Here is a 57,671-nt window from a genome sequence, read left to right as displayed (position 1 = left end):
GCCTTTGCCTCTAGGGTAATATAGCGTTTCCTTGACTAATGAGGTACATCCAATCCTTGCCCAGTAATAATTTCAGCTCTAAAAATGTACCTCACTTGACGGAGAAACGCTATAAGTCCCGCACAGTTAAGCGACCAACTTCTTTTCCCTCGATCGCAACAGCAACTTCATCCGACAGGCTGTAATCATGGCGCTGCTGATAGGTTGGTACATCTGCTAAGTCGGTAGGTTCTGTGTAAACTTCTAGTTTTTGTTCGGGAAGGTTAACGATCCAATAAACGGGAATGCCTGCACGGGCGTAAAGGCGTTTTTTGGACGTTCTATCTCGTTCTAAGGTAGAGTCGGCAATTTCAACGATTAAGGCTAAATCTTGGGAACCCGGATGGCGATCGAGATAATCACGAGTATTGCCTCGAACTACGACGACATCAGGCTCTGGCTCACTATCGTCTAGAGTAATGGGTTCTTGGGCATCTACATACCATCCCTTTGGCACAATCTCTTCCAAGGCACTTCGAGTCAGTTTTGTGGCGGCACGGTGTGGTGGATTTTTCGGCCTTTTATGAATAATCCACCCTTCAAGCAGTTCCACTGGATCGTCGTCGGTTAGAATACCCAGGCGAATTATCTGGTGGTACTGAGCAACACTGAAGCGCCAAACTGGCTCGGTCGGCACAGCCATTTGCGTGAAGTTTGGTGCGTTGGGTTGAGTGGAGACAGACACAGAAATGTACTTGCCCTCTACTTTTGCCCTTTATCGTAGCACTGCGACCCCCTCGACTTGTTCCTTCAGTTGGTCTGTGGCGATCGCATAATCTCTATCAACATCCAATAACCCAAGGTAATTTTAGGATAAGAGACTGTAAGCTCTATCAATAGGTTGCCTATGCCTGCCATAGACATCTATCACGATGCTATGAAGAGTGCACTCGTCAAAGATGGTTGGACAATCTCCCATGATCCGTTTCATCTGCGATGGGGCAAAAAGGATATGTATGTTGATCTTGGCGCACGGCAACTCTTGGCAGCAGAACGGGAGGAACGAAAAATTGCCGTATAGATTAAGAGCTTTGTTGGTACTTCCGAAATGGAAGACCTTAAAAATGTAGTTGGTCAGTTCGTTCTTTACCGAGCTGTAATGCGTAAAACCGATCCAGAGCGAATTTTATATCTGGCAGTTCGCGACATAACGTTTAACTCTCTTTTTGAGGAACCAGTCGGTCAACTCTTGATTGGTGATGAAAATCTGAATTTAATCGTATTTAACGCTCAAAACGAGGTAATTGTGCAATGGATACCTTAGAGACTTATCGAAGGATTATCAAGAGTGTTCTTGAACCTTACACTAAAATTCCATACGCTCATGGAGAACTTACTTGTAAAGCAGTTTTTGATGAAGTAGCCGATAGCTATTTATTGATTACTCTGGGTTGGGATGCGGCAAGGCGTGTTCATGGATGCCTTATTCATCTTGATATTATCGATAGCAAGATTTGGGTGCAGCTTAGGGAGTAAGGAAAGAGCGATCGCCTTTCCACGAATTGGACGAGAGCGATCGCACACCTATTGGATTAGAATTACTGCCTCTTCTGCTTTAGTATTTAGAGCTTTCTTTAACTCTTGCCCAACCTTCTCAATCAGGTTATCAAAAGCTTCTCGATTCTCTGTCAATTGTTTCCTCAGAACTTCCTCTATCTCCGGTTTTATCCTCTCGCTGATATCGTCGATCTTGCTGTCGTTCAAAAAACTAGAACGAGTCCAACTGGGGATATCCACCTTTTCCTTGATTGCCTGTTGAACTTTGCTTCGAGTTAGCTCCACTCCTGCGGCAAGAACTGAGACCCCATAGATTAGCACGATAGGCCAGGTCAAGTGTCCGGTTAGGATCAGAGCGATGATGCTTCCGATAGTGCCGCCACCAATCACCACATTGACGATAAACGCAACAGTATCGGCAAGGATAGCGTCTCCAATCGACAGATCAGCGTTTACCATACCAGGGTCGATACCTTCCTCGAACCTTAAGCTGCTTCTGGGTATCTGGAACTTTCGGCAAATTGGGTCGGTTTCTTGAGCCAAGTCGGGTTGGATTTTGCTGTTAAACCAAGTGACGGATTTATCTTTGATGATCTCCTGAGCGCGATCGCTTTTGAGCCACTGCTCTGCGCCACCCTTCATCGAGCTTTCCAAGTCACCTAAAGTCCGTATTTTGTTCTTTTGCCAGTCTCTCAGACCTGGTTTGACTGCGTTTTCAATCAAACTCTCTGACAGTGGTTTGGTCAACAGTTCGATTAACTCTGGGATATGTTTCTCGATGATCTCGTTCAGCTTCTTCGAGTCGAAGAGTTGATTGAGTTCTTCTTTAAATGCCGCCGCCCGCAAATCCCATCGTCCTACCCGCGCTAGACCAAGTGCAATACACCGTTCAGGTTCTGGGTCAGGGCGAACCTGAGTTTCCGGTTCTGGGAAGATTTCCTCGCAAATCTCACGAGTGAACTTCATGCGCGAGGCACCACCAGTCATCAGCACAACTTTCGGGACAATCCCTTGTTTGACTAGCTCTTCCTTTGCCTCATTTACTGCCTCACGAAAGGATTCAATCCAACTCTTCTGTCCCAGTTCAACTAAGGACTGAGTCAAGATCTCTTCCATGACCAATCTGTTAACTTGGGGGATAAAGAAAATCTGTTCGTTGATCGACTCGAAGCCGCGTGCAAATGTTTGTGGATGGCTATATAGCTGTTCGTTAGAAAAATAGTCTTCCTTGGCTTTGCGGCAAGCTATTTCACAACGCGCTTGGTGATGCGGATAGTCTTCAAAGACTCGTTCGAGTAACGCTTTCTCCTCGTGCTTGGCGAGAGTCTGAGCAAAAATTGCCTTGTCAATCAGGGATGCTCCTAGAGTGTTTCGCCCAAAATCCATGGGTATCTCATGCAAGGTCTTGACCAGGGTAAAATCTGTAGTTGAAGAGCCAATATCGACGATCAGCACTGATAATCTGAGTTTGTCATAGTCGAGCTTACCTGCTTCCTTGGCTTGCATGAAAGCCGCCCGCGACTCTGGTACAACGCTCAGTATGGTAATGCCAGCTTCCTTAAGTAGCTTTTGGTATTCCTCGCGATCGCTAATTGACCATCCTGAAGGACACCCAACGTAGAATTGACTGGTTTCCCCACCTTCAATCTGTTTGCTTTCTTTTAAAAGGCGGTAGTAGGTTTCCAGAAAACTGCGGATTGTCTTCCTGTAGTTTGGATCGTTGTTTGGTTTTTCTTTAAAAGAGATTTTGAGCTGGGTAACGCCAGCTTGGATTAACGCCTGTTCTCCGACCAGATAGCCGAGTTCTGGATGCCAGCCAATCGCTGTGATTTGAACCTTCTTATTATTAATCTCAAGCATCTCTGGAGGCTCGATGCTCTCTACTCTCGCCTTCGCTACTGCGGTTTCACCGTGTCCCAGATCAAACCCGATTGTTTCTAAAACTGACCTACTCATTCTTTCCCCTAACCCTTTACTTGCAAGGGAAATACTGGGTACATCCTAATTTTGCAAGAATCTTCATGGTGTAGGCATCTTGCCTACGCCATATCCCCAGATAGTCGAGGCACCTATCTGTATGGATTGATGAAAATGGGATATCAAAACACTCTTTCAATAAAAACGTTGATGTTCTTCCATAGCAGCCGTGATGACAAGTCACCTACTCTCTTGCCTCAGAGTACGCAGGTTCAATCACTCGCCCTCGCCGAAGTAAGCGATCGCCTTTTACTAAGGCAGGAGTTATCGTCACGTAGTCTTTCGCAGAGCGATCAATATTTGGCTCGAAGTCAAAATACTCCTGTCCACTGTGTTCATCATCGGGTCGGTAAATCTGGGCGCGAATGCCTTGCTCCATTAATATCTGTGGCAACAGTTTAGTCAGTTCAAGTGCCATCTGAGATTTCCCCAGAAATGACGCACCCATCAGCCTCTGAACAAGATTCAAGAGTTCTGGCAGTTCTTCTATTCCACTTGCATCAAGCGGTTTGTTCACTTGTTCAGTCGAAGTGACGGCAAGATCAATAGTGTTGAGTGCATCACCAAGATTATCTAGAAGGACTTTGCTATCGATTTGCACGATGGGCTGAGGCACTTGTACCGGTTGAGTTGAGGTTGCACGGTTTTCCTGGTTGCCCTTGTCGAGTTGGAGTACAACTTCCAGTCCTACAAGCACTATCGTTAACAAGATAGCCATCCAAGCTCCAGGGGTATCTTGAGTCAAGGAGAACAATGAACCTAAGATGCTTAGGCTAATTAGTCCCTGGAGGATTTTCAGGATTAAGCTGTTGGAGGGAAGTCGTCTGGCTTGGTTACTAATTTGCTGAGGATCTGGTTGTGAAATCCTCGTCTCATTGGCAGCCGTGAGGGTGCCTATGGACTGCCGCAGTGTGTCCAGGAAAAAGGAAGCCAGACGTACCTGAGCGATACTCAGTTCGCCGATATAATTCCGCTCAAGATCATCGAGTCGGTTCTGAACCAGCTTAACGACCTGTTCTGGGTTGTTTGCTTTATCAATTTCTGTCTCAAGTTTGCTTCGTTCTTTACTAAAAAGTGTCAATAGTGTTTTCATCGTGTACCAATACTTCAGCGTTGCCCAAAAGCAGAATGATTGGGTGTATTCTTCCAGTTTCGCGTAAATTCTGAAGTGAGTTCACGATGTTCCAGTTTTTTGTTACTGCCTCGGTTGGTTGCCACAAGTTAGGCAAGCTTCCATCAGCAGGATTAAGGGTTGACCACAATACACACAACCCCCATGGAGAGACTGGTTCACTTGGTCTTTGGGTAACTCACGACACTTCAGACATCCCCAAAACTCATCCTTACTTTTGACAGCAAATTGGTGACACTTTGAACACCGTTCAACTTTCCAAGAAACGTTACACATTGATTTAGGACAGATTAGGACACGCGCCGCCTGCTCAAAATCCAGTCTTGCTGGGCAACCGCATTGGTGAGTGCCGTTGCGATCGCCTTGTGTATCTGAGCGGATTATGACTAAGCCAGCACCGCTAGCTTGGCACAATTTTTTGCCATCTGTCTTTAGGTAGATTTCTTTTGAGGCAGAGTAAGTATGAGATTGCTTGGTTAAAAGAGAAATTCCTTTTCCCCTTCTTCTTTACCCTCTCCCCAATATCAATTCAATGACCCATAAAAACCTCTATTGCTTAGACGTTAAGCACTGGCGAAGCCTTAAGAGACTTAGTGTTTGACCAAGATTTAATGGCAACAGAGATATGCCTTCTAAGCGGGACTGCACCCAACCGTCACCCCAGTACCATTCGTGATAACCATCAATTCCTTGACTCAATAGCAGACGTAAGCAGTTGGACTGGGCAACCTCTACACGGTGTTGAATTGCCACGGGACCTGTCCATGTCGTAAAGGTTAGTCCTGGATGAAGTTGTTCTGGTAGTCCTTCTGAGAAGCGCTGGAGCCACAGCCATCGACGTAGCTGCTGAGAATGCAGCAGATTTTCGCGGATAACCGTTTGTGGTGCTTCTACTTCAATGCGGAGATAGCTTTGTTGAAAAGTTCCTAGCATGTATATCCAAAGAGGGTCATTTTCCGTCAAGTGAAATCTTTTGGGATGCGAAAATAATGGGTCTGGTAATCTATTTCCTGCATTCCTTCATGGTATCCCAAGCCTTCTTAACCGTTGATGACCAACCGATTACGTTGGCGAGAGCCTTGCCGTATCTTCAAACAGCTGGAAAGCTTAAGCCTTTTATCGCAGATGTTGTCCGCCAGTACGTTATAGAACAAGAATTACAAACCCGCCAAGATCTAGACATTAATCCTGCACTCATTGAGACAGAGGAAGTTGCGTCTCTACCTACTAGATCTCTTGCAAAAGTCGATGGATGCCTACAGACTGAAGTCTGAAGCTATACAAACTAAACCCACCTACGCGGGTTTTAAGAGTCCGCGCAGGCGGACTACCCTTCGGGAAGGGCTGACGCTCCTAACGTCGCTACCGCTCCGCTAACGCCCAACGTTTTTGTAGCCGAGATTTCCAATTGCCAAGTATTTTTGCAAGAGGTCTACTATGGAGCACTACTATTTCTGGGCAGATCACCAATCTCTTGATGAAAGTAAGTTGCCTGAATACCTATCTATCTTGGGAGCAGGGGAGCAGGGGAGGGCTTATGAGGTCTGTATCGCTTCTAGGCTGGCTCTCACGGCGATTGCGGCTGGAGATCTGACGATAAACGAAGATACCCCAGATAGCTGGAAAGCTCACTTGGAAAGTTTAGGCTTCACGAATGTCCTATACAGCTCGACGTAAGCCAAACTCACACGAATGTCGCTAGATTTTTAACCGTCCAAATGCACCTGGAATGCACTATTAGCCTATCCAAATCGTCATTAGTTTAGTGTGGCTGAACAGTTGCTTTGTCTGTTTGGTCAGAATAGAGAAAGCGATCGCGTTTGTTTAACACAATGACTTCAACAACAATCAATCCCTATTTAGCAGGCAACTTTGCTCCAGTCAGGGAAGAAATTACCGCAGACAACCTCCAAGTCTTGGGTGAACTCCCGATTGACCTCTGTGGTATGTTTGTTCGCAATGGACCGAATCCTCAGCTCCCTCCTAGCGGAAATTACCATTGGTTTAGTGGGGATGGGATGCTGCATGGAGTCATTCTACACAACGGCAAAGCAGAATATCGCAACCGCTATGTCCGAACCCAGAAATTTTTAGCCGAACAGAACGCGGCGAAAGCGATGGGGACTGGGCTTTTGGAACCACGCCAGAGAGATAATTTCAATGACCTTAGCAGGAATACTGCTAACACGGCATTAATTTGGCAGGCAGGGCAATTCTTGGCGCTGTGGGAAGGGGGCGAACCTCACGCGATTAAGCTGCCTGAATTAGATACGGTTGGTTCTTACTCGTTCAACGGCAAGCTGGTTTCTTCAGTAACTGCCCATCCTAAGGTAGACCCCGGTACAGGGGAGATGCTCTTTTTTGGCTACTCGGTACACCCTCCCTACTTGCAATACAGCGTTGTTTCAGCGTCGGGAGAGCTATTGCGGACGGTTCCGATTGATCTGCCGGAAGCGGTGATGATGCACGATTTTGCCATCACTGAAAATTACACCATCTTTATGGACTTACCCCTAACTTTTAGCATCGCAAGAATGCAGCAGGGAAAGCCACTATTAATGTTTGAGCAAGAGAAACCGAGTCGCTTCTGTATTCTTCCTCATCATGGTGACAACAATAGTATTCGCTGGTTTGAGTGTCCGGCTTGCTACGTCGTCCATACGCTTAATGCTTATGAAGAGGGAGATGAAGTGGTGCTGATTGGCTGTCATATGACGGCTACCACGATGGGGTTATCTCAGACTCCTGATCACCCAGATGCAGATATTCCTCGCCTGTACCGTTGGCGATTTAATCTCAGCACTGGCATAGTGAAGGAAGAGATGCTGGATGATGTGTCTTCAGAATTCCCCCGTATCAATGAACAGCTTTTGGGGCGAAAAACGCGATATGGCTACACGGCAAAATTAGCACCCGGTCACCCGACTCCGGCATTTGAAGGTTTGATTAAATATGACTTTAGTAGTGGTGCCTCCCAGACTCTGAAATTCGGTTCTCAACGCTATGGGGGCGAAGCGGTATTTGTTCCCCGTCCCGGTGCTGTTGCTGAGGATGACGGCTGGCTGCTGACGTTCGTTCATGATGAGGGTTCCGATACGTCTGAACTGGTGGTGGTTAATGCTCAAGATTTCACGGCTGAACCTGTGGCACGGGTGCTGATTCCGCAGCGAGTTCCTTACGGTTTCCACGGGACTTGGGTTTCTGAGAAACAGTTATCGGTTGCACCGTAGTTGAGAAAATGCGATCGCGCTGTAATTCAACACAAGCAACTTCCTTATCAAATCAAGGCAGCTAAGGTCAGCAAAGGCAATCGCCCCTCATCCCCAAACTCAATTAACAGGCGATCGCTGTTTCTATTGCTTTTTACTGGCTGGACTGACTTGAGCGATCGCCTTTCCTCTTCAACAAGCTGTTGAAAAAGATTCAACTTAAACCCTCCAAACCCAATCTTGCTCCGAACCTACTGTGAAAGATTTAATGACACTGCTTTCTTTAACTGCTGAGAGAACAAGTTGCCCCCACCAAGAGACGTGACCTACACCGTGAGGATTCCACTCGCCGCTGATATTGAAGACGATCTCGGCTACCGTGTCAGCGGGTCGGGAATGGGTTTGACCCGACCATGTAGAACCGAAGGTTGATGTGTACATACCTGACGACTTATCCCTAAGAATATCAACTTGGGCATTTCTGATGTCGTAGCCGTTGCGCTGGTATGACAAACGATAGTAGAAGTCTTGATTGTCCCAACCAATACGAGGGTGAAACGCTTGGATATTCAGTTCAGTTACCACGTCTTCCCACGTTGCTTCTATGGGTGTACGCTCGTGCATATAGGAAGGAGTGTTGCCATTGTGGTAAAGATTGCCACTGTTAGCATAACTCCTTCCTGCCTCGAAAACAGCGACACCGAGAGAAGCCGCGCTGACTGGATCGCTCTTTTGTATCTGCGGTGTTCCAGGTTCACTTTTGATAACGACTCCATCTCTTGCCTGATGGTGTCCTAACGCACGATTGTGTCTTTCAGGAAGCTTGCGCTGAACCGCACCTGTCTGCTGCACCACATGAGTCAACTCATGAGCAGTTAAGTCGGATATGGTTGGAGACTTCCCAGCCCCAAAGTAAATATCATTACCGTGAGTAAATGCCTGAGCACCCAAGTCTTTATTCATCTGAACCGCTTGGCTGTCCGTATGTACCCGTACCTGACTGAAATCGGCACCAAAGCGGGGTTCCATGAAAGAGCGCACTTCATTCGATAAAGGACTACCTCCGCCTTTGCTAGTGCTTAGCCGATTCTCCAGGTTGCTACCAGCCTCATTGCCACCAGCTTCTGTTACTCGTTGCAGCGATCGCTTCATTTGCACCGGCTCTTCCTCTTCTTCAGGTTTTGGAGCCATCTCTCGTTGAATAGTGGAGCCTGCCAAAGGTTTGGCTTGAAGAGGCTCTTCCTCTTCTTCAGGTTTGGGAGCCATCTCTCGTTGAATAGTGGAGCCTGCTAAGGGTTTGGCTTGAAGAGGCTCTTCCTCTTCTTCAGGTTTGGGAGCCATTTCCCGTTGAATGGTGAAGCCTGCTAAGGGTTTGGCTTGAAGAGGCTCTTCCTCTTCTTCAGGTTTGGGAGTCACTTCCCGTTGAATAGTGAAGCCTGCCAAGGGTTTGGCTTGAAGAGGCTCTTCCTCTTCTTCGGGTTTAGGAGTCATTTCCCGTTGGACAAGTGGGGTGATAGAGGCAGCTAGAGGTTTGGTTTGCAGCTTCTCTTTTTCTTCTTCTGGAGCTATCTCCCGTTGAACAGACTGCTGAATTGCAGGTGCAGCCATGCTCATTACCTGCGCTGCCGTTTGGTCTGCTTCCTGCTCGTACTTGTCTCCAGGCGCTCCTATGGCAAGTTTGGGCTGAATTACTGCTGGCGTGTCGCCCACCTGTACCCGACCGAAGTTGTGACCAAAACGGGTGGCTCTCTCAAGTTGAGTCTGTAGATCTGGTGTTTCCTGCTGAGGGGACACTGCTGAGTCAGCCTCATTCTTGGAAGGGCGCTGCCGGAATATGCTGGTTGGCACGGGTGTGGAAGAGGAACTTGATGGAGCTTTTTTTTGGATATGCTGTCGGGTGTGCATTTTCTCAGTCCTCCCTTACGGCTTGTACCAGCAGTGCGTCAATTTCTTTAGTTTTTTTGGAACTTGATACGATAGTAGTCTTTTTTAAATCGAGTTACTCTAGTTCAAAAGTCGAATTTAGCGATCGCTCTGGAGTCCATTGCTTCGTTTCAAGTAACCGTACCCACTGGGCAAACAGCGTCACCAACGGGGATTCCATCGGATGACAAATGCGATCGCACTTCCAAAAACTTAGGTAGTTCCTACATAAAAGCTCTGGCAGTTAGAGTTTTTATCCGCAGCAGTGTTGCATTTCTTCACGAAAAGATTCGATTAGTTTGAGTAAAAGTATGGAATATCGAAGCCGTAACTGCGCCCATTAGCTCATGCTCTAGAGTACTGGTCAAGTCATCAGGTTACTAGCTTTCTCTGGGGAAAATGAGCGTCCTGACCTCACGGTAGTTCAGCAGGCAAAATCAGACATGAGAAGAATTGGTTATCTGCTGGCAGCGCTATCCCTATCAGGAGCGATCGCAGCCAAACCGCTATCCGCACAGCCCATTGTTCCCGCTAGCGATGGCACTGGTACCCAAGTTATCCCCAATGGTAACGGCGACCCTTCGGTCTACGACATCACGGGTGGCAGCCTATCAAACGATGGAGCCAATCTCTTTCACAGTTTCACTCAGTTCAATCTTGACATCAATCAGATTGCTAATTTTCTCTCTAACCCAAATATTCACAATATCCTGGGACGTGTTACTGCTGGCAATCCTTCTATCATCAACGGTCTAATTCAGGTAACTGGGGGCAATTCCAACTTATTCTTAATGAATCCTTCCGGAATTGTCTTTGGTGCTGGTGCCAGCTTAAACGTACCCGCTGCCTTCACAGCCACGACAGCTAACGGTATTGACTTTGGCAATAACTGGTTTAATGCCACAGGTATTAATAACTACAGCGCCCTAGTAGGAACACCCAGCACCTTTGCCTTCACGATGAATCAGCCGGGAAGCATTATCAACGCTGGCAACCTGACAGTGCCTCAAGGGCAGAATTTAACGTTATTGGGCGGTACCGTTGTCAGCACCGGACAACTCAATGCACCAGGGGGACAAGTTACGGTTGCCTCTGTGTCAGGTGAGAGCTTAGTGCGTCTTTCTCTGCCAGGACATTTACTGTCTTTAGAGATTCAACCGCTTGCCAATATCAATGCAGGGGCACAAGGACTTGCATCCCTACCGCAGAATTTCTCGGTGTTATCTCTCCCTCAGCTATTGACGGGTGGGGGTGGAGACAGTGCTACAGCAATAAGGGTGAACGGTAATGGACAAGTGGTGCTGAGGGGTTCTGGTATTGGGGTAGAACATGGGGATGTGGTAGCTAAGGATTTAACAGCTCATACGGCGGCACTATCTGCTGAACACAACTTAACCTTAGTCGAGAGCCAGCTAAGTACAACAGGCGACTTAAATTTGCTGGCGCGAGATACAGTGCAGGTGCGTGACAGCGTAACAAATCGCTTCATCGTCCAAGCTGGAGGACAAGTGTATCTCCAAGGCAACCAAAGGGTGGATATCTTTGCCTTAAATCATCCTGCTAGTGGCTTCTTTTCTGGTAGGGATATGGTGCTGCGTTCTGCCAATACCGTAGGAGGAGATGCCCACTACTTCAGCAGTGGCAATTTTAGAATTGAGCAGTTAGATGGAAGCGTAGGCAATCTATTTAGCCCATATGACCCAATTATTTTGTCAAGTGGAAATGTAACTTTAGGGAACTATACAGGAGCCTCTCTCCACGTTTTAGCGGGGGGCAGTGTGACACTGGGCAATGTCACGATTAACGATACAGCTCCAGTGGCGCAAACAATTAACCCTGGTAATACTACCCCTTTTAATGCAACTAGGACTTTTGCAAATCTAGCTAGCTTCAATTTATCCGATGGTACGCCTGTCACGATTAATGGTAGTACCACACCCACGTTAGATGTAAGGGCTGGGGTCGATTGGGAGCAATTGGGAGGAGTGCCAACCCCTGACCCCAGGATTGTTGGAGGGTTAGCACCTCAACCGACCTTTTCAGCAGCTCCACTGAGTGCAAATATCACCGTTACTGGCAATATCCGTAATAATGGCGGAGAAGTCTTTTTAACAAATGAGTACTTTCCTAACCGCTCATTACCGGGCGGAGCAATTCAAGTTCAAAGGATTAATACAAGTCTATTTACTGGCGGTAATGCTGGCTCAGTCACTATTGACTCTCGGCGCAGTATTACACTCAATGGTCTTGTAAATTCCGTAACGGGAAATGTTCCCAATAGTAATGCTGGAGCAGTTACCCTCATTGCTCAGAACAATATCACTACTGACAATATCAATTCTTTTGTAGGAAGAGGTGGTACGGGGAATGGCGGTAATATTTCGCTTACCAGCACAGCGGGAGCTATCGACACTAGTGCCGGTCTTCTAGATGCTGGAACTGGTGGTTCTGGCAACGGTGGAGCGATCGCTCTTTCTGCCGCTGGTAACATTACCACAGGTTCCATCCTTTCTCGTTCGGATGGTATCGGCACAGGCGGGGCAATTAGTCTCACTAGCAGCGGCGGTGGCATTGACACCAGTGCAGGCAATTTAGACACGACTTCTGCTGTGAACGGTGGTGCGATCGCGCTTAATGCTGCTGGCAACATTACCACAGATAACATCACCTCAACGGGTCAAGTGAGTAGTGGAGCGATAAACCTTACCAGCAGCGGTGGCAGCATTGACACCACAGCAGGCAGTCTAGATTCTTCTTCTAGAGGTAATGGTGGCGCGATTGCCTTTAGAGCCACTGCTAACATGACCACTGGTAACTTGGACTCTTCCTCTACGGGTGCTGGCAATGGCGGTAATATCACCCTCAGCAGTACTCAGGGAGCAATCAATACAGACAGCTTAAAATCAAGCGCTGATTCTGGCAATGGGGGAGTGATCGCACTTTCTGCTTATGGTGACATCACCACAGACTTGCTGGACTCTTACTCTATTAATGCTGGCAATGGGGGTAACATTACCCTCAGCAGTACTCAGGGAGCCATTAGTACTGGAGCAGGAGAGTTGAACTCTTCCTCAGCTACTGGCAATGGCGGTGCGATCGCACTTTCTGCTACTGGCAACATTACCACAGGTGAGGTATTGTCCACTGGCAGCTCTGAGGGTGGAGATATTTCCTTCAGCAGTGGCACAGAAGTTACTTTGGGTAGGGTTGACTCTACATCCGCTATAGCTGAGGGCGGCGCAATCAATATCAATGCCCTTGGTAACATTACCTTTAATGATTCTGTAAGCTCCGGTTCTACGGCGGGGCTGGGAGGGGGTGCGCTCACCATCAATACCTCTGGAATCCTTAACCTACCAGCAAGTATTTCCACAAATGGTACAGATATCTTTATAGGGAATGAGACTTCTCCTATCGATATTGTCGGGCTACCGAGCGGGTCTAGTATCAATACTGGTGGGCAAGACGTGACTCTGGCTTTCGCCTCAGATTTGACGTTGGGGAGTTCTATTAATGTATCTACCGAGGGGGGAGCTTTCACTCTGAGTAGTCTTGGAGCTTTAAATATTGAGAGAGATGTAAGAACCGACGGGGGTGACATTACCTTAAGTGCCGCAAGCATTGACTCATCTGGGGGTATCCTCGACTCTTCCTCTACTACCAAAGCGGGCGGTAACATCACCCTCAATGCTCAAGGTAATATCACGACTGCTGCTCTTAGCTCAGGTAGTACATCCAATGCTGGAGGTGATATCACCCTGACGAGTGATGGAGGAGCTGTCAGTAGTGGCAACCTCAACTCTTCAGGAGTAACGGGAGGTGGCTCTATTAATGTTTCTGCGGTTGACCAGATTACTACTAGGGTGATAAACACCAGTTCCAGTTCTGGCAATGGTGGCAATGTCACTCTCGACCCTCAAAATGACATTCAAATTGACTTGATTAATGCCCAAGGTGGGGCAACGGGCACAGGGGGAACAGTTGACATTACCACTGACAGGTTTTTCCGGGCAACGGGCAGTTTCACCGACCAAAATGGCATAACAGCTAGCATTTCTACGGCTGGAGGAGCTGGAGGTAGTCCGATTACAATTCGACATGGGGGAGGATTGAGCGGGACTCCTTTTGATGTGGGAGATGCAACAGTCAACGGCACGGCTGGCGCGATCGCTAATGGAATAGATACGATTTCACCCTTGCGATCGTTTCCCGGTTCCTACACTCAGGGCAACATTCGCATCATTACTCCGTTTGTGCCAGACGAAACAGCGTTCATCGATCCTAATAACGAGCCATTAGCGCTGCCACAATTGTTTAGGAGTCTTGAACCACTGGAAATTGACCTGGCTTTTGCTGCAATCGACGAGTTCTTCACACGCGAGTATGAGGAATATCTGAGACTACAAGCAACTCAGATTAAATCTTTGGGACAGGCTCGTGCTACTCTTCGCGAAATTGAGGAAGCGACGGGTGTGAAACCAGCACTGCTCTATGCAGTTTTTGTGCCGGAAACCCTCGCACCGGGGGCGACAAGCCTTCTGGATCTCCCCAAGCAGGACAGCGACCAACTACAGCTACTATTGGTAACGGCACAGGGGAAAGTGATGCTTTGGCGCGTACCGAACACTACACGAGCCGAGGTACTAGCCGTAGCTGGAAAATTGGGGAGTGAAGTTACCAATCGCAGCAAACGGCGTACCAATAGCTATTTAGCCCCAGCTAGGCAACTCTATGAGTGGCTGGTGGCACCCCTTGAGGCGAATTTACAAGCTCAAGGCATTCAAAATCTTGTATTCATCACGGATGTTGGCTTGCGTTCTGTCCCAATAGCTGCACTCCACGACGGTCAAGGATTTATAGTAGAACGCTACAGCATTGGACTGATGCCCAGTCTCAGCTTAACTGATACCCGCTACCAAGACATTACAGGCTTTCAAGTGCTGGCGATGGGGGCATCAGAGTTCACCGATAAAGAGCCTTTACCGGCAGTACCGTTGGAGTTATCAGTGCTAACCAAACAGCTATGGCAGGGTAAGTCCTTCCTTGATGAGGCTTTTACCCTGGATAATCTGAAAGCTCAACGACACCAGCAGCCTTTTGGAATTATTCATCTAGCTACTCATGCCGAATTTAATGCTGGGAAACCAGAGAATTCCTTCATTCATCTGTGGAACAGTAAGTTAGGGCTAAACGAACTACGGCAGTTGGGTTGGAATAATCCACCTGTGGAGTTATTGGTACTGAGTGCCTGTCGTACAGCGGTGGGAGACGAGGAAGCGGAGTTGGGATTTGCAGGGTTGGCGGTGCAAGCTGGCGTTAAGTCAGCTTTAGGAAGTCTGTACTCTGTCAGCGATGAAGGGACTTTAGGACTAATGACAGAGTTTTATCGACAGTTGAAGGAGGCTCCGATTAAGGCGGAGGCGCTGCGGCAGGCGCAACTAGCGATGATTAACAATGAAGTTCGTCTAGAGGGGGGAGAGTTACACGGCACTGGGGAGAATTTGCCTCTGCCACCGGAATTGGCAACACTGGAGAACCAAAATCTCTCTCATCCCTATTACTGGGCTGGATTCACAACGATTGGTAGCCCTTGGTGAATTAGGTATTAAGGGGGACTATGTAGGTAGACATCCATCATCCTTCCACTGTTACCATCTGCCAATTAGAGGATGGATGCTATAAAATGTCTCGATTTCGTAGTGGCGATCGCCTTGTGTCTCCTACTTTCCTGAGCTAGATCTGACAACAGAACAGGTTTTCAATGCGGCTAGGTAGTTGTTAATAACAAATGATGCTTGTTAAACTGAATACCATCAACTCAATACAAAATTTGAGTCCACAACTGAAAGTGTGTTGGTGTTTGATGAGACCCACGATCATTATCTATTGCTATTAATAGGTTGGCAGAAAGATGAGCGGATTAAGAGTGTGATGATTCATGTTCGTTTGAAAGATAAAAAAATCTGGATTGAGGAAGATTGGACGGAGGAAGGAGTGGCGACAGATTTTTTGCAGAAGGGCATTACAAGGGACGAGATTGTTTTAGCATTCCATCCACCGCAAGTCAGACAATACACTGAGTTTGCGATCGCTTGATGGCTTTCTGTCTGCGATCGCTAACGGGAGAATCAGGTTTAGAGCATCCCGTCGAACTCGCGTTATTTTATCTGCATACTAGCTATTTTAGTCTAGCCCTTATCTTCTGAAGACTAATAGAAGGGTTAAGGGAGCGCCTATTTATTGAATTTTAAATAACCCTTAAACTTGGTTATTTTCTTCTTTAAATTTGACAATTTCTCCTGGGGCAGAGTTAATTATTTTTATCACTTCCAGAGCTACATCAGCCATTTCTTTTGCACGGGGATCTGGCATGATTTTTAACTCGATTAGCTCTTTGAGTAAATTAGCTGCTTGAATACCAGATTTTAACAATGCTTCTTGGTATTCTTGTTGCAAGGTTTTAGAGGGGGTTAGAGTTTGGTTTTGGTCGTCTTGGTTTTCCACTGTTAGGTTTTGGTTTTAAAGTTTGGTCATTTGTGATTTATTCTAATCGCCTAAATTCGGTATAGATAATTTATCTAATATATTTAATACTTCTGAGTATTTAAAATAATGAATATCATTTCTCAGAGAATCATCTCCTAGAACCATAGTTATTCCTTTGATATTAGGCATAAGATTAATAATTTCTAGTATATTATCAGGAGAATAATCTAAAGTTATTAATAAAGGGTATTGTTTTGCCAACTCATTTATATCATGTATTTGTAATTCTTCTGGATATTTTGGACATTCTTCTTTAAAGAATTCCCAAGAATTTTCCATATTCCCTAACAGATCAATTTGGTAATAGGAACTATTAAGGTTATCTTCATTAACAAAAGAACTTAAAATCCAAGATGGATCATCATCGTATGAAGCTTCAATATTTGAATATATTATTCCAATTCCTTTTTTATACAATTCTTTTCTAAAGTCTCTATGTGGAATCTGATTCCCTAAAGGTTGTACATAATCAATCCCAATTTTTTCAATCAAATCTATGGTTTTATTCCAGTTATTTTCTATCAAAATTTCAGCAACAGATTTTGAGGTTTTTAACATTTTTCTAATTTCAATTGCAGCCTCTTCTGTAATAACTCTATTATCATTGAATTTTGGATCTCCAGAAATTGAAATACTTATAATTTCTACACCACAATCCTGTAGTTGAATTGCTTCTTCGATTGTTGATACTCTATCAACTTTTTTAATGAGCTTATCCATGATATTCTTACCTAATTAATCTATGTAGATGATATTAGCTTTTTCACCCAAAGTTGGTTTGTAGGTCGCCCGATCTACAACTTTGTTAATCCCTTGAATTAATGACCCAGAGCTTGTTGATGTAGAAATTTTATAGTAAGCGCCTCCATGTCTTCCACCTCCCGGATGTACTTGTATATTAGTAATTGTTGGATGTCCTTGAATGCGTATCTGTTTTGATAACTTAGAACCTTTATTACTTTGTTCAATTACAACCTTATAACCAGCCTCTTCAAATTGTTTTGCAATATCTTCAGTAGATTTTCCCCAAATAGATTTAGGGTTATCAATAATATTATCAACAAGCTGTTTTGCTAATTTAGCTGATTTATCTGAATAATCATTATCAATTTCATGGTCACTAGCAATCATGTGGAGCGTGTAGTGACCGGGAATTGCTTTAGGACGTGCTTCAAAGTGTTTAATCCAACTATATTTAGATTTGACAGTTGTATTCAATAAACCAATTAAAGCAGGAACAGGAGTATCAATAGCATCATTACTTTCTGTAATAGCTTTAGCTGTTGCTAGTGCGGAAGGTAACTCAGCAGCTTTTCTGGCAGCATCATCAACTTTATCACCTGCTTTAGCAGCATCATCAACTTTATCACCTGTTTTAGCAGCATCACCTACTTGATCAACCGCTTTTACAGCATCATCAACTTTGTCGGCAGCTTTAGCAGCACCGCCTACTTTGTCAGTGGCTTTAGCCGCATCGCCTACTTTGTCAGCGGCTTTAACAGCATCACCTACTTTATCAGCAGCTTTAACAGCATCACCAGCTTTATCCGCTGCTTTAATATATTTACCAGCTTTACCTAAAGCTGCAACATCACCAATACCCGGAACAGCAGCAACTAGAGAAAAAGCAGCATTTCCCCAATCTCCTTCTAAAGCGTACCAAATTCCATTAAGACCATCGGCAATAGCACCAAATCCTGGGATAAATCCCAGCACATCTAAAGCTCCATGACCCCAGGCACTAATAGCTGAATAATTTTCACTGCACCATTTACTTACATCACCCCAACGATCCTGTACCCAATTCCAACCTTGAGATAACTTATCGCCAGCCCAAGCTAAACCTTGTGATGCTTTATCCTTCGCCCAACTACCAAATTCAGTGGCTTTATTCTTAGTCCATTCCCAACCTGATTTAATCCCATCACCAGCCCATTGGAGAGCCTTACCACCTAACTCTCCTAGCTGTTTAACACCATTCCAAGCTTGAGAACCTTTGTCCTTAACCCAATTGCCAACAGCAGAACCTTTTTCTTGTAGCCAACTTAAACCTTGAGAACCTTTGTCTTTAACCCAATTGCCAACAGCAGAACCTTTCTCTTGCAGCCAACCTAAGCCTTGAGAACCTTTGTCTTTAACCCAATTGCCAACAGCAGAACCTTTCTCTTGCAGCCAACCTAAGCCTTGAGAACCTTTGTCTTTAACCCAACTAACCGCACCCGAAGCCTTATCTGATAACCAACTTAAACCTGTGGAACTTTTCTCTTGAACCCAACTAGCCGCACTACTAGCTTTCTCTGATAACCAATTAAACGCACCTGAACTCTTTTCCTGTACCCAACTCTTAGCACTGGAAACCTTATCACCCAACCAAGAAACAACGCTACCCGCTTTTTCTTGTACCCCAGAAACTAGCGAACCAACTGCGCCACCAAGCCATTGTAAAATCGAGCTTCCTTGGGACTGTATGCTGGAAACTGCACCTTGTCCTTTTTCTCGTAACCCACTGACAAAAGAACCCGCTTTTTCGCTGACTGTGTTAACTGCACTTGTTCCCTTTTCTGTGAGCCAATTTTTAGCAGTTTCGCCTTTTTCTGTCACCCAGTTAAAAGCTGTGCTTCCCTTTTCGGTAAGCCAAGAAGTTGCGCTGCTAGCTTTTTCTGTAATAAATGTCCCGGCACTACTCGCTTTTTCCCTAAGCTGAGAAGTTGCACTAATGGCTTTTTCGCCTATCCAAGAGCTTGCACCATTAACTTTTTCTCCAAGCCAACTAAATGCTCCTCCTGTTTTCTCATCAATCCATGTTCCCGCACTACTAGCTTTTTCCGATAACCAATTCGTTGCTGCTCCTGCTTTTTCCGTTGCCCAACTGGTAGCAGTATTAACTTTTTCTCCAACCCAGTTTTGTGCTTGCCCTACCTTACCCTGGAAGCTTGTCCATCCTGCTGATGCTTTACCCGTTAAGGTTGTCCATTTTTCATTGAGATAATTTCCAGCACTGGTAGCAGACTCATTGACAGAAGTCTTAACTTGTTCGCCTTGTTGTTGCAGTTGTGTACCAATATCCTGCCCTTTTTGGCTAATTCCTTGCCATCCTTGCTCAACTTTCTGCGATACAGGAGCAACCTTACCTTGAATACCACCCCAAACTGATTCAGCCTCTGCTTTGAGGGCTTGCCATTCTGCTTGTAGAGCTTGACTGTTACCTTGTCCTTGCTGTTGTTTTACCCCTTCTGAAGCCCCATCTAATTTTGCTTGTAGAACTTGACTGTTACCTTGTCCTTGTTGTTGTTTTGCCCCTTCTGAAGCACCGTTAAGTTTAGCTATAAAGCCTTGAGCTTTCGCCATATAAGTTTGGGAAAACTGCTGGGCTTCGGTTTCTAGGGCAGTTATTTCTGAAGTAGCACTATTTTCTAACTCTGTCCAATTACTTTCAATCTGTCCTTTTGACTCAACCGCTTTATTTTCAAGGTTGGTAACTTTCTGTGCAACTTCAGTTTTTACTTCTTGCTCTTTAGTAGTAGTTTCTTGTTTTAAGCCGGTTTCTTGTCCTTGTAATTCAGTAGCTTGGGTTTGAGCATCAGTTTGTAGTTCTGTACCTTTAGCTTTACTCTCTGCTTCTACCTCAGTTCCTTTAGTTTCTACTTCGGACTGAAGTTCAGTACCTTTGGCTTGCTTATCAGCTTCTAATTCACTACCTTTAGCTTGTTTACCCGCTTCTAATTCAGTACCTTTAGCTTGTTTACCCGCTTCGAGTTCACTACCTTTAGCTTGTTTACCCGCTTCGAGTTCAGTACCTTTAGCTTGCTTACCCGCTTCGAGTTCACTACCTTTAGCTTGCTTACCCGCTTCTAATTCAGTACCTTTAGCTTGCTTACCCGCTTCGAGTTCAGTACCTTTAGCTTGTTTCCCCGCTTCGAGTTCACTACCTTTAGCTTGTTTCCCACTATCTAATTGATTACCTTGCTCTTGTTTTGTCCCATCTACTTGAGATTTCTTAGCATCATAATCTCCTTGTAACTCACTCTTCTTCCCAGAAGCATCCCCTTTAAGGGAATCTAGAAGACCTTTTGCCCAATCTAAGGGATTAGAGAGTAAATCTCCTTGAACAAGTTGACCCGATTTTACTTTTTCTTCATCTACTTGCTCAACCGCTACATTAATTTCAGCACCTTTCTCTGCAACAGGTTGTTCTGCTGGTTTAACTTCTTCCTCAATTTTTGCATCTGTCTTCTGTTTCTTAATTTCAGGAGTTTCAGTTTCTTGAGGTTCAGTTTCTTTTGCTTCAGGTTCAGCCGTTTCCTTAACTTCTGCTTGAGGTACAGGTTCAGTTGCAGAAGGTGCTTTGTCCTCTGATTGTGCTTGTGGTTGTTGTGGTTCTGCTTGTTCTGGTACTTCAGCAACAGGCTCAGGAGTTGCTGCTTGAGTAGGTTCAACAGGTGCAACTTCTGCTGCTTTTTCTGCTACCGGGCTAGCTTCGGTAGTGACATCTTTAACTTCAGGAGTTTCTGTAACCGGAGGAGTTTCTATAGCAGGTTTTTCAATTTGCTCAACTTGAGGTTGAGGTAAAGATTCAGATTTTGGTACATCAGTCCCTGGTTGGGGAATAGAGGCAATTTTTTGTTGTGCTTGTTGTAAGGCTTGTTCTAAAGCAACTTTGGGTTCCTGACTCGGATCAATATTTTGGGCAACATCACCACCAGCATTATTCATCTGATTCTGCTGTTGTTGCCACATATCAGTCAAAGAAGTACCCTGATCTGCTTGACTTAAATCAGGTGTTTGGATATCTACAGTACCAATATTGCCTGTTTCCACTTTTTGCTCAGTATTAACAGGAGCTTCAGCCGTTTTTTCCTGGGGTAGTTGTTGAGTTTCCCCTCCAGGAACAGTTGGTGCTGGCGCTACTTCTGATTTAGTCGCAGTAACTTCTCGGTTTAGTTTAGTTTCTGTAGTTGTTGCTGGCGCTACTTTGGGTTTAGGAACAGTAACTTCTCGGTTTAGTTTAGTTTCTGTAGTTGTTGCTGGCGCTACTTCGGGTTTAGGAACAGCAACTTCTCCGTTTGATTTGGTTTCTGTAGTTGCTGCTGGTTGAGTTTTCTGAGCTAATTTCCCCTCGGATTGATTAGAAGATTGGGCTTGGGCTTCAACTTCAGCCCCTTTAGCTTCGACAGGCGTAGGCATAGCCTTAATCGGCTCCGCCATCTGCTCAGCTTCTTCCTCGTACTTTTCTCCTGGCTGGAGCTTTGCTTGAACTGCACCCGTCTGCTGAATCGTGTGAGTCAGCTCATGAGCCAATAACTGCTTCCCATCACTTGACCCTGGGTTGTACTTACCTGAATTAAAGTAAATATCATTGCCATGAGTAAACGCCTGTGCTCCCAACTCTTTATTCATTTGGACAGCAGCCGAGTCAGTATGCACCCGAACCTGACTAAACTCAGCGCCGAAACGGGGTTCCATGAACCCTCGCACGTTATCGGGTAAAGGACTCCCCCCACCTTGGCTATTGCTTAGCTGACTCTCAATGTTGCTACCGCTCTTGTTGCTTCCATTTTCTGCTGCTCGTTGAAGCAATGATTTAGTTTGGACTGGCTCTTCTTGCTCCTCTTGTTCACATTTGGCGCATTTGCGTTGTACTTCAGTCTCTGCCGATTGGCGCTGAACCAAGGGAGTGATAGAATCCGTCAAGGGCGACCTTTGCACCAGTGGTGTCTCTTCCTCCTCACCCTGACGCTGAACTAACCCTGAGTTAGCTGCGGGTACGCTCATGGACATCACCTGAGCCGCCACAGAATCAGCTTCCTGCTCGTACTTATCCCCTGGCTGCCCAACAACAACCTTGAGCTGAATCCGCTGCATTTGAATCGGTTCTTCGTCTACCGCTGCCTCCTGGCGTTGGATGATACCTAGCTGAGGCATCATTTGAATCGGCGACTCGTCTTCCTCTTGGGGCAAGCGTTGCAGCATAGCCAGTTGAGGCTGCATCTGAATTGGTTCTTCTTCAAACGATTCCCGTTGAATACGTGGAGTGAGCAAGCCTAGTTGGGGCATCATCTGAATCGGCTCTTCTTCAAACGATTCCCGTTGAATGCGTGGGGTGAGCAAACCCAGTTGAGGCATCATCTGAATCGGCTCTTCTTCAAATGATTTCCGTTGAATTGGGTTGCCCACAGGTGGAGCCATTATCTTGTCCCGCTCTGCCACAAAGTCAGATTCCTGCTCGTCCTGCTGCTCTTCTGACTGTCCGTTGACGGGTTGCTGCTGAATTACCGCCGGAGTGTGGCTCTGTACCTGCACTCGACTAAAGTTGTGACCAAAGCGCGAGGCTCTATCTAGCTGGGTTTGTAAGTCTGGGGGTTGGTGTGACAAGTCGATCGCGTCAGCCGATTCTTGCTCTAGCTCTAAGGAAGGGCGCGATTGAAATAAGCCCGTCTGCACAGGCGAAGAGGACGGGGACGAAGCTTTGGAAAGATTTTGCAGTCGGGTATCCATAGCCAACGAGAGCCTCTCAGCCTAGAGCGGTGATTTCATAGTAGTCTGGATTATCCGCCCCAAACAGTAGCCGAAAGGCGAATAAAAATTAACAAGCATTAGACCCAGCCTTTCACTTCAGTGTCAGTTAGCGGTCTTTCCAACTTGACATATTCACTCTGAGCTGCCTGCAACAGGTGTTTCATCCCCACGGGTTCCCCAGCATCCGCCGCAAAAAAGGCAGCGTTTAGGGCAATATTGCGGATATTCCCACCTGCGACGTTCAACTTCGCCAACTTCTTCACATCCAAATCCTCCGTCGGCGTTTGACTGGGAAAGATGCGCTGCCAAATCTCCGCCCGTTGGGTGGCATCTGGGAAGGGGAAGCGGACAATAAACCGGATGCGGCGCAGAAAGGCGGTATCCAGGGCATCTTTCAAATTAGTCGTTAAAATTGCCAACCCTCGATAGGCTTCCATTCGCTGTAACAGGTAGCTGACTTCCATATTGGCATAGCGATCGTGACTATCTTTTACATCAGAACGCTTACCAAACAAGGCATCGGCTTCATCAAACAGCAGAATTGCCCCACCCGCCTCTGCTGCGTCAAATACGCGCCGCAGGTTCTTTTCCGTTTCCCCAATGTACTTGCTAACAACGGAACTTAAGTCAATGCGGTAAAGGTCGAGTCGCAATTCACGAGCAAGTACGTCCGCCGCCATTGTTTTGCCCGTACCACTGGCTCCCGCAAACAGGGCGCTAATGCCCAACCCACGCCCACTTTTCCCAGCGAACCCCCAGCCTTCATATACTTTTGCCCGTTGCCGGACGTGAGCGGCAATGTCTCGCAAAACCTGACGCTCTCGCTCTGGTAATACTAGGTCATCCCAGGCGGCAGAAGATTCAATATGTTGAGCGAGGTCATTCAGGCGGGGACGAGATTGAGAACGGCAGGTATCCCACAAAATAGTGCTGAGTTCTGTTGGCGTAGTGGGGGGTAGCCCGTGCTGAGTGCTAAGTGCTTCATGAGCTTGCCGTCCCAAAGCTTCAGTGCAAATCGCGTGAATGGTAGGGGCGCTGAGGTTGAAATGGGAAACTAATGTCTCTACCTGCCCATTGAGACTGGATGTTGCTGCACCCAAGGTAGACTGCCAAAGCATACGCTGCTCGTTCGTAGTGGGTGGCTGAACGTCAAAGGTGATGAGAGGACGCAAACGCGATCGCCTTCTTTCTCGACTGGTAATAATTAGCGGACTACTAATACTCTCACTCAACTGCGCGATCGCATTTTCTCGTACCGCATCACTTAGATCCAACTCATCACAATCTAATAACAGAGCACTCGCTCTCAGCCAATATTCTCGCTCCCATAGCTGCTTGAGTTGGTTGAGTTCACTAAAATTGAGCGGAATCGCTACACCGTTAATCACATTCAACTTCAACCCAACCAGTTCACAAGCTGCCGATGCGATCGCTCGTTTACTAGCCGTTTCCTCACCACATAACTGCACAAGTGGCAAGCCCGATATCCCTGATGCTTGTGACCATGTTGCTGCCAGTTGCTCTGCCAACCGCTGATGCGACGACACCAACTCTCCTGACTTCGGCAACGGCTCAATAATCGCAGCTAATCGCTCATCTAGATATTGCAAACCTGTGAGATGGTGCAGAATACGCTCGTCAATCCTTAAAGGACTGAGGGTAAGGGCACTGCCTGTCCCAACTTCAATCATTCGCCATCGCCGTAAGGGAGACGCAGGCATCAGAGCTTTCCATTGGGGTGTGCTTGAAGTTGCTAGCGCCAGACTGAAGGTAGGATAGGTACGCTGCGAGTCTCCCTGAGCAGCAGCGCACAAAGCTGGAAAGGATGCATCCAATTCCATGCCAGCACACAATAGCAGTACATCACGCTCAAAAGACGACAGACCAAAGATGGTGCAGAGTTGCTCCAATGCGGGTGGAGGCAGAGAAGGATGGGGAAAATCTAGTTTCAAATTTTCCCCTTGTGTGCCTGTGTCTCTCCCCGCCTGACGTTCTAGCACCTCACGCACCAGAGCGATCGCCTGCATCAAGTAATGCTGGTTCGCTTCACGCCAATTTGTAGATTCCGTGTACGCTAGTGCAGTCATAACAATTCCCCTAAGTCCCCTCTTGAAGGGACTGAATCAAGTTTTGCAAATACTTGAGCGCTTCATCTGGAGACATCAGTAGCGCCTTTCCCTGCCGGAGAATTTCGTACTGACCCTTGTGATACCCATGACCCGCAATCAACCCCAACTTCACCGCTTGATTCCCTACTTCAGTGAGCTGGTTCCAGCTAAGGCTTTCCAGTTCCAGATTAATACGTTGCTTGAGCGAATCTTCATTCATAACATTCTGTTTGTTAATAAAGCGGTTTTAGACAAGCGAAACCCTCGGACTGATGTACCAACCCTGAGTTGGACTACCCTCAGTGTTATCCACCTCCAACTGGCTCTCTGCTCCATCAATCTGTAAGCGCACTAGATACTCTCCAGGTTTTACATCTTGAAAAGGAACTGTCACCGATTGCGTTTCTGTATCACGTCGCTCCGCATCGAAAATATAAGCGCTAGGATTAGCCGTTGACCATTCATTGAGCGTCAAAACTACCCGTTGCTGACGACCGACAGTGAAATCGACCTGAATGCTCAACAATCCTGAACGTGGATCGTCATCAGTTCCGTCCATCTCTGAAACACTAATTTCAGTAATAGTGGGACGTAAGACAAAGGGCGCAGCATTGGACTCAGCGCCTCGCCGTCCGCGACTTGCTCCCTGTTCTGGAGTAATTGAGATGGGGTGAATCACTTGCAGACTTTGTACCCCTGCTCGTAAGGTATTGGCTGGCAAGCTAGAAAGGGGAAGAGTAATCTGAGTTGGGCTAACGTCAGGGGGAGTCACCTCAAACCCACAAATGCGAACCTGGGTGAAGGCGTTTCCTTTAAGCTGCTTTCCTTGAATGAGTAGGGTACTATTCGCTCGAATCGCGTCAAAGCGACCCGCTTGGGAAATCACCTGTTCAACTAGTGGCTGACTGGCAAACGGAGCAAAGGAACCGGCTCGGCGATCGCGTACTGGTAAAGCTCGTTGGGGAGCCTCTTGCCCCTCAATCAGCACCACGAGTATCTTGTAAGCGATCGATAGAACATAGGGAGTCTGGAAAAACACCGTCCAAGTCTTGGAGAGGTCTTCCAAATTCAGATCCATCGGTACAATGCTCATTTGCTGGATTTGGTCAGCCAGATTAGAATCCCTTAAAAATATGAACGTGGAATCCTCACAGGTACTACGAATCATGTCTTGGGTAATCACCCGCCGATCGTTGAGGGTGCGAACAACACTACCCAGTAGCCGCTGCGGGATTAACTCATTGTCGTTCCCGTAGAAACTCATCATGTAGTAGAGATCGAGAGCGGCTTGGCGTTTTGTTGGGTTTCCCTTGGAGCGAAAGGGCGTGGCATCTATATTATTTAATGCTGGATTGGTGATTACCTGATAGAGAAAGATATTGACACCCGTTTCCGGTGTGCCGTTGCCGATATCACTGGGTCGCAGGGTTGTCGTTCTTGCGCCCTCCACGTCAGTCTGCACCGCAACTTGGAGAGTTCTCTGTAGGGTGGCTGTGACAGTGGCGATCGCTAAGTGGTTGCTCATAAAAGGCGGAAGGCAATAGGCAGAAGGAGGAGAGAAAGCAGAACGAACGCAGCCTTCTCGATTAAGCCGAAACAAGACCCAGTTTGAGGGCGCGTACAATTGCCTGGGTACGGCTAGTTACTCCTAATTTTTCAAAAATCGCAGTCAGGTGAGCTTTAACGGTAGCAACGGTAATGTGAAGCTGTTGGGCAATGGTTTCGTTAGAGGCTCCCTGGACTAACCAGTGTAAAACTTCCTGCTCCCGTTCGGTTAGGTTAGCTGAATGACAGGCTTCGAGCGATCGCCCTGCGTAAAAATGAAATAAACGGAAAAAGCCAGCCGCAACTTCTGGAGACAAGTACACCTCATTGTGGAGGACAGTTGCGATCGCACCACATAGTTGTGTCGAGAGATTCTGCTTGAAAACATAACCACTCGCTCCTGCCTGCATGGCACGAAAGACCCATTCATCTTCCTGGTGAGCCGATAAGACGATGACTTTACCGGATTGAGTCAAGTCTCGTCGTCTAGCAAGAAAGCTAATGCCATTATCAGGAGGCAACTCTAAATCCAGCAATGTCAGGGCAGGCGACTGTTCTACCGTTAAGCTCAATGCCTGCTCCACTGAAGCCGCATGACCGACAACGTTAAACTGCATGGCTCCGTTTGTACTGTAGAAGTCTAACAGCGTCTGCACACCTTGACGGAAACGCAGGTCATCATCGACTAAAAGAACAGAAATCAGTTGCGATGCACTCACTTTCATCACGCCTCCCAAGCTTATAGTTACAAGAAAACCCTCTAGGCAGATCGGGGTAAGGTGATGGAAAACTGCGCTCCGCCCTCAGGCAAATTGTCAGCCCAGATACTACCTTGATGGTCTAGGACAATTTTCTTTGCGATCGCTAAACCTAACCCAGTTCCCCCAGGACGGCGAGAATAGAAAGGGGTAAACAGTTCTTTCACGTCCTCGGCAGATAATCCCGAACCTTTGTCACAAATTTCAATTAAAACTTCTGAACAAAAGGCTTGCCAGCGACAGGTTACTACTGCTCTCGGCGGACTAAACTGTACGGCATTACTGAGAAGGTTGCTCAAAACCTGCTTGATCTGCCAGCGGTCTACCTTAAGCTTTAAGGGAGTTACTGGGTAGTCTATCCGCAATTGTTTTTGCTGTATCCAAGGCTGCAACCCGGCAATACTCTCTTCCAAAATTTCTCGCAAATCGTAGTAGTCCAGTTGCAAACGCGATCGCAGTCCGCAGTTGGTCAATTGAGTTAGGCTGACACTCACTTCATCCACCGTTTCTCGGATGCTTTGGGCTTGAGAGCGTAGTTGTCCTAGGGGCAAACTGAGAGAAAGTAAGTCGGCATGAAGGGCAATCAGCGCCAGTGGACTACGAAGTTGATGCTCAGTTTTTTGGAGCGTCTGCTCTAAAAGTTGAATGCTTCTCGACTGGCGGGAACGCTCTTGATAAGTATCCAGGTGATGCCTGAATATCCGAGCTTGCTGCTCGATACAGTACTGCTGGAGTCGAGATAAAGGCTCAGACGACCAGATTAAGAGATATTCAGGATCTGCTGGCTGTTGAGTATAATTGCAGACATAGGTTTTCCAGTCCAAATCTAACGCCAGTTCAGAGAGCTTGAAAGCGGACAAGGAATCATCCCACCATTGCTCTGATTCCAAGTAAGCAATAATGGCGGGAACAAAGCAAGGGGTTCCTCGCTCGTAATAAGCGACCCGCTGATATTTCCCCGTTTCAGGACAACGAAAAACTCCCCAAGCCGCCACTACAGGTAACTGTGCTGCCAACTCATCAAGGTAGAACTGATAAGTTGTTTGAAGATGCATCAATGAAGACGGTAAAGATACATCAAGAGCTGCTGGAATCCTCCACTGTGACTCAACCCGCATAGAGTGCTACCAAATCTAATTAGACATATCAAAATCAACTGGTAAAGTCTGCTGACTCAACCAGACTATCGCTTTTAAAAAGCTCAGGAGTTGTCCGACATTGTTCTCCCGACAGATAAATTCAGGAGCATAATGCTACTGTTCTGCGGCGGTTTTACGGAAGCAGCTAGAAATTTAGAACTTAAGTATAGTGGCAGGAAGCAGCGATCGCACTTAATTGAAACATTCTTTTAAAAGTCTCTAATCGAGTCAGAGTATGTCTCTATAAAGTTTCGACTAAAGTCTAATAACCAAGAGGCTTTTACCTCTTTAATCTAGGCTTGAGTAGCTTATCCCCCAAGTCTATGATTCCTGCTGTTGTTCAGACGTTGGCAGAAATTTTGTCTAACGGCACTTCTTTAATCAGCAAGGAACTAATCGACTTCAGCCATCCTCAAATTCACCCAAACGTCAGACCAGCCCTCAACCTTTACTGTTACGATGTCCGGGAAAGCAGCCTAATCCAATCTTTAGGTTATCAATCACTGAGGATTGACTCGAAGCCATTACTCGACATTCCAGAACCTGATTCACCTCGCTGGTTCGATTTGTCGTTTTTAATTAGTGCCTGGGACTGTACGGCTTTAGGTGAACAGCGTCTACTTTCAGAAGCGCTACAAATGCTCTTGAATTACCGCGTTCTTCCAGAGGAAGCATTAGCACCAGGGTTGAGGGGGCATGGTGCGCTACCAATACAGGTTTCCACCAGAGCCTTGGTGGATATTACAGCGCTTTGGAGGGCTTTGGGGGTTCCCCTCCGTCCCGCCCTACACGTAACGGTCGCCGTTCCGTTTACCTGTCGAGCCTCGACATCCCCCCAGGCGGCTTTCCGGGCAGTTAGACCTGGCACAAACGGATCTAAAGCATTACAGTTACCTCCCTAAGGTGGAGGGACAGCAAATGTCACCCGATGTCAAGTTACAAACCGCCCAATTTAGTAGTTCTTAACCCAATTCCCAACGGAGGATAGTCAAGCATGGCACTAGATTACTTTGCTCCTGGGGTCTACGTCGAAGAGGTAGACCGTGGTAGTCGCCCAATCGAGGGCATCAGCATGAGTGTTGCTGGGTTTATCGGCTTCACGGAAGATGTCCGGGGTGATGCCGAGATGTTTAAGCCGATGATGGTCACCAACTGGAGCCAGTATCTGGAGTACTTTGCCAAACCAGGCTCCGATGGATACACCGATTTCAACGCCTATTTACCCTTCGCCGTCCAAGGCTGGTTTATGAATGGAGGCGGTCGCTGTTGGGTAACGAGTATCGGCACCAAGCTACCTGGAGCGAACCCTCCATCACTGGAAGAAACTGGCATTAAACTGATCAGTTCCGGCAATCGCCCCTCGTTGCACTTCGGCATTAGGCAGGTAGAGGGTAATGATGAGAATACAGCCCTCGCTCTCCCTTCTAGCGACCAAGGACGCCTCAAAGTATCGGTTGTTGAAAGTGAACCCAAACCTCTCCCAGACGATGCGCCCGACGATGTTACACCACCTTTAAACACGGGTGAATTTTTCAGCGTCATTGTCAGTCGAGGAGACGAAGTCCTTGAACGCTACAACCACTTGACAATGGGGGTAAAGCGGCACAACCCAGATGAACCTAACAATCCCCAGATTGATGTCGATACCCAGGTCGCCGATTATGTCGTGACGGCACTCCAGGATTCTGAATACATCACGGTAACCGACATCTCGCCACTCGGACACAGTCTATCCCGACGACCAGGTTTGGGTGCCTTTGAATTAGTCCCCCCACCCTACATTTCTAGCCCAGAGAACTTCTCACGAGACTTGCAAGGGCAACGGGACGATCGCACAGGTACTCAAGGGATTTTTGAGATTGATGAAGTCGCCATGATTGCCTGCCCAGACCTGATGCGAGTTTACCAGGCTGGTTTGATGAATTTAGAGCAGGTTCACGGCGTCATGGAAATGATGCTGAGCCTCTGTGAAAACTCCTTCCCTGGCCCAGCCTATCGGATGGCGGTTTTAGATACCCCTCCGGTCAAAATCGGCAAAGATGAGAATCGTGCAGTTCCTCCCGAACAGCAAAAGCCTCAACACGTCGCTCAATGGCTTAAGGACTTTAACCGCCGTTCCATGTTTGGCGCACTCTACTACCCGTGGATTAAAGTCGCCAATCCCCGCAACGCAGGACGTCCGATTATGGTGCCACCCTGCGGTCACATGATGGGTATTTGGTGCCGCACAGATGAATCCCGTGGGGTATTCAAAGCACCTGCCAATGAAACACCGCGTGGTGTAATTGGTCTAGCTTACGAAACCAATATGCGGGAGCAAGAACTCTTGAACCCCATAGGCATCAACTGTATCCGTAACTTCGCCAACTACAACCGAGGCTACAAAGTTTGGGGCGCTCGTACCCTAGTTGAGCCAGACAACATTCAGTGGCGCTACATCAGTGTCCGCCGCTTGCTGAGCTACATTGAGAAGTCCATTGAGATTGGTACGCAGTGGGTTGTGTTTGAACCGAATGATATGGATCTTTGGGAGCGAGTCAAGCGGACAGTCACTAGCTTTTTGGAGCGACTCTGGCGTGAAGGGGCTTTATTTGGCGGTTCACCTGCTGAAGCGTTCTACGTTAAATGCGATGGGCAACTCAATACCCCCGAAACCATGATGATGGGACGTTTGTACGTTGAAGTCGGTGTTTGCCCAGTGCGCCCAGCAGAATTTGTGATCTTCCGGGTTAGCCAGTGGGCACCGAATCAGTAACAGGGGAAGCAGGGGGAGAACCTATTTTTTCCCTTTTCCGAATGGCACTTTAGTTAAGGAAGATGGAGAAGGTAAGGTAGAAATTACTCCCCCATCTCCCTTAACTAAGTGTCATTCCCCCTTTTCCTTCTTTTATCTTGAGGATTTAAGTATTTACGAGGAGTAGCAATTATGCCTGAGTTAAGACCACTCCCTACTAGTCGTTTCTACGTGGAGTTTGATGGCATCACGGAGAAGATGATCAAAAGCGTGACGGAGGTAAAATTCACAGGACAAACAGCAGGACACGAAAAACCCCTAGCATCTACAAAAGCTGGAAAAACACTGTGGCAGTCCACGTCATCAGGATTTGAAGAAAATCCCAACGTTACCATTGAAGTGTATCTGATTGAAGGAGACATGGACTTCTACAACTGGATAAAATCGGTGATGCCCAAAAGTGAAGGGGGAGATGGACAGTGGACAGGCAGCCGTAAAAACGGTTCAATCGTTGGTTACGATAGCAGCGATACAGAAATTTTGCGTTGGAATCTAACGAATGCTTGGCCGAAGTCTTATAAGGTTTCAGAATGTTCATCTGAAAGCAAAGACCTTGCCATTGAAATTGTTGAAATTGTCTGCGAACAAATTAACCGAGCGAAATAGTAACTAGACAGATTGAATAAGGAGGTAACCTATGGCATCTGGAGAAATTCTCGCCTGTTCCAAGTTTTATTTTCAGTTGGATGGCTTGGATGATTTGGTTGTTAAAAAAGTTAGTGGAGTAGAAGTCGCGCTACAAACGGCTGGAGATACAAAATCGTTTGGGGTGGGTAAAGGAGGAAAAAGCCGAATTCAGGCTACTGTTACTGGGGTAGAGAATAAGAAAATAACAGTGGAGTTTGTCTCTACAGTTGAAGACGATAGACTGATGAAATGGTTCCACGACTCCCACTCAGAGCCAATCAGTGGAGGTGGTACGGCGACCAAAGGAGAACGGAAAACTGGCTCTCTCATTATGTACAACCAAGGGGGTGATGAGGCGATTCGTTATAATTTCACGGGAGTTATGCCTGCAAGCTATAAGTCAACGAAAATGGAAGCAGGTAGTACAAACCTAGCAACAGAAACCCTAGAGTTTGTCTACGAGAATCTTCATCGGGTGAAGTAGCTTAGTAATGTGAATTCACCACTAATCGTGTCCTAACTCAACAGGGAGTAAAGCTGTGGCAGAAAAAACTTATGAAGTTCTCTCTAACGCTCGCTTTTACCTGGAAATTCATGTCGATGGTAGTGACGATCGCATAGATGGCTATTTCATGGAGTGCCAAGGGTTCAAGCGTACTCAGGAAGTAGCAGAGATTTGTGAGGTAACTCCCCAAAAATGGGGAAAAAATGGCACCAGCAAGGGGCGCGTTGTCCGTACCAAACTTCCCGGTAATGTCAAAAGCGAGAATATCATCCTGCGTCGAGGGCTAACCATCTCGAAGGTAATTTGGGATTGGTTTGCGGAAGTCGAGGCAGGAAAATGGTCGGAACAACGCAGAGATGGAGATATCACTATCTACACTCAGGGCGCGGAAGAAGCTGCCAGGTTTCGCTTCCGAGGCGCTTGGCCGACGAGTTACAAACTCTCTGATTTTAAGGCGGGTAGCGGTGAGTTTGAAATTGAAGAGTTGGAGTTAGCTGTTGATGAATTTATACGGGTCAAGTAACACTAAATGATTCAGACAGAATTTGAGTTTACTTTGCCCAAAGGCTATCTCGATGACGAGGGAAATCTACACAGAAAGGGAGTGATGCGACTAGCACGGGCAATGGATGAAATCGTCCCACTACGCGATCCGCGTGTAAAATCCAATCCCGCCTATGCAACCGTGATTATCCTCTCACGGGTAATTACTCGCTTGGGCGCTTTGGACGAGGTTACGCCCCTGATTGTTGAACGGTTTTTCGCCTGTGATTTGAATTATCTGCAAAAGTTTTATCGCCAGATCAACGAACTGGAGTCTGACTCACCCCAAACCAATACAACGCCAGAATCAGCCCCCCAATTACCGAGTTAGATACCATGAGCTGCACTCACAACGAATGGATAAAAATCCTTATCCCTTCTGCCCTCTGCCTTATTTTCAGATTAGGTCAATGCTTCCATGTCTAGCCGGAGTGTCTTTGTCACGGAATTTGATTTTACCCTGCCTAGGGGTCTAGTCGATGAGGCAGGCGTTGTTCATCGTCAGGGGGTGATGCGGCTAGCGACGGCAAAAGATGAACTGATGACCCAAAAAGATCGGAGGGTGAAAAATGACCCCGCCTACAGCACGTTGGTAATCCTGTCACAGGTGATTACGAGTCTGGGGAGTCTGACGACTGTCACGCCTGAGATATTAGAGAATTTATTTACTCAAGACCTCGCTTACTTACGAGAACTTTACAATCGCCTCAACCAGCAGGAGTCATCGTCTCAGCCTGTTCAGTGTCCTGAATGCTCTCATCAGTTTGAGGTGGAGTTTGCCCTGTCGGGGGAGTCATCAGCTACCCCCTAGCTCAACTGTATGAGGAGGTAGCTTATATTGCTCTAAATGCTCACTGGTCTTTGGCAGACATTTTGGATCTGGAACATACGGAACGCCGTCGCTGGGTTGCTGAGATTCAGAAAGCTCGACAGCAGATGGTTTAGCCAGAAGTCAAAAGTCAATACGAGATTTTGGGCGATCGCAAAGCCTTTTTACGGGAACCTTTAGACTCAATACTGTACTGGAGCAATGTTCTATCTCCACGTCTTTGCGTCCTTCCCACCGCCGAGTCTTCATTAAAAAAATGGAAGTTGTATGGTGTCTCAACTTGCTCACAACCTTCGCTCTCTATTATCTGGTCATAGCCGTCTAGGCAAAGCGACCAAGGCGTTTGCTGGAACAGTACTCCTCACCAGCTTAGTCCTGACAGGTCTAATCGTTACTTTGCGGCAGTTCGGGGCACTGGAGGAGATGGAATTAGATGCATACGATCGCTTTGTTCGTTCACGTCCTGATGAAGGGTTGGATGATCGTCTGCTGGTTGTGGGTGTGAGTGAAGAGGACATCCAAACGCGAAAAGAGTTTCCGCTACATGATGGTACGCTGGCTGAGGTTTTAGAAAAACTTTTGAGGTATCAACCCAGCGCGGTTGGTATTGATATTGGTCGTGATGTGCCTCAAGGCCCAGCAGCAGGACGGGCGAGGTTAATTAATTTGTTGAAGGAAAGCGATCGCATTTCTGCCGTTTGCATCCTAAGTTCTGCAACTGAACCTGGTGTACCAGCCGCACCAGGTGTTCCACCCGAAAGGATTGGTTTTGCCGATATCCCTCAAGACCCAGACAGAGCGATTCGTCGTATCGCTCTCGTTTCAACACCAACCCCACCTTCTAAGCTCATTGGAACGCCCCATCTGTGCAATTATGCCGACCCCGACAACCAACTTCTATCCTTGAGTTTCCAGTTAGCCTCAACCTATTTAGAACCAAAAGGCATCGTACCGGAGCAAACCGAGAGTGGAGAAATTCAGTTAGGCTCCGTTGTGTTTCCTCCTCTCACTGAAAATGCTGGGGGTTACGCTAAGGCTGAGGCATCTGATTATCAGCTAATGCTGAATTACCGTTCGCCAAGTTCGGCTGTGCGCCAAGTCACGATTAGCCAAGTCTTGCAAGGACAAGTTGATCCGGCGTGGGTGAAAGATCGGATTATTTTAATCGGCTATACCTCTCAGGTGGCTAAGGACACGTTTGCTACACCCTACCTTTCTAGCGAAGAGGCCACCAGAAATATGCCAGGAGTTGTCATTCATGCTCAAGCAACGAGCCAGATTCTCAGCGCTGTTCTTGATGGGCGTCCACTCTTGTGGTACTTACCAGAGGTGGGTGAGATTCTGTGGATTTGGGGTTGGTCACTCGTTGGAGGAATCATCGCCTTTTACCTGCGGCGTCCGTTACCGTTTCTTCTCGTTTGTGGTGTTGCGTTAAGCCTGTGTTACGGACTGCCTTATCTCCTCTTTCTCCAAGGAGGCTGGATACCACTGGTACCATCTGCGATCGCTCTTTTAATGACCGCAGCAGGTGTTGGCTTCATTGATCGCGCAACAAAGGCAGGTTATACGCAAGCGATTTACGAGCAACTCAGAGAACAAATTGTCCTTGGAGGCAAGTTAGGGGCAGAGCAAGGACAGAAAGCTCGTCAGGCAGACTACCTGGAGGACTTAGTGCGAAGAGCTAGATCGATTCGCCAGCAAGACAGTCCAACAGAAGTATTGGACTCTCATCCCTTAGAGGATGCTCCCCAACCGCAGACAATCTCAACCTCAACTTCTGGAATGAAAGATGTGGATACTCTGTATCAACAAATTAAAGACCAGGTTGAAAGTGACCTCGAACGAGAAGAGAAGGAGCATGAAACGACAAAAGCTCAACGCCTAGCCCAAGCTAAGGAGAAGCGGCTGCAAAACTTACTTGCGCGATCGAGGTCTACTCGGACTCATCAGGAGGGGAACCTTAAGGAGCATGGAGTTTCTTTAACACCGCAGGACTCGACAAATGCTCAATCTGATACCGAAGTAGAGACGTGAGTCTAGCAAAAGGCAGAAGGAAGAGGGCAGAAGGCAGAAGTTTATTACTGATGTCTGAATCCCCCGAATTGAATTCGGGGGAGTGGCTCAACAAAGTGTGGAGAGAGTACGTCAACCCATGCCTTCCTCAAATTCATCAATCGCTTGAATCTGGTCTGAAATCATGGTGCATTGTTCTAGTAATGGTATGTTTAAATCTGGCAATAGCTCACTTAAATTAATCTGCTCGTATCCGTAAGTTTGCAAAAACTTTGATGGCGTTTCTTCTCGTAAATGGTAGAGCGTAAGTCGATTGAGTTTCCACATCCAGACTTCAGTGACTTCCAAACATCGGTAAGTTTCTAGCTTATCAATGGTACCGCTAGTGATGACTACTTCAATGGCTAGGTCTGGGATGCTTTTCTCTTCTCCTAGGGAGTAACATTCGTCAGGTTCAGCCCCAGCTCTTTTGAGTCGCTTTTTAACAGTATGACTCCCCATTGGAGTGTATTTAATTCGCTTTTTAAGGAGATAAAACTCTACCAGGGTAGCCAAACGTTTTTTGAGTTTTTCATGTCTCAGGGACGGCGACACAATTTCTAATACTCCATCCAAGTAGGTGACACGATAGTGAGAATTATTCTCCAGTTTGACTATCACGGCTTCGTATTGCAGCCAGTTTACCTCGCTTCTGGTGAATCTCTCCTCTGGATCGTCAAGGCTTGCAAGTTGTGGATCGTCAATGAGTTCAAAAAGACTACTAACCATTGTTTAAAACCAAATAACTGAAACAGCTTCTCGTCTTTATTGGACGATATTTATATTTCGTAGAATAGACCCCTTAAAGCCTTAATAGACCGTAGTTTCCCTCGAACTAACGCATCAATTCAGCGCAAGCATAAAAGCTGATCAACTAGGCACTGTAGATAGTGAAACAACAGACTGAGGAAACTGGTTTTTTAAAGCTGGCAACACAGGACACGGCTTTTTCTGCTGCAAGTTGTCCGATGCTTGACCTGTGAAGGTATTCCACCGGAATGGTCCCTTTTCGGCGGCGGATATCCACAAAAGGCGTTTGGCGCGTGTCATGGCAACGTAGAGGAGGCGGAATTCTTCAGCCGTTTTTAGATGTCCGGCTTGTTCCCACGCATCCATTGCCATTGGGATGGGTTGTTCGTGGAGACTGGCGCGAATTTGCGCTCTAGCAACTTCTGCGAGGGTAAAGTCTCCTAGAAACTGGGATGCTGTGGGTACCCAAGGACTACCAGGAAGCGTGTCTTCATGCAAAAACGGGAGAAAGACATAATCCCAGTCCAGTCCCTTGGCTTTGTGCATGGTAATGATGGTGAGTTGACCTGCACGGAGATAGCGGGAGTCGGCGTCTTCAGTTTCTACAGGTTCAAAGCGTTCGGATGTGACAATTTCAGTCAAAGCGTCGAGGGTTGCCCTCATGGAACTGTTGCCGTGGGTTTGTCTTGCAACCCGTTCGGCTAATTTATCAGCCGTCGCGAGTTCCGATTGGTCGTAGTTTAAGGTTAGTGCTAGGAAGGAAATAAGCTGATAGTGAGGCAGTTCCAGACGGGCGCGAAGTAAACTACTACAATAGCGCCGAGCTTGACGGACTGGTGATGTTTGTTGGGGGTCGAGGGGGCCAGGGTAGAGGAATTGCTCTGGGAAGGTGGCGAGGGCGTTAAGGTCTTGGGTGGGTATACGCTGGCGCTGAACCAAGACTTCTAGGGCTGTTTTGAGGTAATCGGGAGAATGGGGTCGGTCGAGGAATTGTAGAAGCGCTAGCATTTCAGCCGGAACGTGGGAATGGCGATCGCTTCCTTGCACATCATAGACTTCAATTCCGTGCTGACGCTTCAGATAATCTAGCTTTTGGGCAACAAAACTCCCTTGGCGATTCTCCCGCACCAATACGGCGGCTCGATGCTCTGGATTTGTCGCAAATAACTCAACAACGCGATCGCCTATGAGTTGGACAGTATCATAAATGTCTCTAGGAGTGTAGATTTCTAAACCACGACCGACTGGCTGAGGATTGGCATCTGTTTGAGGGTCATTGGCACCCACAGGGCGAATCATCTGGGAACGAAAGGCTTTTAGCTCGGCACCTGTAAGCTGGGAGCGATTCACCCAGTTCAAGACGAAGTTGGCGGCATCAATAATAATTGGGGTACTACGACCCGCTTGATCCATAGTTGCCAAACGCCCTTTAGTGTCACAGTCTTCGCAGAACCGATTGAAATAAATTGGGTCAGCTGGGGTGAAGGTGGAGTTAATCGCTTGATTGGGGTCACCAACCCGAATTAAATTTGCTGGTGCTTCTAGGTTGTTTGGGTCAGTAGCAAGAATTTCTAGCAGTTCAGCTTGTAAGGGGGTAGAGTCTTGCGCTTCATCTTCAAAGACGGCAAAGATTTTGTTTTGCTCAATCTGGCGAATGGTGTTGTTGGTTTTGAGTACCCGTAAAGCTGCCAGAATCATATCGTCGTAGTCGATGAAATCACGAGATCGCGATACAGTTTGGTATTGTTCATACAATCCCGCTGCGATCGCTAATGTTTCATAAGCATCGGGGGTTTGTTCGGATAGCCTCCACAAATCCTCTGGTAATAAACCAGAGCTTTTGGCTTCATGGATAACGATTTGGGCAATGCTTGGTAATACCTCCGTTCGCAGAACCGACTGCCGCCGCAACCGCTCTGTTTCTTCCCCATCAAACTGGCGTCCCTCTAATAAGGTTGAGTAGCGACGAGGGTTAGCCGCAATCCACTGCTCAACACAGGCACGAATCAAGCGATGGCTTTGGTTGGGTGTCACCAAGGTTGCATTCTCAAGATTGAGTCCTGATAACTCTGGATAACGGTTGGCAATGTTTAACGCTAAACCGTGCAATGTATAGACAACAAAGCTATTTTGTGGTAGATAGAGCTTTTTTAGATTTTCGCGAATTTTAACTTTGATACTCGCGGCAGCGGAGCGAGTGAAGGTAACTACTACGAGTTGACGCTTGCTGTGAAGTTGGTAACGTGCGATCGCAAAAGCCGCTGCTACTGCCATACCCGTAGACTTCCCAGCACCCGGTACAGCAGAAACCGCCAGTTGTCCTCCCTGCCAGTCTGCCATGCTTTGTTGTCCGCGCCGCAAACCCTCACGGAGTCGCTGCAATTCCCGCTCTCGTAATACTTGTGGAGGCAAAGTTTGGGTGATTTGGTTTTGGGGGGTATCGTTTGACATCTCTAGGCTTTAGGCATTGCGACCTGTAAGCTACAGTCTAGCGTGGTGTACTTATTGAAAAAGCGATCGCATTGAGTCAAGCTAGGCTAATAAGTACAGATACTTAGAAAATACATTGTGTGACGTAGGATTCGATCTAAATAAAGGCTTCAAGACTATCATTTAGAAGATTGTTGAAGAAACTATTCAGGTGTTTTTATGGTTTCTAATCTTGAGAGTGATCAGGTTCGCGTTCATCAAGCGCTTGGTCTAGCTGAAGAAATTGAACGATACAAGGGTCTTGTCCAGGCTTTATCAGATACAGTCGAGGCAAAAGTCTCTTATGTTGACTCCGAGCAGCGTTATAAATTTGTAAACAAGCAGTACGAGCGTTGGTACGAAACCAGTGCAGATAAGCTTGTGGGTAAAACAGTCCAAGAGCTTATGGGGGAGGAGTACCAACATGTGAAGTCCTATGTGGAGACAGCGTTGTCTGGCAAGGAAGTTAGGTATGATTGCCCCTTGAACTTTACCGATGGTCAACAACGTTATCTTCGGATAACCCATGTCCCACACTTTAATGAGTTGTCAGAAGTTATCGGCATCTTTGTTGTCTGCCAAGACATCACCGAGCAAAAGCATCTAGAGGAAAGTCTAGAACAGCTCAAAGCTGCCCAAGCTTAGCGAATAATAACGGAATAGAAATAGAACTTGTGAGTTCTCTAGCCAGAGAAATTAGTTCTTAGGTAGTGTTGTAGCTTAGTGCTGATAGCATTCAAACTTAGCAGAAGCAGGAAATACAAAAGCCAACTAATAGCTCTACAACACTACTGCTCATTTTGATAGCTTTTACTTGAATATCCATTCACGCGAATGAAGATGGACTCTACCTCCAATACAGGCAAGGCAAAGAGTGAACTAAAGTCTGTTCAATCAAATGGATCAGGGCAGCAACCCAGTATCCACATTAAGTGGTATGAAGGTTTGTACAATAAAATTCCCTGTACCTGCCTCACTGTAACGATTAATGGGGTAATTCTTGATGCCAATCGATTTGCTTGTGAATGTCTTGGTTACTCGCGTCAAGAGTTAGTTGAAACGTCAATTTTTAATATATTCAACTCTAGAGATAAAGAAAAGCTACACTTAGCTTTAACTGATTATAGGGAAAGCTTAACCAGAAATATCAATGAAGAGTTTCGGCTGGTTACCAAAAATGGTAGAAATTTGTGGGTGAAATTAACCCTCGATATCTTACAGCCAGTTGGTCAAAAGCCAATTTTATTACTTATTTGTGAAGAGGTAACTGAAGCCAAAAGGCTGGAAGTAACTTTTCAGGAAACTCAATCCCAGGTTCAACTGTTAATGGACGCTTTTCCTGGAAAAGTTTCTTACATAGATGCACAAAGGTGTTACCGATTGATCAGTAAACGATATGAGGAATGGTCGCTGATTTCTCCAGAAGAAATTATAGGTCAAACTGTTAAAGAGTTTATGACACCACTCCAGTATCAAAATATTGAGGAATATATAGAATTAGCAATATCTGGGCAAAGCGTTCAGTATGAGTTTGATTCAGTATTTAATGATGGGAAACGACGTTATCTCTTGGTTGACCACGTTCCACATATTAGCAAGTCAGGGGAAGTTCTAGGTTTTTTTGTGTTCTGTCAAGATCTGAGCGATCGAAAAAAAGTTGAAGAAAAGCTGCGGCAGTTTAATGAAGAACTAGAAAATCGAGTCAAAGAGCGCACCGCTGAGCTAGAACAGTCTCTAACTGAGCGCAAGCGAGTACTTGAAGCACTACGTGAAGCAGAGGAAGAAGTTCGCAGAGCGCTTTTAAAAGAACAGGAACTGAGTGAACTAAAATCTCGCTTTCTTTCTACGACTTCCCATGAATTTCGTACTCCTCTGACTACCATCCTTTCGTCGTCAGAAATGCTGGAACGTTACTGGCACAAATGGAGTGAGGAGACACAATTTACTCATTTGCATCGCATTCAACACGCTGTCAAGCAAATGACCCAGATGTTGCATGATGTGTTGACGCTCTCGCAAGCCGAAGCCGGTAAACTAGAGTTTAATCCCGAACCTCTGGATTTGGAGCAGTTTTGTAATGAGCTAGTAGAAGATCTACAACTGAATGATGGTGAGCGCCATATAATCGCTTTCGAGAGTGAATGCAAAGACGTTCTAGCTATTCTGGATGCCAAACTGCTACGGCATATTCTTACCAACTTACTAACGAATGCCCTTAAGTATTCTCCCAACGGCACTACAGTTAGGTTTTCTGTCATTTATCAGGAGCAAGAAGCAATTTTTCAGATTCAAGATCAAGGTATTGGCATTCCAAAAGAAGACACTAAATGTTTGTTTGACTCCTTCTATCGCGCTACTAATGTAGGCACAATCCAAGGAACAGGATTAGGGCTTGCAATTGTCAAACAGTGTGTGGATATATACAAGGGAAAGATTGCTGTCGATAGTGTTGTTGGGAAAGGCACAACATTTACTGTAACCCTACCCTTAAGGCTGTAAAACCAGTTGCCATTCGGCTTGCTGTTGATTCCAAACGGGTATTGGTGTCTCACCCACTACATAAGGCCCCCAATATCGGCGGGAGCCATCCTGAGCGAAAGCAACCAAAATATCTCCCTTAGATAACTGGAGATTGTCTTGGGGCAGCGAGAGAATCAGCCCTTGGCTACCGCCTTCCATTGGTGCAAAATCCCAGTGCGCTGGCTCTTTGTAAGCTTTGGACTGTGTTGCCCGTGCCAGTAGCGCCACACGCACAGGATGTTCTGTTGGATTACTCACTCGAAATGCCCCTCGACGTGCGGCTACCGCTTCTGGATCTGGACTTTTGGGGGGTGAGGCAACTGGGGTAGGTAACGTCGGCGAAATCGTTGGAAGGGCAGGCGGAAGCTTTTCAACCTTCTCGACTGCTGGCGTTCTGGGTGACTCAATCTCTGGTAGTGAAGAGATATCTAGTGGCTGTGGCTCTATCGAAATGGTGAACCGAAATAATCCCAGTCCTATTCCAGCGAGTCCTAAGAATAAAACAATAACCAATAAGGGATAAAGGGAAGATTTAAACTTTTTCATCCGTTTTAGGGTAATGACCCTGCACCACTGCTTAAAAGTTATCAGTTACTTAAACCAACGACGTTTTTGGTTACTGAGCTACTTAGTCAATGTGTCCAACCCTTAGCAAGGGAAGGTAAAGTGTGATCTTAAAGTGTTTTTCCCGTTATTGTCAGGTCGAATCATGCAAAATACTCGTCTCAATAACCTATTTAATGCTGCCTGGACGCGGTTAGGGGAATGGTTTACTAATCCCTGGCGACACATTTCACTTGTCTTGATTAGCTTGCTCTTGGGTGTCTTTTTGGGAACGGCGATTCCCACAACGGCTGGACAAGCGGCTAACTGGGACGTGATTGTTGCTGGGGTTTTGGTTCTTTTCACAGAAGCCGTGAGCCGGATTGTTTATGGTGGCAACCGACGGCGGAAAAAAACGACTGAGGGTGTTTCTACAGCTTCCCTGCTGTCTGAAGTGATTAATGCTCTAAAACTTGGTCTGACTTACAGCTTGTTTGTGGAAGCCTTTAAAATTGGTTCTTGATCGTATGTTGCAACCGGATACATCACTAGGTCAAATTCTTCATGACTGGGCAGTAGAAGAGAACTCAACTACCTTGCCGTGGCAACAACTGGCAGCAGAGGAACTAACCTCCTCACAGCGAGCAAAGGCATTTGGGATCACATCGACAAAGGTAGAGGAGGTTATTCAGGCGCGATCGCTTATTTTCAAAGCCATTTACCCTCATATCCTCTCCCTCCCCGCTTTCAGAAACCAAAGCCGGGAAACAACACAGATTTCCCAATATCCAGTCCCCAATCCCCAATCCCCAATCGCCTTATCCCTCTGGAACCTCTGGCTTCCCCTTGCGATGCAGCTAGCCTCATCGCGTCAACAACTGAAACGTCCTTTAATCCAAGGAATATTAGGGGGACAAGGAACTGGCAAAACTACTCTGGCGGCTGTCTTGAGTGTAATTCTCGCTCATTTAGGCTACCGTACCCTCAGCCTCTCTTTGGATGACCTCTACAAAACCTATGCAGAACGACAACATCTCCAACAACAAGACCCCCGCCTGATCTGGCGAGGTCCACCCGGAACCCATGATGTTGAGCTGGGTTTGCAGCTTCTAGACCAACTGCGTCAACCTAACCGACGAGAACCCATTCTCGTGCCTCGCTTTGATAAGTCTGCCTGGGAAGGCGCAGGTGATCGAACTACTCCTGAACAGGTAGAAGGTGCTGATATTGTGCTGTTTGAAGGCTGGTTTGTTGGGGTTCGACCAATCGACTCAGCCGTGTTTGACGCACCGACTCCACCACCGATTCAGACAGAGGCTGACCGCTTGTTTGCTCGTGATATGAACGAGCAGTTGAAAGGCTATCTACCTTTGTGGGAACAGCTAGACCGATTGATAGTGCTTTACCCAACAGACTATCGCCTCAGTCAAAAGTGGCGACTGCAAGCAGAACAGCAAATGATTGCTACAGGTAGATCGGGGATGACTGAACCACAAGTTAGAGAATTTGTCGAGTATTTTTGGCGATCGCTCCATCCAGAATTATTCATCACACCTCTAACCAAAAATCCTAGATTGGTAGATCTAGTTATTGAAATTAATCCTGACCATACTGTTGGTGCTGTTTATCAACCAGAGGATGCTTAGAGTAAGCTGATGGGCCTTTAAATTTTATTTTTAGAATTGCGTCCCTTACCGTGTTATGAGCATCTCGTTGCCGAAGCGAAAAACATTATATAAATATTATTTATTACTGCGATAACGTACACTGATTAATAATTTGTTCAGGCTCATAGTTTTCAGAAAAGACAGTCTGAACTAACAGTTTTTGTTAAGGAATGCCATTAAATTAATGAGGCAATTGGTTACTCTGCTGCAAGCAAACTTAAATTATGAAAAAAACATGATTTAAAAATGAAGTAAGAATGATAAAAAATTAAATACCTCTATCTTTAGTGTTACAAATAGAAAGGAATCTTCATTCGTTACATCTTTAGCAAATGGATTTAGTCACGACTGTATTGGTTTCTGTGGGATTGGCGGCTGATGCTTTTGCAGTTTCTCTTTCGAGCGGCACAGCAATCAAACACATGAAAATCAATAAAGCGCTGAAGATTTCCTTGTCTTTTGGCTGTTTTCAGGCGCTCATGCCTTTAATTGGCTGGTTGGTCGGGTTGAGCTTCCGAGGCTGGATAGAATCTGTCGATCATTGGGTGGCTTTCGGATTACTGAGTTTCATTGGAGCCAGAATGATTTATGAAGCGACTCAGGAAGAAAGTGACGATAAAAAATTCAATCCACTAGATATTTATACGTTATTAACTTTATCCCTCGCAACTAGTATAGATGCTCTAGCTGTAGGATTTGGTTTTTCTGTACTACAAGTTTCCATTGCTGCAATTATCACTGCTATTGGATTAATTACCTTCTCTTTATCTTTTGTTGGTGTCTTTGTTGGTCATAAGTTTGGTAATTTATTCGATAATAAAGTGGAAATGTTTGGCGGATTTGTTCTAATTATTATTGGCAGTAAGATTTTAGTTGAACATTTGATGGGGCTAGCGAGTTAGCTTCTGTTGCAGTAGGTTTATTCAAAAAAACAAAAGTCATTTTTCGGGACGTAAACCATTCATTAGTGTCAACTTAAGACAAGAGCAACTGGAAGTCGCGGCTACCCTACAGCAATACTATTGTTGTCATTGATAGTACATGGGTACTAAAAATAGGTTTAGTGATATTCTCAATTAATCACTTCCTCCATAGGGCAGACGAAGACATGGTTCTCTCTAAGTAGGGTGATTATCAAGCAGTCGTGAGTGATTTCCCACTACTCGAAAGAATCTCTATGTTGCTGAAGTGAAGGCTATAGAGCGTCGAGTATTAAAGAACACATCACGGCTGGAGAAATATCCATATCATTTGTGGGAAAACAGTAGCTGTAGAACAAGGGGCTAATGACAAAGCTCAAGAGCCGAAACTGAGTTCGTTATTGGCTGTAGTTTTGATTCTTCAAATTCAAAAATGGCAAAGCTTATTCTGGTTCGTCACGGTCAAAGCACTTGGAATGCCGCTAATCGATTTACGGGTTGGGTTGATGTTCCCCTAAATCAGGTTGGTCGTACAGAAGCGATCGCAGCGGCAAAAAAAATCAGCCCTTATCCGATTGATGTCGGTTTCACTAGTATGCTAGTGCGTGCGATCGAGACAACTGCTATCTGTCTAACTCAGTGTGAAGGAGCTTGCGGTACTAAAAGTCCGATATTTAAACACGACGCTGACGACCCTAACTGGCATGGCTGGGACAAGTATGATGGTGACAAGAGCCAGGAAGTCCCGATTTACCTGAGTTCATGCCTCGATGAGCGCTACTATGGCGACTTGCAGGGGAAGAACAAAGCCGAATTGGCAGAGAAGTATGGCAAAGAACAGGTGCATATGTGGCGGCGATCGTTTTCTATTCGGCCACCAGGAGGAGAGAGTCTAGAAGACACGGCGAAGAGGACACTACCGTATTTCCGGAACCGGATTCTCACTCACCTGAAACATGGGGATAATGTCATTGTTGCCGCGCATGGCAATTCCCTACGGTCAATCATTATGGAACTCGATCAGCTTAGCGAGGAGGAAGTTCCTAAACTTGAACTTGCAACTGGTATCCCCACCGTCTACGACATCAATGAGGAAGGTAAAGTCGTCGGTAAAGAGATTATGGATTAAGTTTTAGTGCTTCCCATGCGTAAAACAAAGATTATCTGCACGCTTGGTCCCGCCAGTTCTGACTTTGACACAATCAAAGCAATGGTCGAGGCAGGCATGGACGTAGCGCGGCTGAACTTCTCCCATGGCGATCGCGCTACCCACTTAGACTACATTCGCACCGTTCGCGAGGTTTCCCAAGAACTGAATCGCCCTCTTGCCATCATTCAAGACTTACAAGGCCCAAAAATCCGAGTTGGCGAAATGGAAGCAGGTGTCGTCCTCACCCCAGGTGAACAAACTGTAATCACCATGGATGATGTAGTCGGTACAGCAGGGCGATTTAGTTCCACCTACAAAGGTTTAGCTAGGGATGTAAAAGTTGATGACCCGATTCTCATCAACGATGGCTTACTCAAACTTCGGGTAGACCAAGTGAGTGGTAGTGATATCCATTGCTTTGTAATCTACGGGGGGCCGCTGAAAAGTCACAAGGGAATAAACCTCAGCCTCTCCTCAATCTCGACTCCAGCCCTTACCGATAAGGATAAAGAGGACTTGGAGTTTGGCTTAAGCCAAGACGTGGACTACATCGCCTTGTCCTTTGTTCGGGAAGCTGCCGATCTTGAGCAAGTCAGAGAGTTGGTGAAACGTTCTGGCAAGCGAACTCACGTCATTGCTAAGGTAGAACGTCACGAGGCAGTAGAGGCAATGGAGTCAGTTGTTGCCGCATCTGATGCAGTTATGGTTGCTCGTGGTGACTTGGGTGTTGAAATGCTCTTGGAGCAAGTTCCGGCAATCCAAAAGTCCTTGATTGATACCTGCCACAGCTATCTTAAGCCAGTAATCACCGCGACTCAGATGCTAGAGTCGATGATCCAAAACCCGCGTCCCACGAGAGCAGAGGTTTCCGACGTTGCCAATGCGATTCTGGAAGGGACGGATGCTGTGATGCTTTCGGGGGAAACTTCAGTTGGTCACTATCCTGTAGAAGCCGTGAGAACAATGGCACGGATTGCCCAGACAACAGAGGCACGGTTGAGAGTCTCCCCTCTTTACATTGATGGGTTTGAAGAACACAGTATCTCCAATTCTGTCGCTCATGCCGCTTGTCAACTGGCACAGAACATTAAGGCAAAAGCGATCGTCTGCTTCACAGAAAACGGTTTCTCCGCCCGAATTCTCTCCAAGTACCGTCAGCCAATTCCGGTAATTGCGGTAACGCCAACAGAAAGTGTTCAGCGTCGGTTGGTGCTGTATTGGGGAGTTCAGTCCTTACGACTTCAGGAAGTGTATAGCACTGACGCGATGATTGTTTTGGCAGAGCAAGCCGCTGTTGAGCATGGGTTTGTTGTCAAGGGAGATGTTGTGGTGATGATTGCAGGTTTGCCATTGGCGATTACTGGAGTGACGAACTTAATCAAGGCACACCGCATCGGGGAACAGGTGGCAGTTTGACTTGTTGCTGTTTCAATCCCTGATAGGGATTTATAGCAGTTCTCATTCGTGTGCAGTACAGTTTTGACCTCTCTCCAAACCTCTCTCCTATAAGGAGAGAGGCTTTGAAATTAGCTCCCTTCCCTAGTAGTCTGAGTGTACCTCGCTCAACTAAGAATCGCTATAAGTTAATTGAATGGTGGCGTTGTCCAGTTGGTTCAGATTGAAGAAGTGTTTCAATCCCTGATAGGGATTTAAGTTAATTGAAAGCCAACCACCAGCCGTCAAAGCTAGGGTTGTAAAATCTTTCAATGTTTCAATCCCTGATAGGGATTTAAGTTAATTGAAAGCTTGCCAACGCTAAAGAGGCATCTGAGTTTGCCGAGTTTCAATCCCTGATAGGGATTTAAGTTAATTGAAAGCACCACCAAGGAAGAACCAAAGGTGTCAGCAGAAGTTTCAATCCCTGATAGGGATTTAAGTTAATTGAAAGATGAAGCCCCGTCTGTCACTACCTATTTAAGTAACAGTTTCAATCCCTGATAGGGATTTAAGTTAATTGAAAGTTGAGGTATCTGAGATGGCTAATTCACACGGTTTTGTTTCAATCCCTGATAGGGATTTAAGTTAATTGAAAGCTGGTGGTGGTATCGAAGTTAGTCCCGATTTAACCGGTTTCAATCCCTGATAGGGATTTAAGTTAATTGAAAGAGCGGCTACCTGAAACGCTTACTGTATTTAATTTTCAAGGTGCATTTGCGCGAGTCATTTAGATAATAGCATCCTAGGCAACAGCCTTGGCAAGAGGCAAAGCTTCTAATTCGACTCAAAGCTAGTAGCCGTAGGGCTTTGAGAAAGTGCGCGAACCTCAAAACTGAGTAAGAACCTTCAAACCTTTGTCCATAAAGAGATACCTCCATAAATTGCCCTGTGTCCTGAAAAACACCTACCCACTCGCGCAATAAACCGCCAAGCTGCCACAAAAAAAATGCAATCTGCTTTGCAGCACAAGAGATCGCTTATCTCTCATACCACTTAGTTTAAGTTCTTAGAACTTACGCACAAGCGCCATATCTGGTAGGGGCGCACAGCTGTGCGCCCCTACAAATGGTGTTCCAAGGGTGGATTTGCGTAAGTCCTGTTCTAATATTAAAGACAAAACCTTCAGTTCCGAAAACGGCTAGCAATTGCTGAATACCAGATTTATGCTGACAGCATGAATTCGGATTTGATACGATGAGCAGTTTGCTTGACCCTGATGCCTGTTACCGAGCAATCCAAACGAAAGATGTCCGCTTTGACGGACGGATTTTCATCGCCGTTCGCACAACTGGCATCTTTTGCCGCCCTATCTGCCCAGCCCAGACACCAAAGCGAGAGAATTGCACGTTCTTTGCAAGTGCGGCAGCCGCTCATGAAGCAGGGTTTCGTCCCTGTTTGCGCTGTCGCCCGGAACTATCGCCAAATTTGTTTGCACTCGTTGGAACAGCATCCACAGTTTCGCGATCGCTTCGTCTGATTGCTGAGGGCGCACTTGATGATGGTACGGTGGGGGAACTAGCGGCACGAGTGGGAGTAGGCGATCGCCATTTGCGGCAGTTATTCGCTAAACACCTAGGAACTTCACCAAGGGCAGTAGCACAGACGCGACGGCTTTTGTTTGCAAAGCAATTACTCGATGAAACCTCGCTATCAATAACGGATGTGGCAATGGCAGCGGGTTTTTCCAGTATCCGCCGATTTAATGCCGTAATTCACAAGACCTACCAGCGATCGCCAAGTGAATTGCGATCGGCACAAACTAAACTGGGAGATGCTAGCAAAACCCCTGAAATTACGCTAAAGCTTCCTTTTAGTCCGCCCTATAATTGGTCAGCATTCGTCCGCTTTTTATCAGCTAGAGCCACTCCAGGGTTGGAGTCTGTGGGTTCTGATTTTTATCAACGGACTATTTCCCTTGATGGGATGCATGGTGTTGTTGAAGTACGCCCGGTTAAGGAACAACACTATCTGGTTGCTAATATCCGATTTCCCAAAGTAGCGCTTTTGGGTCAGATTGTTGAGCGATTGCGTCGGATGTTTGACTTGGATGCGAATGTTGCAGAGATTATTACCCACCTGCGGTGCGATCGCATTCTTCGTCCAGCAATTTCTACCTTACCAGGACTGCGGGTGCCTGGAGCATGGGATTCCTTTGAACTAGCGGTACGTGCAATTCTTGGACAGCAAGTCAGTGTTACTGCCGCTACAACCCTGGCAGGACGTATAGTTGAAACCTATGGTGAGCGGTTGGTAATTGAAGGAATGTCTTGGGGAGAATCTAATTTGCGATTTGTTTTTCCCCGACCAGAAGTTTTGGCAAATGCTGACTTAACTAGCATCGGAATTACGCGATCGCGTGCCTTTGCAATTACCTCACTGGCTGCTGCTGTTGTTCAAGACAATCAGATCTTGACGAACTTCCAAAACTTAGACGATGCGGTGCAAAAGTTGTCTAAACTTCCTGGAATTGGTGAATGGACAGCTCAATATATTGCAATGCGGGCATTACGCGAACCTGATGCCTTTCCCGTAACTGATTTAGGGCTGTTACGTGCGATGGAAAAACTAGGACATCCTGTAACAAAAACCCAGTTATTATATGTTTCTCAAGCTTGGCAGCCTTGGCGTGCTTATGCTGCGATGATCCTCTGGTTGTCGCTCGATTCATCCTTGTTACCTTTGCAGGAGGAGCTATCAGCATGACTCAACTTCTAATTGACAAAATTGCTTCTGAGATTGGAGAGATTCTGGTGGTTTCCGATGGGAAAAGTCTCACTAGCCTCGACTTTTCAGACTATGAGCAACGCATGATGAAGCTACTAGAGAAACGCTATGGCTCTGTCAATCTTATAGAGAAAAAGAATCCCCAAGGATTTAGCGATCGCATCCGTGCATATCTGAATGGTGACTATAACAGCCTGGATGATATCCCAGTCAAAACTGGAGGAACACCCTTTCAGCAGCAGGTTTGGTTAGCACTCCGAACAATTCCACTGGGAACTGTGATTTCCTACGGTGAGTTGGCGGCAAAACTGGGTAAGCCAACCGCATATCGAGCAGTAGGGATGACAAACTCACTTAATCCAGTTGCGATTGTACTCCCGTGTCATCGAGTAATCGGCGCAAAGGCTTCCCTTACTGGCTATGCTGGCGGTTTGGAGCGCAAGCGCTGGCTGCTTCAACACGAGGGTGTTGACTGTCGCTTTGCTCCAATTCAAAGTTCTTTATCAATGAAGTGAGTCAGATTTTGGGGATTTTAACAACGCAATTTAAATATTTTAATCAGAGTAAATCTTCTTCAGATAGCTGGGCTATTTTCATCAATGCTCTCAATGTTCCAACTTTTAAATCTTGATTACGGTGAATAGGAATTGACAGAATTTGTTCGACTTCAGGGTTTTCATAGATATGATGACTGCCAGTAATTCTTCGCAAAAACCAACCTTTTTGCTCCACAATCTTGCACAGTCGCTTGCCAGAAATAGATTTCATACAGCAATTTCGACGATTTGAGCTGTTGGCTCAATTGCATTACGACTGTTTGCAACATCCAGCCAACCTTCAATAGCGTCCTTTAAATTAGCTACCACCTCCTCCATCGTGTCTCCTTCAGTAATGCAACCAGGGAGCGCAGGAACCTCTGCCCAATAGCCACCTTCTTCTGCTGGATGAATGATTGCTTTGATTTTCATACACATATTGAGCTAGTTGTTGAGAATATGGTAACAGGACTCAATGTGATAGATGAAGAGGCACGGTAGATAAAATAAGCCTGCAAACCAAGCTACAAAGATGCAAGCGAGTTGTTATCCTGCGTTGAACATTTGACTCATAGACTTACCTTCAACTTATCAATACACTGCTGACGTATTGTAAGAATCACTTCAATAACATACATTTCGGCAGTGCAATAATCACTAAGAAGCATTGTGACATTTGCACGACCATGTGCGATGGCATTACGTTTTTCGTAAAGGTCGTGTCGATACTTGTTAACATCCGATTGCTTCAAGCCATTAAACTCCTGTGGCGTGGTGTCAATCCCGTAAACTCGCTTAAAGATTTTTTTCCGCTCTACATTACTCTCCGCCGATTGTTTAATCCATGCCCAAAGAGGCGGTTTAGAGTAAGCATTAGACTCGCCAGGTTCTTCTGTTACAACTTCAGAATTTACCGTAACTGACTCAAATCTCTCCGGCGACTCAGTTTTTCCACCAGGTCTGTAGTACAAGAGGCATTTAAGAACATCTATCTCAAATTGCTCAGATGCTCCTAGTAGTCGAACAAAAGCTGAAGTAATGACGAAATTCGGTAGCCTGTGGTATCCCACTCCACTACGATGAACCCCAAAATCAGGAGCATCATGATTGATATGACGCATTTCATTTTTAACGGCTCTCGCTAATGGATATCGATCCTCAAGGAATCCCTCCATTGACAAGAGAAGATTTACGAAGTCTTCCCCAATTTGTTCTTCTGTTTCAAAGTCTCTGGGAGTTACAATTACGGGTTTAACACCTTGCTCACTGATCCACGTAGCAAATTCCTCAAGGTTTAGCTTTCTACCTCTTTGAATAGCTCCCTCTTCCAACGTAAAAGCAACAGACTCACGAAGTGCTTCAACTTGACGAAGTGCAGCCCAAACAGCAAGACCCATGTCATTCCTCTAGCATCTTGGATAACTAATTCTAAATAACGCAGCCTGATATATACGTTAGTTTAGTTCTGGCTAACAGTCTCATCAACAACCTTACGATAATTTGATCTTGGACACTAATAGGTAAGTCATCCGTTGCGCCCCGAAAGTAACACAGCCCAAAAATGACCTATTTATATGGATTGTTAGCGCATAACTCAAACAAACCAAAACGCGATCGCTTCACTCACCTGCCAGGTTCAGAATTCGATTGAGCGATCACCTACCCTGAACAGACAAAAATGCGATCGCCTCAGCGTGGACTAGCGTGGGTTAGACTTGCTGTTCTAATGATGTCTTCGCGCTTCACCATGACCACACAACCACTGTCACAAGGAGCGACAGTAATAATTGAGCGATCGCTCCTTGTTGACTGCCGAAACTCAACAGGATGCGATCGCCATTCTCCCCTATTTAACTAAGAGGTGTTTTTAAAGGCAATTTAAACAAACCCTAAAAACTAAATTGGGCACGTAAATTACCCACATAGATATTAGGATTGTCGCTGAAATTGTTCGGATTGCCAATCAGGTAGAAGGCTGGAACAATAGCAATGTTATTCGTCAGGGGATAGAAGTAAGTTGCTTCAAATTCATACTGAACTCCACCATCACCACCACCAGAAACGAGAAAATCACGACCATCCAACACAGAGAAGGGTATTACATAGGATACTGTTGCCAAGGCTCCTTCCTTACCCAAGTCAGGAAATGCTACTCCTAACTGAATCGCTTGTGCATTGATTTCACCATCCGGTCGGGCTGGATTTACTGGATTGAGATTGGTACTCCCGTAGGTATAGCGTCCAAAAAGACCCAAAAAGTTAGCAACTCGCCAGTCGAAGTTAAAGCCGAACGTATCAGCGGTTGCATTATTGAGGGGACCACCAAAACCATCATCAGCTAAACCATAAATCGGCTCTCCAATCGCCCCACCAATTAGTCCATTAATTTGCTGAATGTTGGAACGGTTGTAGATGAAACGCAAGTTAATGTTTTCTGTTGGAGAGAATGCCAGCTCTGCTGTAATCGTATTAGTACCACCAAACAAACCTTGGTCTGGGTTGGATGCAGAATTAAACAATCCACTAGGGAGAAATTCATCACTCTCGCCTAGATAAGCAACACGCAACCTGAACTGGTCACTAATATTCCAAAGCACTGCTGCTCCAGAGCCACGATCAATTGTATTCAGAAGAGTGCTGCCATTTGAGTTGAAGGTGCTGCCACCTGTTAAGAAGAACGTGTAAGCATTGTTGTCGAAGTAGCGATACCAATTAATCCGAGGTCCAACCACAGCCTGAATGCTATCCGTGACGGGGAAAGTGTAAAACAATTCCCGCAAGATTACGTCATTATCTCCAGTAATCGTTCCAGCCGTTTGGTCAAGAAACGGTGTACCAAAGGTGTTGTAAAGACCCGCAGAGGCAAAAACGTTGGCTGCTGAGTTGCCGTTCCCTACAGCTAGTTGAGTCACTAAGCTATCTCTACCTGTAAAGGAGGTTTCAAAGTTTAGCCATACCAGATTGCTGAATGTGATTTCGGGGTCATCTTCTACCGTCTGAGTAATCGGTTGATTTGTAATTGGATCTCGCCCTGCTTGTCTGAGGGCAAGGTCACCAAATAAGCCGTTAAGGTCAGTAGTTTCTACTAAGACATCATCATCGGCAAAGGCTCCCGTCAGGTTAAACCATGCTAAACCACTGAGCTTAGTAGTTGTGGAGAACTGGTGGTCTTCTAAGAAGGCAACACGACCCTCTAAGGTATCCACCCGTGTACCTAAGGTTGCCAGTTCTGTCTGAAATTCAGTAACCAGCCGTTGCAGTGTTTCTAAGTCCTCACGGGTGACAAAACCTTCTGTGCTAGCAGCAATTAAACGCTCAACCTGTTGCAAACAGGCGTTTAAACCTGCGGCAAATTCATAACGAGTGGTTGCTCGATTGCCACGAAAGGTGCCATCTGGATACCCAGCAATACAACCATAACGTTCAACAAGCGATCGCAAGGCTTCATACGCCCAATCTCCCGGTGAGACATCACTGAGTTGTGAGACGTTGGTGACTTGCGACATCGGGTCATTGCGATCGCTAATCGCAGCCTCTGAGGAAAGTTCGGTAACAGAGATAACACTCTCAAGCATTTGCGCGTTGGCTGGCTCAATAGCTTCTGCCTCTACTGTTGCCGGAGGTGCCGCTACAGTGTCCTGAACTTGCTCTGAGGTTGGTTCAGCTATGGGTGCTGTTGGTGAATTGCTGGAGAATCTCTCCCTTGCAAAGCTAGAAGACTCTTGCTCCCCCTTCTCTTGCTCACGAAGGGGTTGAGGGGTGATGTCTTTTAATTCGCTAGTAACATCACCAAGTCTCAACGCTGCGGCTGATGATTCAATCCCTTCTACCTCTTGTGGCACAGTCGATAGCGCTACAGTGCCTTGAACTTCACTCGCCCTCACCTGCAACGACATTACAGACATTACAGCGCTTGAAACTAACAGAGACACCCACAAAGTTGTTGGCACACTAAACCAATCTTTCCAGGTAGTTGCATCCTTAACCATCAATCCTCACACCTATTCTTGACAAGAAGAACATGAGGATGTTAACAATTACCTCTTTAGGTAGATGTAGTTTTGGCGACAGTATTTAATATCCTCTTAACCTGTTATCGGCGCTTCCTGACATGACCAGGAAGCAATGCTTAGCTAGCTCTATTGTGTTTAAACTACAGTTGACTGACTGTTGATGGACTGCGTTTTGATTCATAGGAAGACAAATAAATGTAATCTCTTGCTTGAGAAGGTATAGGTTGTTGCACCTTTTCCCTGCATAATTTAAACGCGATCGCCTTAACATTTTTTAGTACAAGGCATTCCCCAAGCGGTTTGATTTTATTCCTTTATCAGGGTGCTAGATGACTCACCACATTCTTAAAGCAAGCTGTCAAACTGTTCATTTAGGCGGTTTTTCTCATCAGTTGGAACCTGCTTTAGTTATTAATTCAGGTGACAGCATCGACGTTGAAACCTACACTGGCTTTTATGTTTCTGACAAAGCACCACCGGAATTTCTCACGCCAGAATTTCTTGAGATTTGTCAGCATTTCCCCCCAGAGCGTAAAGTTGGAACAGGCCCACACTTACTGACAGGGCCAATTTATGTCAAGGATGCTGAGCCTGGAGATGTTCTGGAAGTCAAGCTAGAAGCCATTTCACCTCGTCTCCCTATAGGTTTCAATGCGATTCGCCCCGGTTGGGGAGCTTTACCACAACAGTTTACAGAACCAAGACTACGCTTCATCCCTTTAGATTTAGACAAGGGCGTCGCAGAATTTCCGACAGGTAGCGGGATTGAGATTCCCTTGCAACCCTTCTTTGGTATCGTTGGCGTTGCGACAGAGGAAACCAGCCGTTCCTCTGTTCCTCCCGGTAGCTATGGCGGCAATATTGACAATCGAGAACTGCAAGCTGGCTCAAGGATATTCTTACCTGTTTTTGTTCCTGGCGGCTTATTGTCCATAGGGGACGGACATTCGGCTCAAGGAGATGGTGAAATTGATGTAACTGCGATCGAGACTTCCATGAACGGCACGATCCAAATTAATCTGCGTAAAGATTTGCCGTTCATATATCCCATAGCTGAAACACCAACTGACATCATCACTATGGGATTCGGAGAAACCCTTGATGCAGCCTTTGAGTTTGCCCTCACGCAAATGATTACTTTCTTGGAACGCTTTGCGGGATTGAGTGCAGAAGAAGCCTATGTTTTGTGCAGCCTCGCTGTAAACTTTCACATTACCCAGGTTGTCAACACTCCTCAAAAGGGCGTTCACGGTATGCTACCTAAATCGATCTTGCCCAAGGCAATTCAGTTATGACGCCTACAAGTTTATTGATTTTTGCTGCTGGTGGTTTGTTCGCGGGAATCCTTGCAGGTTTCTTGGGTATAGGGGGCGGTACGGTTCTTGTCCCTTTATTGGTGGCGCTAGGATATGAGCCAGTTGAAGCTGTTGCGACGAGTAGTCTCTCAATTGTGATTACGGCGATTTCCGGCAGTATCCAGAATTGGCGGATGGGCTATTTTAGCTTGAAACGAGTAATGGGGATTGGCTTTCCTGCTGTCGTCACGGCTCAATTTGGAGCGTATCTCGCAGAATTATTTGCTCCCTACTGGTTACTAGCAGCCTTTGGGATACTGCTACTCATTAATATTTACCTTGTCGAACTACGTAAACGCCTGAGTATTAAAGAGAAACAGCAAAGTCAAGAGACAGCAGGCGAAAGACAACCTCAAGATTCAGGGCTTAAAGGCACGATTTCGAGAATTGCTACTGGCAGTGCCGCAGGTGTACTAGCAGGTTTGTTTGGTGTTGGTGGCGGGGTAATAATGGTGCCGCTGCAAATTTTGCTGTTAGGAGAAACGATTAAAACGGCGATTCAGACAAGTTTAGGTGTGATTGTTATTACAGCGATTTCCGCTTGTGCAGGGCACGCCTTACGAGGTAATGTCCTGTGGGTTGAGGGATTACTTTTGGGTGCTGGTGGCTTTTTGGGAGCGCAAATTAGTACACGCTTTTTACCCAAGTTACCTGATCATGTTGTGAGTTTGGCATTTCGTTCGTTGTTAGCCATCCTCTCAATTTATGTTTTCTACCAAGCTTGGCAAAACTATAACAGTTAGCAGTCAGCTATCAGCCATCAGCTTTTTGTTTTCCTGACAAGTAGCGCTTGTTCCGCAGCCTTGAACTGTGGCTACTATGGAGAAACAGACACCATTGTCAAGAAAACGATGAAACTTAGCCTCTTAACCACTGCTGCACTGTTAGTCACTGCTGGTTTCTTCGCACCTGTCAAAGCGCAAGACACCCAACCCCTACCAACTACGCCTTCTGTTCAAAGCCAAGCCAGTGGCGATCAAGTTCTGGAAGCGTGTTCCCAAGATCGAGCCGATACATTACCTAACCCGTTTTCAGACGTTTCGCCCGACCATTGGGCATTCAAAGCTGTGATGAGTGTACATTACTGCGGTGCTTACCACGGGAAAATTCCTCTAGAGCGGGTTAAGCCCTTTTTACAACAACAAACACCACAAACTAGCAGCAACCAAACGCGATGGGAGTTGAATGCCACTCAGTCTCCTGCTAATTCTCGCTGATCAGCTAATTGGTATTGAGGATTGTGGTCGTTTTGTCTACCAGTAAGTAGATAAACTGTCAAATTCCCCTTACCTTTGACTGAGATAACGCCCCGTTCCTCGAATAGGTATTGATCTCGTAGTAAATCATAGGTGGCAGCGGTTACCTGTATGGCGCCGTCGATACCTTGAGATTCCATGCGGCTAGCAACGTTAACGGTATCGCCCCACAAATCGTAGAAAAACTTTTTGATACCAATAACACCCGCGACAACTGGACCACTGTTGATGCCAATCCGGAGTTGGAACACTTCCCCTATCTGGTTGCCTAATTTTACCATTTCGGCTTGCATATCTAGAGCCATTTCGGCGATCGCGATCGCATGATCCGGACGAGGGGTCGGCAAACCCGCGACAACCATATAGGCATCACCAATTGTCTTGATTTTCTCCAAACCATGTCGCTCAGCTAGCTGGTCAAACTTTGAGAAAATTAGATTGAGAATCTTAACCAGTTCTGTTGGAGAGGTTCGAGCGGAGAACTCAGTAAAGCCAACAATGTCAGCAAACAGAACGCTGACGGCTTCAAAGGTATCGGCAATAGTGCTTGGATCCCGTTTTAACCGCTCTGCAATTGGCTCAGGTAAGATAT

General features: G+C 46.3%; 50 protein-coding genes, 2 pseudogenes and 1 CRISPR repeat array (1 of these 53 cut by a window edge). Of the genes and pseudogenes, 29 read left to right on the top strand and 23 right to left on the bottom strand.

The genetic code is table 11. From position 1 onward, the window contains the following. Positions 1–109 precede the first annotated feature (109 nt). Positions 110–724 carry a Uma2 family endonuclease gene (locus AC5JL3_RS24050; protein ID WP_496076875.1) on the bottom strand — a complete coding sequence of 205 codons (615 nt, stop codon included), beginning with the start codon at positions 722–724 and terminating at the stop codon, positions 110–112. Positions 725–886: 162 nt separating this feature from the next. Between AC5JL3_RS24050 and AC5JL3_RS24045 the strand changes: the two are divergent. Next, positions 887–1,303 (top strand): annotated as a pseudogene (locus AC5JL3_RS24045) (element excision factor XisH family protein). Continuing rightward, positions 1,291–1,515 carry an element excision factor XisI family protein gene (locus tag AC5JL3_RS24040; protein WP_496076874.1) on the top strand — a complete coding sequence of 75 codons (225 nt, stop codon included), beginning with the start codon at positions 1,291–1,293 and terminating at the stop codon, positions 1,513–1,515. Before AC5JL3_RS24045 ends, AC5JL3_RS24040 begins: the two are co-directional and overlap by 13 nt. 48 nt (positions 1,516–1,563) lie before the next feature. Here the strand turns inward: AC5JL3_RS24040 and AC5JL3_RS24035 are convergent, their stop codons facing one another. From AC5JL3_RS24035 to AC5JL3_RS24020, 4 genes are all read right to left on the bottom strand, one after another. Then, entirely contained in the window at positions 1,564–3,492 is a 1,929-nt protein-coding gene (locus AC5JL3_RS24035; protein WP_496076873.1) for an Hsp70 family protein, read from the bottom strand. Positions 3,493–3,697: 205 nt separating this feature from the next. Further along, positions 3,698–4,606 carry a hypothetical protein gene (locus tag AC5JL3_RS24030; RefSeq protein ID WP_496076872.1) on the bottom strand — a complete coding sequence of 303 codons (909 nt, stop codon included), beginning with the start codon at positions 4,604–4,606 and terminating at the stop codon, positions 3,698–3,700. A gap of 102 nt (positions 4,607–4,708) precedes the next feature. After that, positions 4,709–5,059 (bottom strand): hypothetical protein, encoded by a 351-nt coding sequence (locus tag AC5JL3_RS24025; RefSeq protein ID WP_496076871.1) that lies wholly within the window; start codon positions 5,057–5,059, stop codon positions 4,709–4,711. 135 nt (positions 5,060–5,194) lie between these two features. Beyond that, positions 5,195–5,578, bottom strand: a complete 384-nt coding sequence (locus tag AC5JL3_RS24020) for a hypothetical protein (protein ID WP_496076870.1) — start codon at positions 5,576–5,578, stop codon at positions 5,195–5,197. Positions 5,579–5,634: 56 nt separating this feature from the next. Here AC5JL3_RS24020 and AC5JL3_RS24015 point away from each other — a divergent pair, with 56 nt between their 5' ends. The 3 genes from AC5JL3_RS24015 to AC5JL3_RS24005 all read left to right on the top strand — a co-directional run bounded on the left by AC5JL3_RS24015 (position 5,635) and on the right by AC5JL3_RS24005 (position 7,875). After that, positions 5,635–5,919 (top strand): hypothetical protein, encoded by a 285-nt coding sequence (locus AC5JL3_RS24015; RefSeq protein WP_496076869.1) that lies wholly within the window; start codon positions 5,635–5,637, stop codon positions 5,917–5,919. A gap of 163 nt (positions 5,920–6,082) precedes the next feature. Beyond that, complete coding sequence (locus AC5JL3_RS24010) at positions 6,083–6,322, top strand: hypothetical protein (protein ID WP_496076868.1); 240 nt, start codon at positions 6,083–6,085, stop codon at positions 6,320–6,322. 155 nt (positions 6,323–6,477) lie between these two features. Further along, positions 6,478–7,875, top strand: coding sequence for a carotenoid oxygenase family protein (locus tag AC5JL3_RS24005; protein WP_496076867.1), 1,398 nt, complete (start codon positions 6,478–6,480; stop codon positions 7,873–7,875). Between the two features lie 47 nt (positions 7,876–7,922). On the opposite strand, the gene AC5JL3_RS24000 is transcribed toward AC5JL3_RS24005, so the two are convergent. Both AC5JL3_RS24000 and AC5JL3_RS23995 read right to left on the bottom strand, forming a co-directional pair. Further along, a complete protein-coding gene (locus tag AC5JL3_RS24000) occupies positions 7,923–8,072 on the bottom strand; it encodes a hypothetical protein (protein ID WP_496076866.1) in 150 nt (49 codons plus the stop codon). Between the two features lies 1 nt (position 8,073). Then, complete coding sequence (locus tag AC5JL3_RS23995) at positions 8,074–9,759, bottom strand: eCIS core domain-containing protein (RefSeq protein WP_496076865.1); 1,686 nt, start codon at positions 9,757–9,759, stop codon at positions 8,074–8,076. A gap of 461 nt (positions 9,760–10,220) precedes the next feature. Here AC5JL3_RS23995 and AC5JL3_RS23990 point away from each other — a divergent pair, with 461 nt between their 5' ends. Both AC5JL3_RS23990 and AC5JL3_RS23985 read left to right on the top strand, forming a co-directional pair. Beyond that, the gene (locus AC5JL3_RS23990; protein WP_496076864.1) at positions 10,221–15,374 is read left to right on the top strand and encodes a CHAT domain-containing protein; all 5,154 of its coding nucleotides are present in this window, start codon (positions 10,221–10,223) and stop codon (positions 15,372–15,374) included. Between the two features lie 217 nt (positions 15,375–15,591). Then, positions 15,592–15,873: pseudogene (locus AC5JL3_RS23985) on the top strand (XisI protein); the annotation flags it as partial. Between the two features lie 162 nt (positions 15,874–16,035). Here the strand turns inward: AC5JL3_RS23985 and AC5JL3_RS23980 are convergent. From AC5JL3_RS23980 to AC5JL3_RS23945, 8 genes are all read right to left on the bottom strand, one after another. Continuing rightward, entirely contained in the window at positions 16,036–16,281 is a 246-nt protein-coding gene (locus AC5JL3_RS23980) for a hypothetical protein (protein WP_496076863.1), read from the bottom strand. A 42-nt stretch (positions 16,282–16,323) separates the two neighbouring features. Further along, positions 16,324–17,043: a hypothetical protein gene (locus tag AC5JL3_RS23975; protein ID WP_496076862.1), complete on the bottom strand. Its 720-nt coding sequence runs from the start codon at positions 17,041–17,043 to the stop codon at positions 16,324–16,326. Between the two features lie 15 nt (positions 17,044–17,058). Continuing rightward, positions 17,059–22,818 (bottom strand): eCIS core domain-containing protein, encoded by a 5,760-nt coding sequence (locus tag AC5JL3_RS23970; protein ID WP_496076861.1) that lies wholly within the window; start codon positions 22,816–22,818, stop codon positions 17,059–17,061. 98 nt (positions 22,819–22,916) lie between these two features. Further along, entirely contained in the window at positions 22,917–24,926 is a 2,010-nt protein-coding gene (locus AC5JL3_RS23965; protein WP_496076860.1) for an ATP-binding protein, read from the bottom strand. Positions 24,927–24,936: 10 nt separating this feature from the next. Continuing rightward, positions 24,937–25,167, bottom strand: coding sequence for a hypothetical protein (locus AC5JL3_RS23960; protein WP_496076859.1), 231 nt, complete (start codon positions 25,165–25,167; stop codon positions 24,937–24,939). A 27-nt stretch (positions 25,168–25,194) separates the two neighbouring features. After that, a complete protein-coding gene (locus AC5JL3_RS23955) occupies positions 25,195–26,472 on the bottom strand; it encodes a Pvc16 family protein (RefSeq protein WP_496076858.1) in 1,278 nt (425 codons plus the stop codon). 61 nt (positions 26,473–26,533) lie between these two features. Then, entirely contained in the window at positions 26,534–27,217 is a 684-nt protein-coding gene (locus tag AC5JL3_RS23950) for a LuxR C-terminal-related transcriptional regulator (RefSeq protein WP_496076857.1), read from the bottom strand. A 35-nt stretch (positions 27,218–27,252) separates the two neighbouring features. Next, a complete protein-coding gene (locus AC5JL3_RS23945) occupies positions 27,253–28,305 on the bottom strand; it encodes a sensor histidine kinase (protein ID WP_496076856.1) in 1,053 nt (350 codons plus the stop codon). A gap of 407 nt (positions 28,306–28,712) precedes the next feature. Between AC5JL3_RS23945 and AC5JL3_RS23940 the strand changes: the two genes are divergently transcribed. The 9 genes from AC5JL3_RS23940 (at position 28,713) to AC5JL3_RS23900 (ending at position 35,721) form a co-directional block, all read left to right on the top strand. Next, the gene (locus AC5JL3_RS23940; protein ID WP_496076855.1) at positions 28,713–29,291 is read left to right on the top strand and encodes a Pvc16 family protein; all 579 of its coding nucleotides are present in this window, start codon (positions 28,713–28,715) and stop codon (positions 29,289–29,291) included. 92 nt (positions 29,292–29,383) lie between these two features. Further along, positions 29,384–31,144 carry a phage tail sheath family protein gene (locus tag AC5JL3_RS23935; protein ID WP_496076854.1) on the top strand — a complete coding sequence of 587 codons (1,761 nt, stop codon included), beginning with the start codon at positions 29,384–29,386 and terminating at the stop codon, positions 31,142–31,144. Between the two features lie 171 nt (positions 31,145–31,315). Beyond that, positions 31,316–31,789 (top strand): phage tail protein, encoded by a 474-nt coding sequence (locus AC5JL3_RS23930; protein WP_192221133.1) that lies wholly within the window; start codon positions 31,316–31,318, stop codon positions 31,787–31,789. A 31-nt stretch (positions 31,790–31,820) separates the two neighbouring features. After that, positions 31,821–32,294: a phage tail protein gene (locus tag AC5JL3_RS23925; RefSeq protein ID WP_192221134.1), complete on the top strand. Its 474-nt coding sequence runs from the start codon at positions 31,821–31,823 to the stop codon at positions 32,292–32,294. 55 nt (positions 32,295–32,349) lie between these two features. After that, positions 32,350–32,838 (top strand): phage tail protein, encoded by a 489-nt coding sequence (locus AC5JL3_RS23920; protein WP_496076853.1) that lies wholly within the window; start codon positions 32,350–32,352, stop codon positions 32,836–32,838. A 6-nt stretch (positions 32,839–32,844) separates the two neighbouring features. Beyond that, the gene (locus AC5JL3_RS23915) at positions 32,845–33,189 is read left to right on the top strand and encodes a hypothetical protein (protein WP_496076852.1); all 345 of its coding nucleotides are present in this window, start codon (positions 32,845–32,847) and stop codon (positions 33,187–33,189) included. Positions 33,190–33,276: 87 nt separating this feature from the next. Beyond that, on the top strand, positions 33,277–33,669 hold the full coding sequence (locus tag AC5JL3_RS23910) for a phage tail assembly protein (protein WP_496076851.1): 393 nt from the start codon (positions 33,277–33,279) through the stop codon (positions 33,667–33,669). Then, positions 33,654–33,803, top strand: coding sequence for a DUF6760 family protein (locus AC5JL3_RS23905; protein ID WP_496076969.1), 150 nt, complete (start codon positions 33,654–33,656; stop codon positions 33,801–33,803). Before AC5JL3_RS23910 ends, AC5JL3_RS23905 begins: the two co-directional genes overlap by 16 nt. Before the next feature lie 151 nt (positions 33,804–33,954). Beyond that, a complete protein-coding gene (locus AC5JL3_RS23900) occupies positions 33,955–35,721 on the top strand; it encodes a CHASE2 domain-containing protein (protein WP_496076850.1) in 1,767 nt (588 codons plus the stop codon). A 111-nt stretch (positions 35,722–35,832) separates the two neighbouring features. Here AC5JL3_RS23900 and AC5JL3_RS23895 read toward each other — a convergent pair whose 3' ends face one another. Continuing rightward, positions 35,833–36,468 carry a Uma2 family endonuclease gene (locus AC5JL3_RS23895; RefSeq protein ID WP_496076849.1) on the bottom strand — a complete coding sequence of 212 codons (636 nt, stop codon included), beginning with the start codon at positions 36,466–36,468 and terminating at the stop codon, positions 35,833–35,835. A gap of 141 nt (positions 36,469–36,609) precedes the next feature. Further along, positions 36,610–38,940: an ATP-dependent helicase gene (locus AC5JL3_RS23890; protein ID WP_496076848.1), complete on the bottom strand. Its 2,331-nt coding sequence runs from the start codon at positions 38,938–38,940 to the stop codon at positions 36,610–36,612. 198 nt (positions 38,941–39,138) lie between these two features. Here AC5JL3_RS23890 and AC5JL3_RS23885 point away from each other — a divergent pair, with 198 nt between their 5' ends. Both AC5JL3_RS23885 and AC5JL3_RS23880 read left to right on the top strand, forming a co-directional pair. Beyond that, on the top strand, positions 39,139–39,603 hold the full coding sequence (locus tag AC5JL3_RS23885; RefSeq protein WP_496076847.1) for a PAS domain-containing protein: 465 nt from the start codon (positions 39,139–39,141) through the stop codon (positions 39,601–39,603). A gap of 189 nt (positions 39,604–39,792) precedes the next feature. Then, the gene (locus tag AC5JL3_RS23880; RefSeq protein ID WP_496076846.1) at positions 39,793–41,457 is read left to right on the top strand and encodes a sensor histidine kinase; all 1,665 of its coding nucleotides are present in this window, start codon (positions 39,793–39,795) and stop codon (positions 41,455–41,457) included. Here the strand turns inward: AC5JL3_RS23880 and AC5JL3_RS23875 are convergent. After that, the gene (locus AC5JL3_RS23875; protein WP_496076845.1) at positions 41,446–42,024 is read right to left on the bottom strand and encodes a hypothetical protein; all 579 of its coding nucleotides are present in this window, start codon (positions 42,022–42,024) and stop codon (positions 41,446–41,448) included. The genes AC5JL3_RS23880 and AC5JL3_RS23875 overlap by 12 nt on opposite strands. Before the next feature lie 163 nt (positions 42,025–42,187). Between AC5JL3_RS23875 and AC5JL3_RS23870 the strand changes: the two genes are divergently transcribed. From AC5JL3_RS23870 to AC5JL3_RS23840, 7 genes are all read left to right on the top strand, one after another. Further along, on the top strand, positions 42,188–42,544 hold the full coding sequence (locus AC5JL3_RS23870) for a DUF565 domain-containing protein (protein ID WP_496076844.1): 357 nt from the start codon (positions 42,188–42,190) through the stop codon (positions 42,542–42,544). A gap of 4 nt (positions 42,545–42,548) precedes the next feature. Continuing rightward, positions 42,549–43,667, top strand: a complete 1,119-nt coding sequence (locus tag AC5JL3_RS23865; RefSeq protein ID WP_496076968.1) for a glycerate kinase — start codon at positions 42,549–42,551, stop codon at positions 43,665–43,667. A gap of 353 nt (positions 43,668–44,020) precedes the next feature. Further along, the gene (locus AC5JL3_RS23860) at positions 44,021–44,590 is read left to right on the top strand and encodes a manganese efflux pump MntP (protein WP_496076843.1); all 570 of its coding nucleotides are present in this window, start codon (positions 44,021–44,023) and stop codon (positions 44,588–44,590) included. Positions 44,591–45,041: 451 nt separating this feature from the next. After that, the gene (locus AC5JL3_RS23855; RefSeq protein ID WP_496076842.1) at positions 45,042–45,737 is read left to right on the top strand and encodes a 2,3-bisphosphoglycerate-dependent phosphoglycerate mutase; all 696 of its coding nucleotides are present in this window, start codon (positions 45,042–45,044) and stop codon (positions 45,735–45,737) included. 15 nt (positions 45,738–45,752) lie between these two features. Continuing rightward, the gene (pyk, locus tag AC5JL3_RS23850; protein ID WP_496076841.1) at positions 45,753–47,174 is read left to right on the top strand and encodes a pyruvate kinase; all 1,422 of its coding nucleotides are present in this window, start codon (positions 45,753–45,755) and stop codon (positions 47,172–47,174) included. A gap of 212 nt (positions 47,175–47,386) precedes the next feature. Beyond that, positions 47,387–47,864: a CRISPR direct-repeat array (repeat unit 37 nt; unit sequence GTTTCAATCCCTGATAGGGATTTAAGTTAATTGAAAG). A gap of 525 nt (positions 47,865–48,389) precedes the next feature. Beyond that, positions 48,390–49,898 carry a DNA-3-methyladenine glycosylase 2 family protein gene (locus tag AC5JL3_RS23845; RefSeq protein WP_496076840.1) on the top strand — a complete coding sequence of 503 codons (1,509 nt, stop codon included), beginning with the start codon at positions 48,390–48,392 and terminating at the stop codon, positions 49,896–49,898. Then, positions 49,895–50,434 carry a methylated-DNA--[protein]-cysteine S-methyltransferase gene (locus AC5JL3_RS23840; RefSeq protein WP_496076839.1) on the top strand — a complete coding sequence of 180 codons (540 nt, stop codon included), beginning with the start codon at positions 49,895–49,897 and terminating at the stop codon, positions 50,432–50,434. The genes AC5JL3_RS23845 and AC5JL3_RS23840 overlap by 4 nt, the downstream gene beginning before the upstream one ends. A 43-nt stretch (positions 50,435–50,477) precedes the next feature. Here the strand turns inward: AC5JL3_RS23840 and AC5JL3_RS23835 are convergent, their stop codons facing one another. The 3 genes from AC5JL3_RS23835 to AC5JL3_RS23825 all read right to left on the bottom strand — a co-directional run bounded on the left by AC5JL3_RS23835 (position 50,478) and on the right by AC5JL3_RS23825 (position 51,852). After that, entirely contained in the window at positions 50,478–50,687 is a 210-nt protein-coding gene (locus tag AC5JL3_RS23835; protein ID WP_496076838.1) for a type II toxin-antitoxin system HicA family toxin, read from the bottom strand. Further along, entirely contained in the window at positions 50,684–50,887 is a 204-nt protein-coding gene (locus AC5JL3_RS23830) for a type II toxin-antitoxin system HicB family antitoxin (RefSeq protein ID WP_496076837.1), read from the bottom strand. Before AC5JL3_RS23830 ends, AC5JL3_RS23835 begins: the two co-directional genes overlap by 4 nt. Positions 50,888–51,024: 137 nt before the next feature. Next, a complete protein-coding gene (locus AC5JL3_RS23825) occupies positions 51,025–51,852 on the bottom strand; it encodes a hypothetical protein (RefSeq protein ID WP_496076836.1) in 828 nt (275 codons plus the stop codon). Positions 51,853–52,133: 281 nt separating this feature from the next. Between AC5JL3_RS23825 and AC5JL3_RS23820 the strand changes: the two genes are divergently transcribed. Beyond that, on the top strand, positions 52,134–52,313 hold the full coding sequence (locus AC5JL3_RS23820; RefSeq protein WP_496076835.1) for a hypothetical protein: 180 nt from the start codon (positions 52,134–52,136) through the stop codon (positions 52,311–52,313). A 31-nt stretch (positions 52,314–52,344) separates the two neighbouring features. On the opposite strand, the gene AC5JL3_RS23815 is transcribed toward AC5JL3_RS23820, so the two are convergent. Further along, the gene (locus tag AC5JL3_RS23815) at positions 52,345–54,444 is read right to left on the bottom strand and encodes an iron uptake porin (RefSeq protein ID WP_496076834.1); all 2,100 of its coding nucleotides are present in this window, start codon (positions 54,442–54,444) and stop codon (positions 52,345–52,347) included. 353 nt (positions 54,445–54,797) lie between these two features. On the opposite strand from AC5JL3_RS23815, the gene AC5JL3_RS23810 reads away from it, so the two are divergent. The 3 genes from AC5JL3_RS23810 to AC5JL3_RS23800 all read left to right on the top strand — a co-directional run bounded on the left by AC5JL3_RS23810 (position 54,798) and on the right by AC5JL3_RS23800 (position 57,040). Further along, a complete protein-coding gene (locus tag AC5JL3_RS23810) occupies positions 54,798–55,763 on the top strand; it encodes an acetamidase/formamidase family protein (RefSeq protein ID WP_496076833.1) in 966 nt (321 codons plus the stop codon). Next, positions 55,760–56,566: a sulfite exporter TauE/SafE family protein gene (locus AC5JL3_RS23805; protein WP_496076832.1), complete on the top strand. Its 807-nt coding sequence runs from the start codon at positions 55,760–55,762 to the stop codon at positions 56,564–56,566. Before AC5JL3_RS23810 ends, AC5JL3_RS23805 begins: the two co-directional genes overlap by 4 nt. A 108-nt stretch (positions 56,567–56,674) precedes the next feature. Further along, complete coding sequence (locus AC5JL3_RS23800) at positions 56,675–57,040, top strand: S-layer protein (protein WP_496076831.1); 366 nt, start codon at positions 56,675–56,677, stop codon at positions 57,038–57,040. On the opposite strand, the gene AC5JL3_RS23795 is transcribed toward AC5JL3_RS23800, so the two are convergent. Further along, positions 57,016–57,671: the 3' portion of an adenylate/guanylate cyclase domain-containing protein gene (locus tag AC5JL3_RS23795; RefSeq protein WP_496076830.1), read on the bottom strand. The gene runs 2,530 nt beyond the window's last position; the window shows 656 of its 3,186 coding nt (coding positions 2,531–3,186); the start codon falls outside the window, past its right edge; its stop codon occupies positions 57,016–57,018. The genes AC5JL3_RS23800 and AC5JL3_RS23795 overlap by 25 nt on opposite strands.

This window comes from Symplocastrum torsivum (assembly GCF_059505465.1).
Note: the sequence above shows the minus strand (reverse complement) of the source record. Positions and strands in the feature narration are given on the sequence as shown.

Coding starts and splice junctions, on each gene's coding strand:
- AC5JL3_RS24040 (WP_496076874.1), top strand. CDS start 1,291: ATGGATACCTTAGAGACTTATCGAAGGATTATCAAGAGTGTTCTTGAA.
- AC5JL3_RS24035 (WP_496076873.1), bottom strand. CDS start 3,492: ATGAGTAGGTCAGTTTTAGAAACAATCGGGTTTGATCTGGGACACGGT.
- AC5JL3_RS24030 (WP_496076872.1), bottom strand. CDS start 4,606: ATGAAAACACTATTGACACTTTTTAGTAAAGAACGAAGCAAACTTGAG.
- AC5JL3_RS24020 (WP_496076870.1), bottom strand. CDS start 5,578: ATGCTAGGAACTTTTCAACAAAGCTATCTCCGCATTGAAGTAGAAGCA.
- AC5JL3_RS24015 (WP_496076869.1), top strand. CDS start 5,635: ATGGGTCTGGTAATCTATTTCCTGCATTCCTTCATGGTATCCCAAGCC.
- AC5JL3_RS24010 (WP_496076868.1), top strand. CDS start 6,083: ATGGAGCACTACTATTTCTGGGCAGATCACCAATCTCTTGATGAAAGT.
- AC5JL3_RS24005 (WP_496076867.1), top strand. CDS start 6,478: ATGACTTCAACAACAATCAATCCCTATTTAGCAGGCAACTTTGCTCCA.
- AC5JL3_RS23995 (WP_496076865.1), bottom strand. CDS start 9,759: ATGCACACCCGACAGCATATCCAAAAAAAAGCTCCATCAAGTTCCTCT.
- AC5JL3_RS23990 (WP_496076864.1), top strand. CDS start 10,221: ATGAGAAGAATTGGTTATCTGCTGGCAGCGCTATCCCTATCAGGAGCG.
- AC5JL3_RS23975 (WP_496076862.1), bottom strand. CDS start 17,043: ATGGATAAGCTCATTAAAAAAGTTGATAGAGTATCAACAATCGAAGAA.
- AC5JL3_RS23970 (WP_496076861.1), bottom strand. CDS start 22,818: ATGGATACCCGACTGCAAAATCTTTCCAAAGCTTCGTCCCCGTCCTCT.
- AC5JL3_RS23965 (WP_496076860.1), bottom strand. CDS start 24,926: ATGACTGCACTAGCGTACACGGAATCTACAAATTGGCGTGAAGCGAAC.
- AC5JL3_RS23960 (WP_496076859.1), bottom strand. CDS start 25,167: ATGAATGAAGATTCGCTCAAGCAACGTATTAATCTGGAACTGGAAAGC.
- AC5JL3_RS23955 (WP_496076858.1), bottom strand. CDS start 26,472: ATGAGCAACCACTTAGCGATCGCCACTGTCACAGCCACCCTACAGAGA.
- AC5JL3_RS23950 (WP_496076857.1), bottom strand. CDS start 27,217: ATGAAAGTGAGTGCATCGCAACTGATTTCTGTTCTTTTAGTCGATGAT.
- AC5JL3_RS23945 (WP_496076856.1), bottom strand. CDS start 28,305: ATGCATCTTCAAACAACTTATCAGTTCTACCTTGATGAGTTGGCAGCA.
- AC5JL3_RS23940 (WP_496076855.1), top strand. CDS start 28,713: ATGATTCCTGCTGTTGTTCAGACGTTGGCAGAAATTTTGTCTAACGGC.
- AC5JL3_RS23935 (WP_496076854.1), top strand. CDS start 29,384: ATGGCACTAGATTACTTTGCTCCTGGGGTCTACGTCGAAGAGGTAGAC.
- AC5JL3_RS23930 (WP_192221133.1), top strand. CDS start 31,316: ATGCCTGAGTTAAGACCACTCCCTACTAGTCGTTTCTACGTGGAGTTT.
- AC5JL3_RS23925 (WP_192221134.1), top strand. CDS start 31,821: ATGGCATCTGGAGAAATTCTCGCCTGTTCCAAGTTTTATTTTCAGTTG.
- AC5JL3_RS23915 (WP_496076852.1), top strand. CDS start 32,845: ATGATTCAGACAGAATTTGAGTTTACTTTGCCCAAAGGCTATCTCGAT.
- AC5JL3_RS23910 (WP_496076851.1), top strand. CDS start 33,277: ATGTCTAGCCGGAGTGTCTTTGTCACGGAATTTGATTTTACCCTGCCT.
- AC5JL3_RS23900 (WP_496076850.1), top strand. CDS start 33,955: ATGGTGTCTCAACTTGCTCACAACCTTCGCTCTCTATTATCTGGTCAT.
- AC5JL3_RS23895 (WP_496076849.1), bottom strand. CDS start 36,468: ATGGTTAGTAGTCTTTTTGAACTCATTGACGATCCACAACTTGCAAGC.
- AC5JL3_RS23890 (WP_496076848.1), bottom strand. CDS start 38,940: ATGTCAAACGATACCCCCCAAAACCAAATCACCCAAACTTTGCCTCCA.
- AC5JL3_RS23885 (WP_496076847.1), top strand. CDS start 39,139: ATGGTTTCTAATCTTGAGAGTGATCAGGTTCGCGTTCATCAAGCGCTT.
- AC5JL3_RS23880 (WP_496076846.1), top strand. CDS start 39,793: ATGAAGATGGACTCTACCTCCAATACAGGCAAGGCAAAGAGTGAACTA.
- AC5JL3_RS23875 (WP_496076845.1), bottom strand. CDS start 42,024: ATGAAAAAGTTTAAATCTTCCCTTTATCCCTTATTGGTTATTGTTTTA.
- AC5JL3_RS23870 (WP_496076844.1), top strand. CDS start 42,188: ATGCAAAATACTCGTCTCAATAACCTATTTAATGCTGCCTGGACGCGG.
- AC5JL3_RS23865 (WP_496076968.1), top strand. CDS start 42,549: ATGTTGCAACCGGATACATCACTAGGTCAAATTCTTCATGACTGGGCA.
- AC5JL3_RS23860 (WP_496076843.1), top strand. CDS start 44,021: ATGGATTTAGTCACGACTGTATTGGTTTCTGTGGGATTGGCGGCTGAT.
- AC5JL3_RS23855 (WP_496076842.1), top strand. CDS start 45,042: ATGGCAAAGCTTATTCTGGTTCGTCACGGTCAAAGCACTTGGAATGCC.
- pyk (WP_496076841.1), top strand. CDS start 45,753: ATGCGTAAAACAAAGATTATCTGCACGCTTGGTCCCGCCAGTTCTGAC.
- AC5JL3_RS23845 (WP_496076840.1), top strand. CDS start 48,390: ATGAGCAGTTTGCTTGACCCTGATGCCTGTTACCGAGCAATCCAAACG.
- AC5JL3_RS23840 (WP_496076839.1), top strand. CDS start 49,895: ATGACTCAACTTCTAATTGACAAAATTGCTTCTGAGATTGGAGAGATT.
- AC5JL3_RS23835 (WP_496076838.1), bottom strand. CDS start 50,687: ATGAAATCTATTTCTGGCAAGCGACTGTGCAAGATTGTGGAGCAAAAA.
- AC5JL3_RS23830 (WP_496076837.1), bottom strand. CDS start 50,887: ATGAAAATCAAAGCAATCATTCATCCAGCAGAAGAAGGTGGCTATTGG.
- AC5JL3_RS23825 (WP_496076836.1), bottom strand. CDS start 51,852: ATGGGTCTTGCTGTTTGGGCTGCACTTCGTCAAGTTGAAGCACTTCGT.
- AC5JL3_RS23820 (WP_496076835.1), top strand. CDS start 52,134: ATGCGATCGCCTCAGCGTGGACTAGCGTGGGTTAGACTTGCTGTTCTA.
- AC5JL3_RS23815 (WP_496076834.1), bottom strand. CDS start 54,444: ATGGTTAAGGATGCAACTACCTGGAAAGATTGGTTTAGTGTGCCAACA.
- AC5JL3_RS23810 (WP_496076833.1), top strand. CDS start 54,798: ATGACTCACCACATTCTTAAAGCAAGCTGTCAAACTGTTCATTTAGGC.
- AC5JL3_RS23805 (WP_496076832.1), top strand. CDS start 55,760: ATGACGCCTACAAGTTTATTGATTTTTGCTGCTGGTGGTTTGTTCGCG.
- AC5JL3_RS23800 (WP_496076831.1), top strand. CDS start 56,675: ATGAAACTTAGCCTCTTAACCACTGCTGCACTGTTAGTCACTGCTGGT.